The organism is Amycolatopsis arida (genome assembly GCF_900115565.1).
In the GTDB taxonomy this organism is placed as follows: Bacteria; Actinomycetota; Actinomycetes; order Mycobacteriales; family Pseudonocardiaceae; genus Yuhushiella; species Yuhushiella arida.
Window position 1 is genome coordinate 804,540 of the sequence record NZ_FOWW01000002.1, and the last position, 53,371, is coordinate 857,910.

At 72.7% G+C, this 53,371-nt stretch carries 51 protein-coding genes, 2 tRNA genes and 1 CRISPR repeat array (1 of these 54 running past the window's edge); of the genes, 24 read left to right on the top strand and 29 right to left on the bottom strand.

What is annotated here, in order from left to right; genetic code table 11:
- A protein-coding gene (locus tag BM051_RS08585; RefSeq protein WP_092529460.1) for a DUF6932 family protein crosses the window boundary here: on the top strand, positions 1-84 show its 3' end. 423 nt of this gene lie to the left of the window's left edge; 84 of the gene's 507 nt are visible here — the last part of the coding sequence; its start codon lies off the left edge, out of view; the stop codon is at positions 82-84.
- Positions 85-134: 50 nt separating this feature from the next.
- Positions 135-1,010, top strand: coding sequence for a hypothetical protein (locus BM051_RS08590; RefSeq protein ID WP_092529688.1), 876 nt, complete (start codon positions 135-137; stop codon positions 1,008-1,010).
- Positions 1,011-1,353: 343 nt separating this feature from the next.
- Here the strand turns inward: BM051_RS08590 and BM051_RS08595 are convergent, their stop codons facing one another.
- From BM051_RS08595 to ectA, 5 genes are all read right to left on the bottom strand, one after another.
- Positions 1,354-4,149, bottom strand: a complete 2,796-nt coding sequence (locus BM051_RS08595; RefSeq protein ID WP_092529461.1) for an AfsR/SARP family transcriptional regulator — start codon at positions 4,147-4,149, stop codon at positions 1,354-1,356.
- A 384-nt stretch (positions 4,150-4,533) separates the two neighbouring features.
- The gene (thpD, locus tag BM051_RS08600) at positions 4,534-5,436 is read right to left on the bottom strand and encodes an ectoine hydroxylase (RefSeq protein WP_092529689.1); all 903 of its coding nucleotides are present in this window, start codon (positions 5,434-5,436) and stop codon (positions 4,534-4,536) included.
- Between the two features lie 92 nt (positions 5,437-5,528).
- Positions 5,529-5,939: an ectoine synthase gene (locus BM051_RS08605; protein WP_092529462.1), complete on the bottom strand. Its 411-nt coding sequence runs from the start codon at positions 5,937-5,939 to the stop codon at positions 5,529-5,531.
- Between the two features lie 116 nt (positions 5,940-6,055).
- On the bottom strand, positions 6,056-7,303 hold the full coding sequence (gene ectB, locus BM051_RS08610) for a diaminobutyrate--2-oxoglutarate transaminase (protein ID WP_092529463.1): 1,248 nt from the start codon (positions 7,301-7,303) through the stop codon (positions 6,056-6,058).
- Positions 7,304-7,356: 53 nt separating this feature from the next.
- Positions 7,357-7,911: a diaminobutyrate acetyltransferase gene (ectA, locus tag BM051_RS08615; RefSeq protein WP_092529464.1), complete on the bottom strand. Its 555-nt coding sequence runs from the start codon at positions 7,909-7,911 to the stop codon at positions 7,357-7,359.
- A 664-nt stretch (positions 7,912-8,575) separates the two neighbouring features.
- On the opposite strand from ectA, the gene BM051_RS28380 reads away from it, so the two are divergent.
- The 3 genes from BM051_RS28380 to BM051_RS08630 all read left to right on the top strand — a co-directional run bounded on the left by BM051_RS28380 (position 8,576) and on the right by BM051_RS08630 (position 10,269).
- Entirely contained in the window at positions 8,576-9,208 is a 633-nt protein-coding gene (locus BM051_RS28380; protein WP_134045893.1) for a hypothetical protein, read from the top strand.
- Positions 9,205-9,777, top strand: a complete 573-nt coding sequence (locus BM051_RS08625; RefSeq protein ID WP_092529466.1) for an HhH-GPD-type base excision DNA repair protein — start codon at positions 9,205-9,207, stop codon at positions 9,775-9,777. The genes BM051_RS28380 and BM051_RS08625 overlap by 4 nt, the downstream gene beginning before the upstream one ends.
- A gap of 66 nt (positions 9,778-9,843) precedes the next feature.
- The gene (locus tag BM051_RS08630; RefSeq protein WP_092529467.1) at positions 9,844-10,269 is read left to right on the top strand and encodes a PPOX class F420-dependent oxidoreductase; all 426 of its coding nucleotides are present in this window, start codon (positions 9,844-9,846) and stop codon (positions 10,267-10,269) included.
- Positions 10,270-10,360: 91 nt separating this feature from the next.
- Here the strand turns inward: BM051_RS08630 and BM051_RS08635 are convergent, their stop codons facing one another.
- From BM051_RS08635 to BM051_RS08650, 4 genes are all read right to left on the bottom strand, one after another.
- Positions 10,361-11,074, bottom strand: coding sequence for an Abi-alpha family protein (locus tag BM051_RS08635; protein WP_092529690.1), 714 nt, complete (start codon positions 11,072-11,074; stop codon positions 10,361-10,363).
- 139 nt (positions 11,075-11,213) lie between these two features.
- Complete coding sequence (locus BM051_RS08640) at positions 11,214-11,591, bottom strand: LapA family protein (protein ID WP_092529468.1); 378 nt, start codon at positions 11,589-11,591, stop codon at positions 11,214-11,216.
- A 59-nt stretch (positions 11,592-11,650) separates the two neighbouring features.
- Positions 11,651-12,253, bottom strand: coding sequence for an alpha/beta hydrolase (locus BM051_RS08645; RefSeq protein WP_092529469.1), 603 nt, complete (start codon positions 12,251-12,253; stop codon positions 11,651-11,653).
- Positions 12,250-13,215, bottom strand: coding sequence for a ring-cleaving dioxygenase (locus tag BM051_RS08650; RefSeq protein ID WP_092529470.1), 966 nt, complete (start codon positions 13,213-13,215; stop codon positions 12,250-12,252). Before BM051_RS08650 ends, BM051_RS08645 begins: the two co-directional genes overlap by 4 nt.
- A 102-nt stretch (positions 13,216-13,317) precedes the next feature.
- Here BM051_RS08650 and BM051_RS08655 point away from each other — a divergent pair, with 102 nt between their 5' ends.
- The gene (locus BM051_RS08655; protein WP_092529471.1) at positions 13,318-13,776 is read left to right on the top strand and encodes a MarR family winged helix-turn-helix transcriptional regulator; all 459 of its coding nucleotides are present in this window, start codon (positions 13,318-13,320) and stop codon (positions 13,774-13,776) included.
- A gap of 6 nt (positions 13,777-13,782) precedes the next feature.
- On the opposite strand, the gene BM051_RS08660 is transcribed toward BM051_RS08655, so the two are convergent.
- From BM051_RS08660 to BM051_RS08670, 3 genes are all read right to left on the bottom strand, one after another.
- Entirely contained in the window at positions 13,783-14,178 is a 396-nt protein-coding gene (locus tag BM051_RS08660) for a type II toxin-antitoxin system VapC family toxin (RefSeq protein WP_092529472.1), read from the bottom strand.
- A 101-nt stretch (positions 14,179-14,279) separates the two neighbouring features.
- A complete protein-coding gene (locus BM051_RS08665; protein WP_092529473.1) occupies positions 14,280-14,945 on the bottom strand; it encodes a response regulator in 666 nt (221 codons plus the stop codon).
- Positions 14,942-16,063 carry a sensor histidine kinase gene (locus BM051_RS08670; protein ID WP_092529474.1) on the bottom strand — a complete coding sequence of 374 codons (1,122 nt, stop codon included), beginning with the start codon at positions 16,061-16,063 and terminating at the stop codon, positions 14,942-14,944. The genes BM051_RS08665 and BM051_RS08670 overlap by 4 nt, the downstream gene beginning before the upstream one ends.
- Positions 16,064-16,359: 296 nt before the next feature.
- Here BM051_RS08670 and BM051_RS08675 point away from each other — a divergent pair, with 296 nt between their 5' ends.
- From BM051_RS08675 to BM051_RS08685, 3 genes are all read left to right on the top strand, one after another.
- Entirely contained in the window at positions 16,360-17,166 is an 807-nt protein-coding gene (locus BM051_RS08675) for a DUF1996 domain-containing protein (protein ID WP_092529475.1), read from the top strand.
- Between the two features lie 120 nt (positions 17,167-17,286).
- Positions 17,287-17,646, top strand: coding sequence for a metalloregulator ArsR/SmtB family transcription factor (locus BM051_RS08680; protein WP_243859231.1), 360 nt, complete (start codon positions 17,287-17,289; stop codon positions 17,644-17,646).
- On the top strand, positions 17,643-18,161 hold the full coding sequence (locus tag BM051_RS08685) for an SRPBCC family protein (RefSeq protein WP_092529477.1): 519 nt from the start codon (positions 17,643-17,645) through the stop codon (positions 18,159-18,161). Before BM051_RS08680 ends, BM051_RS08685 begins: the two co-directional genes overlap by 4 nt.
- Here the strand turns inward: BM051_RS08685 and paaE are convergent.
- The 8 genes from paaE to BM051_RS08725 all read right to left on the bottom strand — a co-directional run bounded on the left by paaE (position 18,149) and on the right by BM051_RS08725 (position 26,407).
- On the bottom strand, positions 18,149-19,237 hold the full coding sequence (gene paaE, locus BM051_RS08690; RefSeq protein ID WP_092529478.1) for a 1,2-phenylacetyl-CoA epoxidase subunit PaaE: 1,089 nt from the start codon (positions 19,235-19,237) through the stop codon (positions 18,149-18,151). The two genes, BM051_RS08685 and paaE, sit on opposite strands and share 13 nt — an antisense overlap.
- A 3-nt stretch (positions 19,238-19,240) precedes the next feature.
- Positions 19,241-19,744: a 1,2-phenylacetyl-CoA epoxidase subunit PaaD gene (gene paaD, locus BM051_RS08695; protein ID WP_092529479.1), complete on the bottom strand. Its 504-nt coding sequence runs from the start codon at positions 19,742-19,744 to the stop codon at positions 19,241-19,243.
- The gene (gene paaC, locus BM051_RS08700; protein ID WP_092529480.1) at positions 19,738-20,622 is read right to left on the bottom strand and encodes a 1,2-phenylacetyl-CoA epoxidase subunit PaaC; all 885 of its coding nucleotides are present in this window, start codon (positions 20,620-20,622) and stop codon (positions 19,738-19,740) included. Before paaC ends, paaD begins: the two co-directional genes overlap by 7 nt.
- A gap of 12 nt (positions 20,623-20,634) precedes the next feature.
- Positions 20,635-20,928 (bottom strand): 1,2-phenylacetyl-CoA epoxidase subunit PaaB, encoded by a 294-nt coding sequence (paaB, locus tag BM051_RS08705; protein WP_092529481.1) that lies wholly within the window; start codon positions 20,926-20,928, stop codon positions 20,635-20,637.
- On the bottom strand, positions 20,925-21,878 hold the full coding sequence (gene paaA, locus BM051_RS08710; protein WP_092529482.1) for a 1,2-phenylacetyl-CoA epoxidase subunit PaaA: 954 nt from the start codon (positions 21,876-21,878) through the stop codon (positions 20,925-20,927). Before paaA ends, paaB begins: the two co-directional genes overlap by 4 nt.
- Before the next feature lie 201 nt (positions 21,879-22,079).
- Positions 22,080-24,122 carry a phenylacetic acid degradation bifunctional protein PaaZ gene (gene paaZ, locus BM051_RS08715; RefSeq protein ID WP_092529483.1) on the bottom strand — a complete coding sequence of 681 codons (2,043 nt, stop codon included), beginning with the start codon at positions 24,120-24,122 and terminating at the stop codon, positions 22,080-22,082.
- A 161-nt stretch (positions 24,123-24,283) separates the two neighbouring features.
- A complete protein-coding gene (locus tag BM051_RS08720) occupies positions 24,284-25,141 on the bottom strand; it encodes a 3-hydroxyacyl-CoA dehydrogenase family protein (RefSeq protein WP_092529484.1) in 858 nt (285 codons plus the stop codon).
- A 75-nt stretch (positions 25,142-25,216) separates the two neighbouring features.
- Complete coding sequence (locus BM051_RS08725; RefSeq protein WP_092529485.1) at positions 25,217-26,407, bottom strand: thiolase family protein; 1,191 nt, start codon at positions 26,405-26,407, stop codon at positions 25,217-25,219.
- Positions 26,408-26,566: 159 nt separating this feature from the next.
- Here BM051_RS08725 and paaI point away from each other — a divergent pair, with 159 nt between their 5' ends.
- From paaI to BM051_RS08770, 9 genes are all read left to right on the top strand, one after another.
- Positions 26,567-26,953 carry a hydroxyphenylacetyl-CoA thioesterase PaaI gene (gene paaI, locus BM051_RS08730; RefSeq protein WP_092529691.1) on the top strand — a complete coding sequence of 129 codons (387 nt, stop codon included), beginning with the start codon at positions 26,567-26,569 and terminating at the stop codon, positions 26,951-26,953.
- On the top strand, positions 26,950-28,287 hold the full coding sequence (gene paaK / locus BM051_RS08735) for a phenylacetate--CoA ligase PaaK (protein WP_166677571.1): 1,338 nt from the start codon (positions 26,950-26,952) through the stop codon (positions 28,285-28,287). Before paaI ends, paaK begins: the two co-directional genes overlap by 4 nt.
- 22 nt (positions 28,288-28,309) lie before the next feature.
- Positions 28,310-28,921, top strand: a complete 612-nt coding sequence (locus tag BM051_RS08740; protein WP_092529486.1) for a TetR/AcrR family transcriptional regulator — start codon at positions 28,310-28,312, stop codon at positions 28,919-28,921.
- Between the two features lie 269 nt (positions 28,922-29,190).
- Complete coding sequence (gene sbnA / locus BM051_RS08745) at positions 29,191-30,201, top strand: 2,3-diaminopropionate biosynthesis protein SbnA (protein WP_134045895.1); 1,011 nt, start codon at positions 29,191-29,193, stop codon at positions 30,199-30,201.
- Between the two features lie 10 nt (positions 30,202-30,211).
- Positions 30,212-31,216: a 2,3-diaminopropionate biosynthesis protein SbnB gene (sbnB, locus tag BM051_RS08750; protein ID WP_243859232.1), complete on the top strand. Its 1,005-nt coding sequence runs from the start codon at positions 30,212-30,214 to the stop codon at positions 31,214-31,216.
- Between the two features lie 16 nt (positions 31,217-31,232).
- Positions 31,233-34,415 (top strand): IucA/IucC family protein, encoded by a 3,183-nt coding sequence (locus BM051_RS08755; protein WP_092529487.1) that lies wholly within the window; start codon positions 31,233-31,235, stop codon positions 34,413-34,415.
- A 1-nt stretch (position 34,416) separates the two neighbouring features.
- A complete protein-coding gene (locus BM051_RS08760; RefSeq protein WP_092529488.1) occupies positions 34,417-36,138 on the top strand; it encodes an IucA/IucC family protein in 1,722 nt (573 codons plus the stop codon).
- A gap of 6 nt (positions 36,139-36,144) precedes the next feature.
- Positions 36,145-37,365, top strand: coding sequence for a type III PLP-dependent enzyme (locus tag BM051_RS08765; protein WP_243859233.1), 1,221 nt, complete (start codon positions 36,145-36,147; stop codon positions 37,363-37,365).
- Between the two features lie 109 nt (positions 37,366-37,474).
- Positions 37,475-38,485 (top strand): ABC transporter substrate-binding protein, encoded by a 1,011-nt coding sequence (locus BM051_RS08770; protein ID WP_092529489.1) that lies wholly within the window; start codon positions 37,475-37,477, stop codon positions 38,483-38,485.
- 77 nt (positions 38,486-38,562) lie between these two features.
- Here the strand turns inward: BM051_RS08770 and BM051_RS08775 are convergent, their stop codons facing one another.
- The 6 genes from BM051_RS08775 to BM051_RS08800 all read right to left on the bottom strand — a co-directional run bounded on the left by BM051_RS08775 (position 38,563) and on the right by BM051_RS08800 (position 43,719).
- Complete coding sequence (locus tag BM051_RS08775) at positions 38,563-38,931, bottom strand: hypothetical protein (RefSeq protein ID WP_177216899.1); 369 nt, start codon at positions 38,929-38,931, stop codon at positions 38,563-38,565.
- Positions 38,932-39,043: 112 nt separating this feature from the next.
- A complete protein-coding gene (locus BM051_RS08780; protein ID WP_092529490.1) occupies positions 39,044-39,370 on the bottom strand; it encodes a DUF6247 family protein in 327 nt (108 codons plus the stop codon).
- A gap of 126 nt (positions 39,371-39,496) precedes the next feature.
- A complete protein-coding gene (locus tag BM051_RS08785; RefSeq protein WP_092529491.1) occupies positions 39,497-40,282 on the bottom strand; it encodes a metal-dependent hydrolase in 786 nt (261 codons plus the stop codon).
- Between the two features lie 114 nt (positions 40,283-40,396).
- Entirely contained in the window at positions 40,397-41,380 is a 984-nt protein-coding gene (locus tag BM051_RS08790) for an esterase/lipase family protein (protein WP_134045897.1), read from the bottom strand.
- Positions 41,381-41,464: 84 nt separating this feature from the next.
- Positions 41,465-43,135 carry an AMP-dependent synthetase/ligase gene (locus BM051_RS08795; RefSeq protein WP_092529493.1) on the bottom strand — a complete coding sequence of 557 codons (1,671 nt, stop codon included), beginning with the start codon at positions 43,133-43,135 and terminating at the stop codon, positions 41,465-41,467.
- A 107-nt stretch (positions 43,136-43,242) separates the two neighbouring features.
- Positions 43,243-43,719, bottom strand: coding sequence for a DUF4383 domain-containing protein (locus BM051_RS08800; RefSeq protein WP_243859234.1), 477 nt, complete (start codon positions 43,717-43,719; stop codon positions 43,243-43,245).
- 267 nt (positions 43,720-43,986) lie between these two features.
- Between BM051_RS08800 and BM051_RS08805 the strand changes: the two genes are divergently transcribed.
- On the top strand, positions 43,987-47,280 hold the full coding sequence (locus tag BM051_RS08805) for an error-prone DNA polymerase (protein ID WP_092529494.1): 3,294 nt from the start codon (positions 43,987-43,989) through the stop codon (positions 47,278-47,280).
- A gap of 483 nt (positions 47,281-47,763) precedes the next feature.
- On the opposite strand, the gene BM051_RS08810 is transcribed toward BM051_RS08805, so the two are convergent.
- From BM051_RS08810 to BM051_RS08820, 3 genes are read right to left on the bottom strand one after another with little or no spacing between them, the layout of a single operon-like run.
- Positions 47,764-47,940, bottom strand: a complete 177-nt coding sequence (locus BM051_RS08810; protein WP_092529495.1) for a DUF397 domain-containing protein — start codon at positions 47,938-47,940, stop codon at positions 47,764-47,766.
- 9 nt (positions 47,941-47,949) lie between these two features.
- Positions 47,950-48,126 carry a DUF397 domain-containing protein gene (locus tag BM051_RS08815; RefSeq protein WP_092529496.1) on the bottom strand — a complete coding sequence of 59 codons (177 nt, stop codon included), beginning with the start codon at positions 48,124-48,126 and terminating at the stop codon, positions 47,950-47,952.
- Entirely contained in the window at positions 48,123-48,977 is an 855-nt protein-coding gene (locus tag BM051_RS08820; RefSeq protein WP_092529497.1) for a helix-turn-helix domain-containing protein, read from the bottom strand. Before BM051_RS08820 ends, BM051_RS08815 begins: the two co-directional genes overlap by 4 nt.
- Before the next feature lie 107 nt (positions 48,978-49,084).
- Between BM051_RS08820 and BM051_RS08825 the strand changes: the two genes are divergently transcribed.
- The 5 genes from BM051_RS08825 (at position 49,085) to BM051_RS08845 (ending at position 53,142) form a co-directional block, all read left to right on the top strand.
- A complete protein-coding gene (locus BM051_RS08825) occupies positions 49,085-49,300 on the top strand; it encodes a hypothetical protein (RefSeq protein WP_092529498.1) in 216 nt (71 codons plus the stop codon).
- A 132-nt stretch (positions 49,301-49,432) separates the two neighbouring features.
- Positions 49,433-49,915 (top strand): hypothetical protein, encoded by a 483-nt coding sequence (locus BM051_RS28960; protein ID WP_177216900.1) that lies wholly within the window; start codon positions 49,433-49,435, stop codon positions 49,913-49,915.
- 309 nt (positions 49,916-50,224) lie between these two features.
- Positions 50,225-50,496: a CRISPR direct-repeat array (repeat unit 28 nt; unit sequence CTCTTCCCCGCACACGCGGGGGTGGTCC).
- A 149-nt stretch (positions 50,497-50,645) separates the two neighbouring features.
- Positions 50,646-50,717, top strand: a tRNA-Asn gene (locus BM051_RS08835).
- 21 nt (positions 50,718-50,738) lie between these two features.
- A tRNA-Arg gene (locus BM051_RS08840) sits at positions 50,739-50,810 on the top strand.
- 22 nt (positions 50,811-50,832) lie between these two features.
- Complete coding sequence (locus tag BM051_RS08845; protein ID WP_092529499.1) at positions 50,833-53,142, top strand: hypothetical protein; 2,310 nt, start codon at positions 50,833-50,835, stop codon at positions 53,140-53,142.
- Positions 53,143-53,371: the final 229 nt, after the last annotated feature.

Genomic DNA, 53,371 nt, shown 5'->3' on the forward strand with positions numbered 1-53,371 from the left:
TGGGCGGCGGCATGGTCGACGGTGCGCGGGCCGCACGGGCCGGTGGACGGGCTCGCCAAGGGGTTCGTGGAGGTGACGTGGTGATCGGACGCTCGACCGGCTCGGCCCCCGAGGTGGCGCAGGGCTGGGGTGGGGTGAGCTTCCGCCGGATCGCGGACGGCATCCCCGGCGGCACCTGGCTGGACGACCTCGCCAGGGCCTCGGCGATGGCCGCGCACGCGAAGTTCGAGCGCACCTGCCGCTCGCCGCTGCTGCGGGTGTCGATGCTCGGGCCCACCCAGCTCGACGCGTACACCTTCTCCGACATCGGCAGGGCGCTGCAGGACGCCACCGCGAAGATCGGCCACATCGTGCGCAACCCGCAGGGCGAGATCACCTCGGTGCAGCCCGCCGACCGGGAGAAGGCGCCGCTGATCCAGCGCGGGCAGGCGGGCAACACGATCTTCTTCGGGTTCCCCGACATCTCCGCCGACGACGCGCTGATCCACGACGGCATCGAGACGCTGTCCGAGCGCGCGGTGAAGGAGCTGTGCGACTTCCTGCCGGTGAACGGCTCCGATGACGGCGCGCTGGACGCGGTGCTGCTGCAGCGGGAGACCGTGCGCAACGCGGTGAGCGACATCGTGAACGCGGTCGCCAAGAACGCCGGCATCGGGCTGACCCTCACGCCCACCACCGGCGAGGAGATGGCCCGCAGCATGACCACCGAGCAGGCCAGGATCCTCCAGGGCAGCCTGCGCGAGTCCCGCGAGGACGTCGGGTACGAGACGGTCACCGGCCGGCTCGACGGCGTCCGCACCCGGCGGCGCATCTTCTACCTGGAGCGGGAGACGGGGAGCACCATCCAGGGCGCGGTGGCACCGGACCTCCTCGACGAGATCAAGCTCAACCTGGACCGCCCGGTCACCGCCCGGCTCCGCGTGGTCCGCACCACCACCATCGACGGCCGCCGCGGCCGCCCGGTCTACGAACTCCTCGAGATCCGCTCCGAAACCAGCCTCTTCGACTAACCCAGCGCAGCTGTGTCCGCGCCCTGCGCGCACGTGTCCGCGTTCCGTGCACGCGTGTCCGCGTTCCATGCACGCGTGTTCGCCGTTCCCGTCGCCGCGTTGGCCAGTGGCGTCGTCCGCGGGGCTCCCGAAGATCCCCGAAAGTAAGTGACCGGCCGGCGCCTCCCCCTAAAGAGAGCGCCGGCCGGCGGTGACGGACCCCCTGCGAATCCGTCGCGAACCGCGGGACCCTCCCCTGTACCCGCGGCGGGCACCTCCCACAGCGGCCTCTCCCCCGAGACCGCTGCCCTCGGCACCGGTTCGAGACCGTACTCCAAACGGCCGCGCCGTCACTAAACGTTCGCTAAGTGCCGAACGGCGGCAGTTCCGAGATCTCGTTCCGGATGTCGTCAACCAACTTCGGGTTCACTCGTTCGTGTAATTCCAGCGACACGATGAGCTGCTCACGCGCGCCAGCGAAGTCCCCGCGCGCCCGCAGGGTCCGCCCGAGCGTCCGCCGGGCCACTCCCTCCTGCAACGTGAACCCCCGCGCCTCCGCGAGCTCGATCGCCTCCTCCGCGTACCGCTCCGCCTCCTCGTGTGCCCCGATCGCCAGGTGCAGCTCGGCCAGGTTGTTCAGCGACACCACCGCGTACCCGTCGTCGCCGAGGGTTCGGTCGATCTCCAACGCGCCGAACTGGTGCCCGATCGCCTCGGCGAGCCGGCCGGAGCGCTTCTCCGCCTCCGCGCAGTTGTTCAACGCCTGCCCCCGCAACGCGAGGTCGCCCAACCGCTCGGTCTCCTCGATCGCCCGCCGCAGGCTGGCGATCGCCTCGTCGTAGCGCTCCCACTGGGTCAGCGCGCACCCTAGATGGATCTCCGCCGAGATCACCAACCGGTCGTCGCCGAGGTCGCGGGCGATCTCCAGTGCCTCCTGCGCGTCGGTGAGGCTGCCCTCGTCCAGCCCGAAGGTCAGCGCCACCGCGCACCGGGAGATCAACAGCCAGCACCGGCCGAGCGCGCTGCCCGACTCGCGTGCCGCGGTCAGCCCGAGCTCGACCAACTCCCACCACTCGTCCCAGCACGACCGCACCACCTGGTAGGTGTGCGCCACCCTGGCGAGCTGCCACGCCTCCTCGTACCGCCCGGCCGCCATGGCCTGTCGGATGGTCGCCACGACGTTCGCCCACTCCCCGGCGAACCACTCCAGCGCCTGGTCCACATCGGCCAGCGGCGGCACGGCGGCGTCCGGCAACAGGTCGGTGAAGTCGAGCGGGTCCACGATCCGCAGCAACCGCCGCCGCGCCCGGTCGGCCACCGCCCGGTGGTACCGCAGCGACCGCGCCAGCACCTCGGTCAGCGCCTCCGCGTCGAGCTCGGCCTCCGCCAGCTCGCGAACGTAGAGCCGGACCAGGTCGTGCGGGACGAAGCCGTCCCGCCGCGGCTCGGCCAGCAGGTGCTGCGCCGCCAGCGCGCGCAGCCGGCGCCGGGCCTCCGGCACGCCGATGTCGCACACCGCGGCGACCAGGTACGGCCCCGCCGAGTCCACGGCCAGCGCGCCGAGTACCCGCAACGTCTCGGCCAGTTCGCCGGGAAGGCCCCGGCACGAGACGTCGAGCGCGGCGCGGACGCTGGTGTCGGTCCCGTCCAGGTCGAGCGCGGCCAGCCGGGTGCGCTCGTTCGCCAGCTCGGCCAGCAGGTCGTCGGCGGCCCAGTGCGGCCCGGCCGCGAGCCGCGCCCCGGCGATCCGCAACGCCAGCGGCAGGTACCCGCACAGCTCCGCCAACCGCGCCCGCCCCTCGCCGGGGCCGGCCAGCTCCTCGATCATCCCCACCGCCGCGGCGGCCGGCAGCACGTCCAGGGTGCGCACTCTGGCCGCGTTGCTCGCGACCAGCCCGTCCAGCCGGGCCCTGCTGGTCACCACCGCGACCGACCCGCCGCCGGTCGGCAGCAGCGGCCGCACCTGCTCGGCCGACCTCGCGTCGTCCAGCAACACGAGCATCCTCCGCCCGGCCAGCAGCGAGCGGTACAGCGCGAGCCGCTCGGGCAGTCGCTCCGGCACGTCCGGGCCGGCCACGCCGAGCCCGGTCAGGAAGTGGGTGAGCACCTCCGCCGGCCGCGACGCCGGCTGGCGTGGGTCGAAGCCCCGCAGCGCGGCGAAGAGCACCCCGTCCGGGAACGCGGCGGCCGCGCGGTGCGCCCACCACACCACCATCGCGCTCTTCCCGACGCCGGGCGGGCCGGTGACCACGCCCACCGCGGGGCCGCCCTCGCCGGCGCCGGCGCGCAGCCGGTCCAGCCACGCCAGCTCGACCTCCCGCCCGGTGAGCCGGGGCACCGCCGCCGGCAACTGCGCGGGCACCACCCTGCCGGTCCCGGCGGGCTCCGCGAGGTCGTCCTGCAGCAGCCGGTCGTGCAGCGCGCGCAGCTCCGGCCCGGGGTCGAGCCCGAGCCGGTCGGTGACCTGCCGGGACACCTGCCGGTACACGTCGAGCGCGTCGGCGCGCCGGCCGGCCCGGTACAACGCGAGCATGAGCTGGCCCACGGTCCGCTCGTCCGCCGGATTCTCCCGGACCAACGGGGCCAGCTCGGCGATCAGCTCCGCGTGCCGACCGAGCTCGAGGTCGGCGTCCACCCGCGCGCGGTGCACCGCCTGCCGCAGCTCCTCCAGCTCCGGCACCGCCAGCGGGCGCGGGACACCACCGAGCACCCGGCCGTGCCACAGTGCGAGCGCCTCCCGCAGCAGCTCGGCGCGCCGGGCCGGTGCCGCGGCCGCCGCGCGGTTCAGCAGCGCTCTGGCCCGGTGCACGTCGACCCGTTCGGGATCGGCCGCGAGCTGGTACCCGTTGGGCGTGGTGCGCACCCGGACCGCGCCGGACCGCTCGGCACCGGTGGGGCCGTACACGGACCGCAGCACCCTGCGCAGGTGCGAGACGTTGCCGTGCACGATGGTGCGCGCCGTCGCCGGCGGGTCGTGCCCCCACAGCGCGTCGATGATGTCGTCGAGGGTGACCACCTTGTTGACGTCTCGCGCGAGCAGCGCCAGCAGCCCCCTCACTCCCGGTCCCCCCACCGGGACCGGCCGACCGTCGACCACCAGCTGCACCGGCCCCAGAAGTTGAATTCGCACGTCAGGCGTGTCGAGATCGCCTTCGTTCACGTCCGCTCCCCCACGGTCGTTCTTCAGCGATGGCGGCACGGTATCGCGAAGCGACGGTCCCCGTGGGAGGTTCGGAGCGATCTCCACCGGCTGGCCGAATGGTTGCCGACGGGGCAAACAGGACGAAACAGATAGGCCCCTGGCCACCAGTCCCGATCTGCTGGCCAGGGGTCCACCCGGTGTTGCCGGTCAGCGACCTCGCAGGACGGGCCGCCGAGTGCGTCGCCGGCGGCGGCGCGGGGGCTCACCCCGAGCAGGAACCCGGACCACCGCTGACGACGAAGGCCGCGCGGGCGCCAGGGGGCGTCCGCGTGACCGGCACAACATAACAGGGCGCGGTCGGACCGCTACCGGCGGCCCGACCGCGCCCCTGGCGACCCGCGGTCAGCGGGTGATGGGTGTGAAGTCGCGGCTCCCGATGAAGCTCGGCCGCGCCTTGCTCGCCGCGAACGGCTCGACCAGCGCGTTCTCCACGCTGTTGAACACCAGGAAGATGTTCGAGCGCGGGTACGGCGTGATGTTGTTGCCCGACCCGTGCATGATGTTCGAGTCGAACCACAGTGCCGAGCCCGCCGACCCGGTGAACTGGTCGACGCCGTACTCGGCGGCCAGCTTCGTGATGTCGTCCTCGCTCGGCACGCCGATCTTCTGCTCCTTGAGCGAGGTCTTGTAGTAGTCCTCCGGCGTCTCGCCGACGCACTGCACGAACGTCCGCTGCGAACCCGGCATGACCATGAGCCCGCCGTTGAACGGGTAGTTGTCCGTGAGCGCGATCGAGCAGCTCACCGCCCTCGGCCGGGGCATGCCGTCCTCGGCGTGCCAGGTCTCGAAGTCGGAGTGCCAGTAGAACCCGGTGCCCTTGAACCCGGGCATGTAGTTCACCCGGCTCTGGTGCACGTAGACCTCGGAGCCGAGGATCTGCCGGGCCCGGTCGAGGATCCGCGGGTCGCGCACCAACTCGCTGATCAGCTCGCTGATCCGGTGCACCTCGAAGATGGACCGAACCTCACCGGAGGCCTTCTCGGTGATGACCCGCTCGTCGGCCTTCAGCTCCTCGTCCGAGGACAGCCGGACCAGTTCCTGCCAGTAGCCCTGCACCTCGGCCGGGGAAAGCAGCCCCTCGACGATCGTGTAGCCCTTGGCGTCGTGCGCGGCCAGCGTCGCCGCGTCCATGGGGCCGTCCGACTCCGTGCCCCACACCGTGGGGTCGGTGCGCTCGATGAGCCCACCCTCACCCGGGATGCGTGTCGGGTAGTGGTCCTCGACTCGGGTGTCGGTCAGCGTCAAGCTGCTCGCCTCCTCGTTCACTTCCGTGGTGTTGGTTGCCCCGTTCCTTCCGTGGTGGTGGGAGGGGCTCTCGTCAGCCGGGAAGTCCCTGGTCAGGCGCCCTGCGCCGGTTCGTCCTCCTCCCGCACGAGTGGGTACACGCCGTTCTCGTCGTGCACCTCCCGGCCGGTCACCGGCGGGTTGAAGACGCACAGCGTCCGCATCTCGGTCTTCGGGCGAACCTGGTGTTTGTCGTGGTTGTTGAGCAGGTACAGCGAACCCGGCTTGAGTTGGTAGGTCTCACCGGTCGCCTTGTCGGTGAGCTCGCCCTCGCCCTCGATGACGAACACGGCCTCGATGTGGTTGGCGTACCAGAAGTCGTTGACCGTGCCCGCGTAGAGGGTGGTCTCGTGCACCGAGAACCCGGCCTTCTCCTTCGCCAGGATGATCCGCTTGCTGCGCCAGTTCGGCGTCTTGATGTCGGCCTCGGTGCCGGTGATCTCGTCGAGGGTGCGGACGATCAAGTCTTTCTCTCCTTCAGTGTCCTCTTGGCCTCACTCCTCCCACCTCCGCTCCTCCCTCGCGGGGGCTCGGTCGATGCTCGGCGGTCGTCGCGAGGCCGGTGCTCTCGGGTGGGGCCTCAGCCGGCGAGAACGGCCTCGACCGACTCGCGGATGATCTGCAGCCCCTGGTCGAACTCATTGTCGGACGTGGTCAGTGGCGGCAGCAGCTTGGCCACCTCACCGTCCGGGCCGGACGTCTCCATCAGCAGGCCGCGCTCGAACGCCGCGGCGCAGACCCTGCCGGCCAGCTCGCCGCTGCCGAACTCCAGCCCGCGGGCGAGCCCGCGGCCCTTGGCGGTCACCCCGGAGTGGGACTCGGCGATCTCGGTGAGCGCGGCACCGACCCGCTCGCCCTTGGCCCGAACCGACTTCTCCAGCTCGTCGTCCCGCCAGTAGGTGCGCAGTGCCTCGGTGGCGGTGACGAAGGCCGGGCTGATGCCGCGGAAGGTGCCGTTGTGCTCACCCGGCTCCCACACGTCGAGGTCCGGCCGGATCAGGGTGAGCGCCATGGGCAGCCCGTAGCCGCCGATCGACTTGGACAGGCAGACGATGTCCGGCTTGATGCCGGCGTCCTCGAAGCTGAAGAACGGGCCGGTGCGGCCGCAGCCCATCTGCACGTCGTCCAGGATCAGCAGGATGCCGTGCCGCTGGCACAGTTCCGAAAGGCCCCGCAGCCACTCCAGCCGCGCGGCGTTGATGCCGCCCTCGCCCTGCACGCTCTCCACGATCACGGCGGCCGGGTCGTTCAGCCCGCTGCCGGAGTCCTCGAGCAGCCGCTCGAAGTAGAGGAAGTCGGGCATGGCGCCGTCGAAGTACTGGTCGTAGGGCATCGGCGTGGCGTGCACCAGCGGGATGCCGGCGCCGCCGCGCTTCATCGAGTTGCCGGTCACCGACAGCGCGCCCAGGGTCATGCCGTGGAAGGCGTTGGTGAAGTTGATCACCGACTCCTTGCCGGTCACCTTGCGCGCCAGCTTCAGCGCGGCCTCGACGGCGTTGGCGCCGCCGGGACCGGGGAAGATCACCTTGTAGTCCAGCGACCGTGGCTTGAGGATCACCTCGTCGAGGGTCTCCAGGAAGTCCCGCTTCGCCACGGTGAACATGTCGAGCGCGTGGGTGACGCCGTCGCGGGAGATGTAGTCGAGGAGGGCCTGCTTCAGCGCCGGGTTGTTGTGTCCGTAGTTGAGCGCTCCGGCCCCGGCGAAGAAGTCAAGGTAGGCCTTGCCGTCCTCGGCGTACAGCCAGCTGCCCTGCGCCCGGTCGAACACGACCGGCCAGCCACGGCTGTAGCTGCGTACTTCGGACTCGAGCGTTTCGAAGATGCTCACCTTGCTCCGTCTCCTGACTTTCGTGTCGTGCTCGCCATGTCCGGGGTGGACACTCAGCCGCCGGAGGCCCGTGGCGCCAGCGGCCCGATCCGGTAGAGGTCCTCCGGCTCGTGCTCGTCCGGGAAGTCCGCGGCGGCGAACAGCGGGGTGCGCGTGAGGTCGGCCGACCAGCGCTTGGCGAACGACTCGAACAGCCGGATCGATGCCTCGTTGTCCGGGGTGATCGTGGTGTCGAGGAAGCGCACCCCGCCGGGGGCACCGTTCACCAGCGGGGTGAACAGCGCGTCCAGCAGCCGCCCGGCGAGCCCGTGGCCCCGCTGCGAGGAGTCCACCGCGACCTGCCACACCAGCAGGGCGTCCAGCGCGGTGGGTCGGCGGTAGCCGATGACGAACCCGACCGGCTCGCCGTCCACCCGCGCGACCACCGAGGTGTCGGCGAAGTCCTGGCACCACAACAGGTAGGCATACGACGAGTTCAGGTCGAGCTTTCGCGAATCGCGCGCGATTCGCCAGAGTGCGGCGCCGTCGGACTTGGCAGGGTTTTCGATCACCACGTGGCCGGCCGTCGCATTGTCGCCGTTGGCACGCTGGATGTGCTTTCCGGACATATCAATGCAACCTAACAGAACTGTTTGCCCAGCTCAGCTCCTGGGTACGCGGAGCAAGCGCGTCACCAGCGACGATGAGAAAACACCTGTGAGAATGACAACAGTAACCTGGCGATCATGCCGGGCGGCGTGCTATAAGCACAGCGCGACCGGCCGCCGCGCCGGTCGTCCACCTCCAGTCCCCTGACCAGCACGGAGGCTCGTCACCTCGTTCACGGTAGTGGCGAGCGGAAGGATCCGCGAGAGGACGGGCGGGCGAATCTCACCGACCCGGTCCGCGGCCCGGTGACGACGGAGCGTCACGAGTTCCACCCTCCAGCCGGGGGACCCAAGTCCACCCCCGGCCGGCGAATTGTGATCCAGCCGTCATCGGGAAGTCATCGGGAGGTCACCGGGAAAAGTGACCCCGGCCTCAATTCCGCATATTCGCCGAAACATTTCCGGCGAGACCCCGCTCACGGGTGCGGCCGGGCGCCGCGGAAAACCTTGTCGCCGCGCCCTTCGGGCCGTGCGTGGCGATCCCCACGAGGTCGAGCCGGTTCCGCGGGACGGCCCGACACGTCCACCGGCACCTCGGCACCGGCCCGGGCCGCTACGCCCGCCGCCCGAGCGGTGACCTATCGTAATATCGCGCCTCCAGTCCGTCGGCTCGTGGCTCGACGGCGTGGTCGTGCTGATCGTGGCCCCGGTGGCGATCGTGGTGCTGGTCCCCGTGCTGGTCGCGGTCGCCCGGCCCGGCCATCGCGCCCGCACCGCGCGGGCGGCCCTCCCGCCCGTCCTCACCGGACTGTTCAGCACGCCGCTGCTGGTCGTGGTCGCCCTGCCGGTTCCAGGCGTGACGCCCGCGCTGGACCACCTCGTCGCCGGGCTCAGCCAGGGCGCACTCCGTGTTCCACTGGTGACGCTGGCCGTCGAGGACACCCACCCGATGCTGGTGCTGGGCCTGCTCTGGATGCTCTCGTTCTTCGTCGCGGTGGCCTGTCTCACCCAGCGCAACGGGTTGTGCGCCCGCCAGGACAACGACCTGGTGCGGCTCATCGCACCGCTGTTGAGCGTATGGGGCGACCTGGCTGATCGCGTGGACCAAGCTCAGTGCCCCGGAGCCGGACCTCGCGGGACTGCAACCGTGGCAGTTCATCCTGTCCACGCTCGCGACCCCGGCCACCGTCACCGTCCTGGCCGTGGGGGAGATCCGGAAGTTGCGCGCCGAGGGCCTGCGGTTCCGCGAACGCCTGCCGGCCTGAGCACGTGCGAAGGCCGACATCGGCGGGAAGCGCGTGCGAAGATGTCCGCATGACGCCCAAGCTGCACCTCACCGGGGACCCCGACACGGACACGCTGCTCGGCGAGGACCCGTTCGCCCTGCTCACCGGGATGCTGCTGGACCAGCAGATCGCGATGGAGGTCGCGTTCCAGGGGCCGCGCAAGATCGCCGAGCGGATGGGCGGGTTCGACGTCACCAGGATCGCCGAGGCCGACCCGGACGAGTTCGTCGAGCTGTGCGTCACCAAGCCGGCCATCCACCGGTACGGCGCCTCGATGGCGAAGCGGGTGCAGGCCCTCGCCCAGCACGTCGTCGAGCACTACGACGGCGACACCAGCGCCATCTGGACCAGGGGCAACCCGGACGGTCCCGGGGTGCTGAAGCGGCTCAAGGCGTTGCCCGGCTACGGCGAGCAGAAGGCCCGCATCTTCCTCGCGCTGCTCGGCAAGCAACTCGGCGTCCGGCCCGAGGGGTGGCGGGAGGCCGCGGGCGCCTACGGCGAGGAGGGGTCCCACCGGTCGATCGCCGACGTCACCGGCCCGGACTCGCTGGCCGAGGTGCGCGCGTTCAAGAAGGCAGCCAAGTCCGCCGCGAAGAAGTAGCTCGTCGATCCGGCCGGCCTTCTTCGTGTAGCTGGTGAGGAGTTCCTGGCGAAGGAGGTCACCGGCATGACGTTCACTGATCAGGAGTTGGCGTTCCTGCGCGGCCAACCGCTCGCGCGCCTCGCGACCGTCTCCCCCGAGGGGCAGCCCGACGTGGTCCCGGTCGCGGTCGAGTACGACGGCACCCACTTCTGGGTCGGCGGCCCCGGCTCGGGCGTCACCCGCACCCGCAAGTTCCGCAACGTTCGGGCCGGCAACGGCAAGGTGTCACTGGTCTTCGACGACATGGTGTCGTTCGAGCCGTTCGTCGCGCGGGGCCTGCGGATCTACGGCCGCGCCGAGCACCCCTTCGAGCGCACCGGCGTGATCGGACCCGGGGTGTACATGCGGATCACGCCGACCGTCTCGTGGAGCTGGAACCTGGAGGGTGAACCGGTCGGCGACACCTGGTACGAACCAAGGCGGACCGTCCACTCGGATGCGACCTCCTGAACGGGCGTCGTGGACGGCCAACCCGGCGACGCGGACGGCGGACACGGCGACGGGAACGGCAAACACGATGTCGTGGGCGCTCGGGCGTGGGTCAGGCGGGATGGGGGCCGGCCGGGTCGCAGGCCTGCCAGAAGCGCAGCCCGAACGGGGAGATCCGCAGCGTGCCGCGCGCCAGCTTCGCCCGGCGGGCCATCCCCTCGGCCCTGCGGACCACCTCGTCGGTGCGCAGGATGTCGTACTGCGCGGCGAGCTCCGCCGACTCCGCACCGGCCTCGGCCAGCCCGAACGTGATCAGCCGGCTCACGTAGACCGGCACGTGGTCGGGCAGCGACACCCCGGCCGCCGTACCCACGGTGGACGCGTGCCGCACCACCGGCCGGCCCGCGCCGCCGAGCCCGCCCCGCTCAACCACGTCGAGCAGCGGGAACGAGCCGCCGGCCGACAGCGCGGCGAGGATGCGCGCCTCGTCGGGGGTGAGCTGCCGCAGGATCACGGCGTACAGGTACTCCCTGGCCCGCTCCCTGCCGAGCTCCACCGACCGGCCGAGCAGCTCGGCCATCGCGGCCCGCAGCGGCTCGACCGCGGGTACCACGGCCACGCCCGGCTCCTGCCCGGCACCGCCCAGCTCACCGCCCGCGGACGCCTGGGTGAGCGCGACGTGGTACGGGTCGTCGACATCGTCGAGCCGGCGCCGCAGCTCGGTGAACGCCAGCCGCTCCAGCGAGCGCAGCCCGCGCTCGGCCGCCCGCGCGCCGGGCAGCCGGCGACCGAGCGACCAGCCGGTTCGTGCGGCCCAGCCGGCCATCCGGCCGGCCCGCCCGGTCAACCCGGGGTCGTCGCCGGTCCGCGGGTGGCCCACCTCGGATGTCCGGTCGTCCGACGTCACGCCTGCCTCCTCACGCCGACCCGGATGCTATCCGGCGGCGCGGGTGGACGGGCGGGACTCAGCGCGCCTGGCGTCGCGCGGCCTTGGTCTCCTTGCGCAGCTGCATGATCCGCGCCCCGCCGATCAGCGCCACCAGCAGGCCGCCGGCGATCGCGGAGAACAACATCGCCACGGCGAGCGGCAGGCTGCCGGACAGCCCGAGGAAGTGCACGGTGGCCGGGTTGAGGTTCTGCAGGATGAACACCAGCAGGACGATCAACACGACCATCGCGACGATCACCGCGACCCAGGCACCGCTGATCCGGCTGCGCTGGGCCGGCGCGGCCGCGGAGTCGTCGGTGGTGTCCGGGGTACGAGGTGGTTCGCCCGGCTCGGGTGCGGCGGGCTCGCCGCCGGCACCGGCCTGCGACCACTTGTGGCCTTCCGCGTGTGTCATGTGCCAATTGTCCGCCGGAGCAGCGACACCCGCAGCTTGGGCGTCTCTTCGGGTGAGGCTCAGCGCAGCCACTCGGCGGCGGCGTGCACGGCGTCCGGCGTGACCTGGTGACCGCCCGGATGCCGGTGGATGGTGACGTCGGCGCCCCGCTCCCGCAGGTCGGCCACCAGCCGCTCGGCCGACGGCAGCGGTGCCATCGGATCGCGCTCGCCGCCCGCGAGGAACACCCGGGAGCCGCCGAGGTCGTGCCGCGGCGGATCGGGCACCGGGGACATCGCGGCGAACAGCACGGCCTCGCGCAGCGCGTCGGGATGCAGCAGCGTCACCGCGGCGGCGATGTTGGCGCCGTTGGAGAACCCGACGGCCACCAGCCGCCGCCCGGCCAGCCCGTACCGGTCACGCGCGGCGTGGACGAACTCGGCCAGCTCGCCGGCCCTCGCGATCACGTCGGCGGTGTCGAACACGCCCTCCGCGTGCCGGCGGAACCACCGGCGGGCGCCGTGCTCGCGCACCGGACCGGCCGGCGCGAGCAGCGGGGAGCCCGGGCTCAGCCGCGTGCCGAGGCCGACCAGGTCGTCCGGGCCGCCGCCGGTGCCGTGCAACAGCAGCAGCACCGGGGCGTCCGGCCTGCCGTCGTGGAACCGGTGCTCCAGCCCGGTCATGCTCGTTCCAGGTCGTTCTCGGCGGGCACGTCCAGCTTCGGCAGCACCGCCTCGATCTGCTCGCGGTGGGGCTCCAGCCACGGTGGCAGCTTCAGCGCCCGGCCGAGCTCGAGCAGCGGCTCGTCGATCTGGAAGCCCGGCTCGTCGGTGGCGATCTCCAGCAGTGTGCCACCCGGCTCGCGGAAGTAGATCGAGCGGAAGTACTGGCGGTCCATAATGGACGTGACGCCGACCCCGCGGCCCAGCAGCTCGTCCCGCCACGCCGCCTGGGTCGGCTCGTCCGGGGCGCGCCAGGCGACGTGGTGGACGGTGCCGGCCGCGACCAGCCCGCGTGGGGCGTCGGGGGTGACCAGGACGTCGACCGTGGCGCCGGGGCCGCCCTCGCCGGCGGCGAACCGGAAGCGGTCGCCCTCCTCGCCGGCGAGCCGCAGGCCGAGGTCCTCGGTGAGCATGCCGGCGGTCGCGTCCTCGCGGGTCACCGACAGGGTCACCGAGTGCAGCCCGCGGATCGCGTGCTCGGCCGGCACGTGGCCGTTGTCCCACGGGCTACGGGGATCGCCCTGCGGGTGGGCCACCAGGGCGAGCTCCAGTCCGTCCGGGTCGGAGAAGGTCAGGACGTTCTCGCCATCCCGCTCGACCACCGGGCCGACGTCGACGCCGGCGGCGGTGAGGTGGTCGCGCCACCAGCCGATGGAGGGCGCGGGCACGGAGAAGGCGGTGGTGGTCGCCTGGCCGGTGCCGCGGCGGCCGGTGGGCGCGTCGGGCCAGGGGAAGAAGGTCAGCAGGGTACCCGGCCTGCCGGACTCGTCGCCGTAGTAGAGGTGGTAGGTACCGGGGTCGTCGAAGTTGACGGTGGTCTTCACCAGGCGCAGGCCCAGGGCGCGCAGGTAGAAGTCGGCGTTGCGCCGCGGGTCGCCGCCGATGGCGGTGACGTGGTGCAGCCCGCTGGTCTGGAAGGGCATGACGTCTCCGTTCTCCGTTCGGAGCTCATGGGTTCAACGTAACCCTCAGACATCTTGCGTGCAAGATTTATTCCCGCGAGAGTTCTTCGGTACACTGGCGCCGTGCCCGACCCCTACACCGACGACGACGAGATCGTGACCTGGTGGGGCCTGGTGATCGAGGGTTACCTGGCCACGCAGGACCGGCTGATGGGCGAGATCGCCGAGCGCTTCGGGCTCGCCCCCGCGTCGTTCGACATCCTGCTCCGGCTGGTCCGCTCGCCGGAGCGGCGGATGCCGATGACGCGGCTGGCCCACGAGGCGGCGCTGTCCAGCGGCGGGTTCACCAAGGTGGCCGACCGGCTGGTGGCCGCGGGGCTGATCTGCCGGGTGCCGAGCCCGGACGATCGCAGGGTCACGTTCGTGACACTCACCGACCACGGCCGTGACATCGCCGACCGCGCGCGGAAGGCGTGCGCCGAGATCCTGCGTCACCGGGTGCTCGACCCGCTGGGCCCCGAGGCGTCCGCCGCACTGGCCGACGCCATGCGCACCCTCCGCGAGGCCAACGGCCAGAGCTGACCGCGATCACTCCCGGAGGTCGCGAACCGTACAGCCCAGCCCGGGGATCCGGGCGATCTTGCTGTCGAGAGTGACCAGATCGGCGTCGAGTGACTCGGCCAGCGCGACGTAGGCGGCGCCGTAGGGCCCCATGTTGTGCCGCAGCTCCCAGATCCGTGGCAGCAGGGGTACGTGGTCGTACCGCCTCAGCTTGACAATGCCGAGCAGGTCCAGCGCCCGCCGCGCCTCGTCGGCGGGCAGCTTGCCACCGAGGACCAGGCCGCGCAGGGTAGACGCGCGCTCGAGGTCGACGGCATGTGGTGCGGCGAGCCGCTCGCCGATCGAGACAGTGCGTACCTTCTCCGCAAGTGCGTCGGCGCCGACCAGGAAGGTCACCAGAGCCGACGTGTCCAGGACGATCAAGCGCGCGCCTCGCGGATCTCGGCGATCGCGTCCACGACATCGTCGGCCGTGACCTCGGCACGCGAGGCAATCGTCCGCGCCCGCTCCGCGGCTTCCTTGGGTCAGTCGAGCCAGCCGGGGGTGATCATGGCCGACTCGTAGGCCATGATCACCAGTTGCGCGCGGTCCCGGACGTCCAACTTGGTCATGATGCGGCTGACGTGGGTCTTCGCGGTGGCCGGGGAGAGAACGAGGCGCTCGGCGATCTCGTCGTTCGACAGACCCTCCGCCACCAGCGTCATCACCTCGCGCTCCCGGTCGGTCAGCGCGTTCAGCCGCGGGCTCGGCGCCGGCCGACTCACCCGACCGGCGAACTCGGCGATCAGCCGCCGCGTCACCGACGGCGCCAGCAGGGCGTCCCCGCGCGCCACCACGCGCACCGCGTGGATCAGCTCCACCGGCTCGGTGTCCTTCACCAGGAACCCGCTCGCCCCGGCGCGCAGCGCGCCGTAGACGTAGTCGTCCACGTCGTAGGTGGTGAGGATGACCACCCGGACGTCGGCCAACCGCGGGTCCGCCGCGATCCGCCGGGTCGCCTCCAGCCCGTCGACCTCCGGCATCTGCACGTCCATCAGCACCACGTCCGGCCGGTGCTCGCGGGCGAGCCCGCAGGCGTCGGCCCCGCCGGCGGCCTCGGCCACCACCGCGATGTCGTCCTCACCGTCCAGAATGGCCCGGAAACCGGCGCGGACCAGCGTCTGGTCGTCGGCCAGCAGCACCCGGATCATCCGGCCACCCCGTTCCGGACCGCCGCCCCGACCGGCAGCCGGGCGTCCACCCGGAACCCGCCACCCCGCCGGCCGCCGACCTCCAGCTCACCGCCGAGCGCGCGCACCCGCTCGGCCATCCCGCGGATCCCGTGCCCCGGCAGGCCCTTCCCCGGCCACACCTGCCCGCCCCTGCCGTCGTCGGCGACCTCCACCCGCAGCTCGCGCCGGCCGTGGCGCACCCGCACGGTCACCGTGCTGGCCTCCGCGTGCCGCGCGACGTTGGTCAGCGCCTCCTGCACCACCCGGTACGCCGTCAGGTCGACCTCGTCGGGCACCGGCGCCCGCTCCCCCTCGACCTGGGCGTCCACCCGAAGCCCCGCCGCCCGCGCCCGCTCGAACAGCTCGTCCAACCGCGCCAGCCCCGGCCCCTCGGGTTCCGTTTGACGCAGCACCCCGAGCGTGCCGCGCAACTCGCGCAGCGTCTGCCCGCTCGCCTGCTTGATCGCGTCGAGCGCCCGCTCGGCCTGCGCCGGGTCCTTGCCGAACCGGTGCAGCGCCGCGCCGGCCTGCACATTGATCATCGAGAGGTGGTGGCCGAGCACGTCGTGCAGCTCCCTGGCGATGTGCAGCCGCTCCTCGGTGGCGGCCCGCCGTTCCAGCTCCCCCAGGTAGGACAGCCGGGTCCGGCGGACGCCGCCGAGCGCGATCGTCGCGACCAGCCACCCGGCCAGCATGACCATCCCGGGGTTGTCCACGTGCCGCACGCCACCGACGACCTCCCCGTAGCCCATGGCGAGCAGCGCCACCGCGGCCAGGATCGCCGCCGGCACCAGGTAGCCCTCGGCGGACGCGATGTACAGCGCCACCACGAAGGCCAGCATGATCGGACCGTCCGGGGCGACCAGCGGGTAGTACAGCCCGGCGGCGACCAGCGTGCCCACGGCCACCAGCACCGGGAAACGCCGGCGCAGCACCAGCAACGCCGGCGCGCCGAGCATCAGCGCCCAGGCCAGCGGCCCGAGCTCACCCTGCTCGCCGCCGAACGTCGCGCTGAACCACGTCCCGGCCACGATGCCGGCCGCGACCGCCACCGCGACCCAGACGTCGACGGCGCGCGGGGAGAGCGGGAGACGCATGGCGCCATCGTCCCAACCCGGTCCGGTCGAGGCATCCGGGAAACACCCTGCGACAACCCTTAAGGGCCGCTCCCGCGGGCAGTCAACCCCACACCGGCGCTCGTCGACGCACCCACCGGGCCGCTGCTCCCGTCGTCGAAGGTCGCCGGCGATCGTGCTCACCCGCATGCGCGAACCCACGGTTTTTCCGCTGACGCATCACCGAAGTTCGGCGTACGGCCCTTCCGGACACACCGGGCCCGTCGGAACAATCGCCAGCCGTCCGCAGTCGGGAGTGCAGGAAGGATCTCCGCACCATGAACAGCCGATGTTCCACCGCAGTCCGGTTCGGTGCGCTGACCGCGCTGCTCGCACTGGCGTTCTCGATGATCGGCGTGCCCAGCGCCGCCGCCGAGACCGACCGTTCGTTCCAGGTCACCTGCTCGTTCAGCCACGACAGATCCGACGACCCCATCGTCTTCCCCGGCCAGCCGGGCAAGTCGCACCACCACGTCTTCTTCGGCAACCCGTCCACCGACGCGCGCTCCACCGCGGAGAGCCTGTATTTCACCGGGGTGACCACCTGCGACACCCCCTACGACCTGTCCGCCTACTGGACCCCCGACCTCCTCGTCGACGGGCGCTCGGTCAAGCCGAGCTACGCCGTGGCGAGCTACGAGGCCCGCGGCAAGACCGGCATCCGACCGTTCCCGTTCGGGCTGAAGATGATCGTCGGGGACGCGCACGCGCATCACCCGCAGGACCCCGCGCTCGTCAAGTGGAACTGCGGCGGCAGCGAGGTCGGCGGCTCACCGGCCGAGGTGCCCAACTGCGGCTGGTGGCAGGACACCACGGTCCGCTACAACTTCCCCGACTGCTGGAACGGTCGGGACCTCGACGCGAGCGATCACAAGTCCCACCTGGCGTTCAGCTCGGGCGGCCGGTGCCCGGCCAGCCACCCGGTGGCCGTGCCCGGCGTGCGGCTGACCTTCGGCTACTCCGGCATCGGTGACGGCGGGAAGGTGGCACTGGCCAGCGGTGGCCCGATGACCGCGCACGCCGACCTGTTCAACGCCTGGGACCCGACGGCCTTCGCGTACTACGTCGGGCTCTTCCTCGGCTAGCGCCCCCGCCCTACACCCCGCCCTCCCCACGAGAACGGCCCTGGTGTTCCGCACCAGGGCCGTTCTCGTGCGCGCCGGGCGATCATCCCAAACGCGTAACTGATGTGTTACGCTTTTGTCGTGGAAGCGGCCAGCGCCATCGCGGACCCCGTACGCAGGGAGATCCTCCTGCTGGTGCGGGAGAGCCCGCGCACCGCGGGCGAGATCGCCGACCACTTCCCGATCAGCCGGCCGGCCATCAGCCGGCACCTGCGCGTGCTCAGGGAGTGCGGGCTGGTGCACGCCGAGGCCACCGGCCGCCAACGCGTCTACGTGCTCGACCCGGCACCTCTGGTCGAGCTCGCCGACTGGATCGCCCAGTTCCTCCACCAGGACGCCTGGAGCCAGCGGCTGGACGCGCTGGAGACCGAGGTGCACCGCACCCGGCGCGCGCGGGAGCGCGCGCCGAAACCCCCCAGATCAGAGGAGAACAGCGCATGAGTCCCACCCCCACCGGCCGGCTGCTCCGCACCGCCGACGGCTACGACGTCGTGCACACCCGCACCTTCCGCGCGCCCATCGACGACGTGTGGGCGAGCGTCACCGAGCCGGAGCGCACGGCTCGTTGGTTCGGCCCGTGGAAGGGCGAGGCCGGCCCCGGCCGCACCGTCCAGGTGCAGATGTCCTATGAGGACAACGCTCCCTGGTGCGACCTGCGGATCGACGAGTGCGAGCCGCCGCGCCGGCTGGCCGTCTCGATAATCGACGAGGCTGGCCACTGGCGGATGGAGCTGCTGCTGGACGAGTCCGCCGGCGCCACCGAGCTCCGCTTCGCCCAGCACCTCGAGAGCACGACCGGAATCGGCGAGATCGGCCCCGGGTGGGAGTACTACCTCGACGCGCTCGTCGCCGCCACGAAAGGTGAGCCGCGGCCGAACTTCGACGACTACTACCCGGCCCATCGTGAGCACTACGAGCGGCAGGCCGCCGAGCTGGAGGCGGGTCAGGCGTCGTAGTCGACGGTGATCCGGTCCGACACCGGCAGGCTCTGGCAGGTCAGCACGAACCCGGCGGCGACCTCGGACTCCTCCAGCGCGAAGTTGCGGCGCATGGCGACCTCGCCGTCGACCACCCTGGCCCGGCAGGTCCCGCACACCCCGCCCTTGCAGGCGAACGGCAGGTCCGGCCGGAACCGCTGCGCGCCCTCCAGCACGGAGCGGTCGCGGGGCAACGCCATGGTCGTGGACCGGCCGTCGAGCACCACGGTCACCTCGCTGCTGGCGCCCTCGATCTCCGGGTCGGCGTGCTTGACCGGCTCGGGCGGCACGTCGTCGACGAAGAACAGCTCCTGGTGCACCCGCTCGCGCGGCACCCCGTGGTCGGTCAGCACCGCCCGCGCCCCGGTCACCATCCCGTACGGGCCGCACAGCCACCAGTGGTCCACCCGGGTGGGGTCGGGCACCAGGCGGAGCAGGTCGGCGAGCTTGTCGGCGTCGATCCGGCCGGTGAACAGCTCGACCTCGCGCGGCTCGCGGGAGAGCACGTGCACCAGCTCCAGCCGGGTCGGGTACCGGTCCTTCAGGTCGGCGAGCTCGTCGGCGAACATCACCGTGTCGGTGCGCCGGTTGCCGTAGAACAGCGTCACCCGCGCCTCCGGGTTGCGCAGCAGCGACGCGGCGATCGACAGCACCGGCGTGATCCCCGACCCGGCCGCGACCAGCACGTGCCGTCCGCCGGCGGCGACGTCGGGGGTGAAGCTCCCGGTGGGGGTGGCCACCTCGATCTCGTCGCCCGGCCGCACCTCGCGCACCAGCCAGGCGGAGAACAGCCCGCCGGGGACCTCGCGGACGCCGATCCGCGGCGCCTCGCCGGCGGGGGCGCAGAGCGAGTACGACCGGCGCTCCTCGCGCCCCTCGACGAACCTGCGCAGGGTGAGCGACTGGCCGGGACGGAAGGCGTACTTCGCGGCGAGCTCCGGCGGCACGGCGAAGGCGATGGCCACCGCGTCGTCACACAGCCGAGAGACCTCCGCGACGGTCAGGCTGTGGAACCGGGTCCGGCCGGCCGCGCGCTCCTGGGCGGGGGCAGTCATCGGCTACAGCTCCTTCACGTGCTCGAACGGCTCGGCGCAGGCGTGGCAGCGGCGCAACGCCTTGCACGCCGTCGCGCTGAACCGGGAGACTTCCTCGGTCTCCGGGGAACCGCACCGCGGGCAGCGCACTCGGCTGGCCGGAGGGCGCAGCGTGAGCGGGACCGGCCCGCTCGCGCGACGCGGTGCGGGCCCCGGCGGGGCGATCCCGGCCTCGGCGAGCTTGCGCCGGCCCGCCTCGGTGATCCAGTCGGTGCTCCACGCGTGGCGCAGCGCGGTGCGCACCTCCACCCGCTCGTACCCGGCCTCCCGCAGCGCCCGCACGAGGTCGTCGCGCATGGCCTCCAGTGCTGGGCATCCGGAGTAGGTGGGGGTGATCGTCACCATCACCGTCCCGTCCTCTTCGGACACGTCCCGGAGCACGCCGAGGTCGGCGAGGGTGAGCATGGGCAGCTCGGGGTCGGTGACCGTCTCCGCCACCGCCCGCGCGTCGTTCAGTGTCGTCACCATGTCGCCCCCGGGTGGGCGCGGGCCACGCTCTGCAGCTCGGCCAGCAGGTAGCCCATCGCCTCGGTGTGCACGCCGTCCCGCCCGGCGCGGCCGGCCACCCCCGGACGGCCCGGCAGCTCCGGCCGTTCCAGGGTCGCCGCGCCGAGCACCTGGGCGAGCACGTCGTCGAACTCCGCGCGCAGCTCGGCGGGGTCCACCGCGACCCCGGCACCGGCCAGTCGCCGCTCCACCGCGTGCGGGACGAACAGCTCGTCGACGTACGGCCACACCGTGGCGAGGCCGGCGGCCACCCGCTCGTGCGACACCGGGGTGCCGTCGCCGAGCCGCACCACCCACTGGGCGGCGTAGTCGCGGTGGTAGGTGACCTCCTTGACGCCCTTGGCGGCGATCGCGGCGAGCACCCGGTCGCGCGAGTCGACCAACCGGGTCAGCAGCGCCAGCCGCCACGTGGCGAACACCAGCAGCCGGGCGACCAGCTCGCCGAAGTCCCCGCGGGGCAGCTCGGTCAGCCGCACGTTGCGGAACTCGGCCTCGTCCCGCAGGAACGCGAGCGCGTCCTCGTCCCGCCCGGCGCCCTCGGCCTCCCCGGCCCTGGACAGCAGCAGCCGGGCCTGACCGAGCAGGTCGAGGCCGATGTTGGCGAGCGCCACCTCGTCCTCCAGCTCCGGGGCGTCCGCGCACCACTCCTGGAGTCGGTGCGACATCACCAGCGCGTCGTCGCCCAGCATCAGGCAGTACGCCGCCAGGTCGCCGCGGTCCACTTCGGACGGTAACTCTCGGTCCACCCCGGACAACGGGTCCGCGAACCCGGTGCCGAACGCCCAGCGGGCGTCGTCGTTGCCGGCGGTGATCGCCTCGTAGGCGTTGTCGAAGCTCATGGTGCGGCCTGCTCACATGTGCGGAACGTTGTCCGGGATCTGGTAGAAGGTGGGGTGCCGGTACACCTTGTCGCCGCTCGGCGCGAAGAAGGAGTCCTTCTCGTCCGGGCTGGACGCGGTGATGTGCTCCGAGCGCGCCACCCAGATGCTCACGCCCTCGTTGCGCCGGGTGTAGAGGTCGCGCGCGTGCCGCAGGGCCATCTCGTCGTCGGCGGCGTGCAGCGAGCCGACGTGCACGTGGTTCAGCCCGCGCTTGCCGCGGACGAACACCTCGTACAGCGGCCACTCCGACCTGGTCTCGCTCATGCCGCCACCTCCCTCGTCCGGGCGGCCTGCTTCGCGGCGTGGGCCGCGGCGGCCTCGCGCACCCAGGCGCCCTCCTCGTGGGCCCGCCGCCGGTGCGTGATCCGCTGCTCGTTGCACGGGCCGTTGCCGGAGACCACCTGCTTGAACTCCGCCCAGTCGATCTCGCCGAAGTCGTAGTGCCCGCGCTCCGGGTTCCACCGCAGCTCCGGGTCCGGCAGCGTCACGCCGAGCGCCTCGGCCTGCGGCACGGTCATGTCGACGAACCGCTGCCGCAGCTCGTCGTTCGTGTGCCGCTTGATCTTCCACGCCATCGACCGCGCGGTGTTCGGCGAGTCGTGGTCGGGCGGGCCGAACATCATCAGCGACGGCCACCACCAGCGGTTCGTGGCGTCCTGCACCATCCGCCGCTGCGCGTCGGTGCCGCGCATCATCGTCATCAGCAGCTCGTAGCCCTGCCGCTGGTGGAACGACTCCTCCTTGCAGATCCGGATCATCGCCCGCGCGTAGGGCCCGTAGCTGCTGCGGCACAGCGGCACCTGGTTGCAGATCGCCGCGCCGTCCACCAGCCAGCCGATCACCCCGACGTCGGCGAAGGTCAGCGCCGGGTAGTTGAAGATCGACGAGTACTTCTGCCGGCCGCTGATCAGCCGCGCGGTGAGGTCGGCGCGGTCGGCGCCGAGCGTCTCCGCCGCCGAGTACAGGTAGAGCCCGTGCCCGGCCTCGTCCTGCACCTTGGCCAGCAGGATCGCCTTGCGCCGCAGCGACGGCGCCCGAGTGATCCAGTTGCCCTCCGGCTGCATGCCGATGATCTCGGAGTGCGCGTGCTGGGCGACCTGCCGGACCAGCGTCCTCCGGTAGTCCTCGGGCATCCAGTCCCGCGGCTCGATCCGCTGGTCCCGCTCGATGGTCCGGTCGAAGTGCTCGGCCTCGGGGGGCGTGGTCGTGGTCATGACGCCTCCTGTGCTTTGCGGGACACCCTCCCCTGCTGTGGCGGAAAAGCGTGCCACAGCGGGGGCCCAACCCGGTCGGCTTTCATGAGCGCTGCTCCGCAAGCTCCGCGATGTTCACTCATGACGCCTCCTGTGCTTTGCGGGACACCCGCACCCGGTCGGCTTTCATGAGCGCTGCTCCGCAAGCTCCGCGATGTTCGCTCATGACGCCTCCTTGGCCACCAGGGTGAGCACGTCGTACTTGGCGACCGACTCACCGTCGGCATTGGTCACGTCGCAGTCCCAGCGGACCTCGCCGTAGTCGGCGTTCTCCCGCGGGGTGATCTGCTTCGCGGTGAGCGTCACGGTGAGCGCGTCACCCGGCTTCACCGGCGTGAGGAAGCGCAGGTTCTCCAGCCCGTAGTTGGCCAGCACCGGGCCGGGCTCCGGCGAGACGAACAGCCCCGCGGCGAACGACACCACCAGGTAGCCGTGCGCGACGATCCCGCCGAACAGCGGGTTCTCCGCGGCCGCGGCCTCGTCGGTGTGCGCGTAGAACGTGTCGCCGGTGAACTCGGCGAAGTGGTCGACGTCCTCACGGGTCACCGTGCGCGGGCCGGCCACCACGCTGTCGCCGACCCGCAGCTCGGCGAGGCTCTTGCGGAACGGGTGCACCTCGCCCTCCCGCCTCGGCGCGCCGGGCACCCAGCGGGAGGTGACCGCGCCGAGCACCGTCGGGCTGGCCTGCACCGCGGTGCGCTGCATGTGGTGCAGCACGCCGCGGATGCCGCCCATCTCCTCGCCACCGCCGGCGCGGCCAGGGCCGCCGTGCACCAGTGCCGGCAGCGGCGAGCCGTGACCGGTGGACTCCTTCGCGTCGTCGGCGTCGAGCACCAGCAGGCGACCGTGCCACGGCGCCACGCCCAGCACCACCTCACGGGCGAAGTCGGCGTCCCCGGTCACCACCGAACCGACCAGGCTGCCCTGGCCGCGCGCGGCGAGCTCGATCGCCTCCCCGACCCCGGTATACGGGAGCACAGTGGACACCGGGCCGAACGCCTCGACCTCGTGCGGCTCGGCGCGGCCGGGATCGTCGGCGCGGAGCAGCACCGGCGAGACGAACGCGCCGCGCTCCGGGTCGGCGTCCACCACCTCGACCCGCTCGGGGTCGCCGAACACCACGCTGCCCGCGTCCAGCAGCGCCTTGAGCGAGCGGCGCACCTCCTCCCGCTGCTCCAGGCTGGCCAGCGCGCCCATCCGCACGTCCGGGTTGGCGGGGTTGCCGACGCTGACCTTCGCCAGCCGGTCGGCGGCGGCCTGCGCCACGTCGTCCAGCAACTGCGCGGGCACGAGCGCGCGGCGGATCGCGGTGCACTTCTGGCCAGCCTTGACGGTCATCTCGGTGACCAGCTGCTTGACGTAGAGGTCGAACTCGGCCGTGCCGGGCCGGGCGTCCGGGCCGAGCACGGAGACGTTGAGCGAGTCGGCCTCGGCGTTGAACCGCAAGGCGTTGCGGACGATGGCGGGGTGGGTGCGCAGCCGCTGGGCGGTGGACGCCGACCCGGTGAACGACACCAGGTCCTGCGGGGTGAGGTGGTCGAGCAGGTCGCCGACCCCGCCGCAGACCAGCTGCAGCGAGCCGGGCGGCAGCAGGTCGGACTCGAGGATCAGCTCCACCAGCCGGGCGGTGAGGTAGGCGGTCTGGCTGGCCGGCTTGACCAGGCTGGGCACGCCGGCGAGGAACGCGGGGGCGAACTTCTCCAGCGGGCCCCAGACCGGGAAGTTGAACGCGTTGATCTGCACGGCCACACCGCGCAGCGGGGTCGCGATGTGCTGGCCGACGAACGTGCCGCCCTTGCCCAGCGGCTCCACGGCGCCCTCGACGTAGACGGTGTCGTTGGGCAGCTCCCGCCGGCTGTTGCTGGAGTAGCCGAACAGCACGCCGATCCCGCCGTCGACGTCGAACTTCGAGTCGCCCGTCGTCGCGCCGGTGCGCGCGGACAGGGCGTACAGCTCGTCCCGGTGCTCGCGCAGGTGGGAGGCCAGCGCCTTGAGCAGCGCGGCGCGCTGGTGGAAGGTCAGCTCGCGCAGCGCCGGGCCGCCGACCGTGCGGCCGTGGTCGAGCGCGGCGGCCATGTCGATGCCGGCCGAGGAGATCCGGGCGACCTCCTCCCCGGTCACCGCGTCGTGCAGCGGGGTGCCCTCGTCGTCGGGAGTGTGCCAGTGGCCGGAGACGTAGCTGCGGAGCGGGTTCGGAGCGGACACGGTGCGGGCCGACCTCCTCGGGTCACGGGGGCGAGGCGAATTACCAACCGTACGTTCAGTAAGTCATGGTAGCCCCGACCCCGCGCGGGGAAAAGCCTCACCACCCCGCCCCGATGCCATGAAGGCCACCTTCATGGCGAGCATTGGGGTGGGGGCCGGGGTCAGTCGGGCCAGGTGTGGAAGCCCCGGCCGGTCTTGCGGCCCAGCTCGCCGCGCTCGACCTTCTCCCGCAGCAGCCGCGGCGGGGCGAACCGCTCGCCGAGCGTGCGGTGCAGGTACTCGGCGATGGCCAGCCGGACGTCGAGCCCGACCAGGTCGGTGGAGCGCAGCGGCCCCATCGGGTGCCGGTAGCCCAGCTCCATCGCGGTGTCGATGGACGTCGCGTCGGCCACGCCCTCCTCGAGCATCCGGATGGCCTCGAGGCCGAGCAGCACGCCCAGCCGGCTGGTGGCGAAGCCCGGCGAGTCGCGCACCACGACCTCGGTCTTGCCGAGCGCGCGCACCCAGCCCAGCGCGCGGTCGCGCACGTCGTCGGCGGTCCGCTCACCCAGCACCAGCTCCACCAGCTTCGACGCGGGCACCGGGTTGAAGAAGTGCATGCCGAGGAACCGCCGCGGGGAGGCCAGCGCGGCACCCAGCTCGCCGATCGACAGCGAGCTGGTGTTGGTGGCCAGCACGGTCTCCGGTGACACCGCCCGCTCCGCCGCGGTGAGCACGGCGACCTTGAGGTCGGCCCGCTCGGGCACGGCCTCGACGACGAGCGCCGCGCCGGCTGGCAGCTCCGCCGGGTCGGTGCCCAGCCGGACGCGGGCCAGCACGTCGGCCACCGGCTCGGTGAGCTTCCCGCGCTCGGCGGCCCGGTCGAGCCCACCGCGAATCCGCTCCCGGGCGGCCTCGGCCGCCGCCGCGTCGCCCTCCACCACGGTGACCTCGGCGCCCATGGCGGCGAAGACCTGTGCGATGCCCGCACCCATCCGGCCGCCGCCGATCACCCCGATCGGCTCGTCGATCCTGTTCATGCCCCTCCTCGCTGGCACTCGTCGACGGCGTTCGCCAAGGCTGCTGTGTTCAACGGTTCGCTCCGCAAGCTCCGCTCACACCCCCTCCACCAGCGCCGCGACGCCCTGGCCCACACCGACACACAGCGTCGCGAGGCCGCGCGCGGCGTCCTCCCGTTCCATCCGGTTCAGCAACGTGACCACCAGCCTGGCGCCGGAGCAGCCCAACGGGTGGCCGAGCGCGATCGCGCCGCCGTCGGCGTTGACCCGCTCCTCGTCCAGCCCCAGCCGGCGGATCACCGCGAGGCTCTGCGCGGCGAACGCCTCGTTCAGCTCCACCGCCCCGATGGCGTCCAGCGCGACGCCGGTGCGGGCGAGCAGCTTCTCGGTGGCCGGCACCGGGCCGAGCCCCATCAGCCGCGGGGCGACCCCGGCGCTCGCCCCGGCCACGATCCGCGCCCGCGGCGTGAGACGGTGCCGGCGCACGGCCTCCGCACTGGCCAGCACGACCGCCGCGGCGCCGTCGGACAGCGGGGACGACGAGCCGGCGGTGACGATGCCGTCGCGCCGGAACACCGGCCGCAGCCGGCCGAGCTTGTCCAGGCTGGTGCCCGGCCGGGGACCCTCGTCGGCGGTGACCTCCGTGTCGCCGACCGGCACCGGCACGATCTCCTGGTCGAACCGGCCGGCCTCCACCGCGGCGACCGCCCGCTGGTGGCTGCGCAGCGCGAACGCGTCGGAGTCGGCCCTGCCAATCCCGTCCAGCGCGGCGACCTCCTCCGCGGTCTCCCCCATGGACAGCGTCAGCTTCCGCTCGGGCTCCTCGGTGAACCTGGGGTTGACGAACCGCCAGCCGAGCGAGGTGTCGACCACCTCACCGGGGCGCGCCCACGGCGTGCCCGGCTTGGCCATCACCCACGGCGCGCGGGTCATCGACTCGACCCCGCCGGCGACCACGACGTCGGCCTCGCCGGCGCGGATCGCCTGCGCGGCCGAGAGCACCGCGGTGAGGCCGCTGGCGCACAGCCGGTTGACGGTGTAGCCGGGCACCTCCTCGGGCAACCCGGCGAGCAGGACCGCCATCCGCGCCACGTTGCGGTTGTCCTCACCAGCCTGGTTGGCCGCGCCGAGCACCACCTCGTCGACCGCGTCCGGCGGCACCGCGGCCCTGCGGACCGCCTCGCCGACCACCAGCGCGGCGAGATCGTCCGGCCGGACCCCCGCCAGCGCACCGCCGTAGCGGCCCTGCGGGGTACGGACGGCATCGACAAGGAACGCCTCGGGCACGGCTTCTCCTCCGGGTGACGGAATCCCTTGACAGCGGCTGCAGCACTGCCTTTACTTGGTCCACATTATCAACCGTCCATTCGGTCAGTAAGCGTTTCATTCGAGGCGGTGCACGCGGTGTCCCACCCGCCGGCCGACGTACACAACGCGGCACACGACATGTTCGACGCGGACCGGGCCTCGCGCGCGCTCGGCATGGAGCTGGTCGAGGCCGTCGGCGGCAGTGCCGTGGCCAGGATGCGGGTCACCGAGAGCATGGTCAACGGGCACGGGATCGCCCACGGCGGCTACGTGTTCCTGCTCGCCGACACCGCCTTCGCCTGCGCGTGCAACAGCCATGGCCCGGTGACCGTGGCCGCCGGCGCCGACATCACCTTCGTCACCTCCGCCCGGCTCGGCGACGACCTCGTCGCGACGGCGGAGGAGCGCACCCGCTACGGCCGCAGCGGGATCTACGACGTCACCGTGACCCGCGGCGACGGCACGGTGATCGCCGAGTTCCGCGGCCGCAGCCGAACCATCCAGCGAAGCAGGGAAGAACCGTGACCACCACACCCGACGACGTGGCGAGCGCCCCCGCCGGTGTCGACACGGTCGAGCTCGACGCGGGCGAGCGGCTCGGCGGCGACGAGCTGCGCGCCCTCCATCTGAAGCGTCTGCAGTGGACACTCCGGCACGCCTACCGGAACGTGCCGCACTACCGGCGCAAGTTCGACGAGGCCGGGGTGCACCCCGACGACTGCCGCTCGCTGGCGGATCTGGCGAAGTTCCCGTTCACCACCAAGGAGGACCTCCGGCAGACCTACCCGTTCGGCATGTTCGCCGTGTCGCGCGAGCGGGTGCGCCGGATCCACGCCTCCAGCGGCACCACCGGCAAGCCGACCGTCGTCGGCTACACCGAGCGGGACCTGGCGAACTGGGCGGAGGTGATGGCGCGGTCCATCCGGGCGGCCGGTGGGCGGCCGGGACAGATGGTGCACGTGGCGTACGGCTACGGGTTGTTCACCGGCGGCCTCGGCGCGCACTACGGCGCCGAGCGGCTCGGCTGCACGGTGGTCCCGGCGTCCGGCGGGATGACCGCGCGGCAGGTGCGGCTCATCACCGACTTCCGGCCCGAGGTCGTCATGGTCACCCCGTCGTACATGCTCACCCTGCTCGACGAGTTCGAGCGGCAGGGCATCGACCCGCGGCGGACCTCGCTGCGGGTGGGCATCTTCGGCGCCGAGCCGTGGACCGAGGCCATGCGGGCCGAGATCGAGGAGCGCGGCGGCATCGACGCGGTGGACATCTACGGGCTGTCCGAGGTGATGGGGCCCGGCGTCGCGCAGGAGTGCGTGGAGACCAAGGACGGGCTGCACATCTGGGAGGACCACTTCTACCCGGAGGTGATCGACCCGATCGAGGGGACCGTGCTCGCCGACGGCGAGAGCGGCGAGCTGGTGTTCACCTCGCTGACCAAGGAGGCACTGCCGATCATCCGGTACCGCACCCGCGACCTCACCCGGCTGCTGCCCGGCACCGCGCGGCCGGCGCACCGGCGGATGGCCAAGGTCACCGGGCGGTCCGACGACATGATCATCCTGCGCGGGGTGAACCTCTTCCCCACCCAGATCGAGGAGATGGTGCTGGGCACCACCGGCCTGTCGCCGCACTTCCAGCTGGTGCTCACCACGCGGGAGCGGTTGGACCACCTGACCGTGCGGGTGGAGGCGCGGGCGGACACCCCCGCCGAGCGCCGGCCGGCCGCGGCCGCGGAGCTGGCCGACAGGGTGAAGGACGGCGTCGGGGTGAGCGTGGACGTCGAGGTGACCGACCCGGAGACGCTGGAACGGTCGGTCGGCAAGCTGCGCCGCATCGTCGACCAGCGGGAAAACCGCTAGCCACCCCTGAAATACTGCGACCATGACCAGCGCACCGCCGTCCCGGCCCGGTACCCGCAGGGGTCGGCCGGGCTACGACCTGGAGTCGCTGCTCCAGGTCGCGGTGCGGTTGTTCAACGAGCGCGGCTACGACGGCACCAGCATGGAGGACCTCTCCCGCAAGCTCGGCATCACCAAGTCGGCGATCTACCACCACGTGCCGAGCAAGCAGGAGCTGCTGCGGGTGGCGGTGAACCGCGCGCTGGACGGGCTGTTCGCGGTGGCCGAGGAGGCCGAGTCGGTGCCGGGGCGGGCGATCGACCGGCTGGAGCACCTGGTCCGCGGCAGCGTGGCGGTGCTGGTGGAGCAGCTGTCGTTCGTGACCCTGCTGCTGCGGGTGCGCGGCAACACGAAGGTGGAGCGGGCGGCGCTGGCCCGCCGCCGCGAGTTCGACCGGATGGTCGCCGACCTGGTCGCGCGGGCCGAGACCGAAGGCGACATCCGCCCCGACATCGACCCGGCCATCACCAGCCGGCTGCTGTTCGGCATGGTGAACTCGCTGATCGAGTGGTACAAGCCGCGCCGCGGCGCCGGAGCCGAGGAGATCGCCGACGCCGTCGCCAAGATCGCCTTCGACGGCATCCGCGTCCGCTAACCCCCTCGCGTGTGTCCGCGCCCCGTGCACACGTGTCCGCGTTCTGTGCACATGTGTCCGCGTTCCGTGCACGGGTGTCCGCGTCGTGCGGCGCGATCACGTGTGCATGAGGCGCGGACACAGCGGATGGAGGCGACATGTCGATATGTCGCTGTCTCTTCGCGCTGTCCTAAGGGGACGTGACGACGCGTGGCGGATTCGTTGTTTACAGTCACCCCGGCACTAAGGTAAGACTTACCTTGCCCGCCGACCGCTGTCCTAGGAGTGCCGTGACCGCGCCCGACACGCTCGTCGAGCCCGTACCCGTCGAATCCGTGCGCGACTCCGTTCTCGACTGCGTGGGCGGCACCCCGGTGGTGGCCCTGCGCCGGCTGTTCCCGGACCCCGACGTCGAGGTCGTCGCCAAGCTCGAGCTGATGAACCCGAGCGGCAGCATGAAGGACCGCTCGGCGCGCTACATCGTGGAGAGCGGGCTGCGGGACGGCTCGATCCGGCCGGAGACCCGCCTCGTCGAGAGCAGCTCCGGCAACTTCGGCATCGCGCTCGCCACCGCGGCCAGGGTGCACGACCTGCGCTTCACCTGCGTGGTCGACCCCAAGGTCACCCGCGCCAACCTGGCGATCCTGCGCCGGCTCGGCGCGGACATCGACGTCGTCAGCGAGCCCGACGAGACGGGCGGCTACCTGGGCACGCGGCTGCGCAGGGTCGACGAGTTGCTCGCCGCGACCCCCGGCGCGCTGTGGGTCAACCAGTACGCCAACGACCGCAACTGGCAGGCGTACTACCACGGCACCGGCGCGGAGCTGGCCGCCCAGCTGGTGCACCCGCCCGACTACCTCGTCGCCGCGGTGAGCACCACCGGCAGCATCCTCGGCTGCGCCCGCCGGCTGCGCGAGCGCTTCCCCGGTCTGCGGGTGGTCGCCGTCGACGCGGTGGGCTCGGTGATCTTCGGCGGCGCCCCCGGGCCCCGCGAGCTGCCCGGCATCGGCGCGAGCCGAGTGCCGGAGCTGTGCCGGCCCGAGGAGATCGACGACGTCGTCCACGTCGACGACGTCGACGCCGCGCTCGGCTGCCGCGAGCTGCTGTCCGCGGAGGGGATCTGCGCCGGCGGATCGAGCGGTGCCGTGGTCACCGCGATCGCCCGCGCCCTGCCCGGGCTGCCTCGGCCCTGCCGGGTGCTGGCGATCCTGCCGGACCGCGGCGACCGGTACCTGGACCTCGTCTACGACGACGCCTGGTTGGCCCTCGCCCGCGACCGCCGCCACGCCCGCACACCCTGAGGAGCATCCCGTGTCACCCAGCCCCCGCCTGCTGTACCTGAACCGCCGGGACATCGTCGCCGTGGGCGGCGCCGACGCCGAGCTGTACGTGACCGCCCTGCGCGCCGCGCTCGTCGCGCACGCCGAGGGTCGCACCGTCCAGCCGCTCAAGCCCTACCTGCGCACCGGCGAGGGCGGGCACATCGCCGACCGGATCATCGCGATGCCGGCCCACGTCCCGGACCACTCGGGTCTGAAGTGGATCGGCAGCAAGCACGACAACCCAGCCGTCCGCGGGCTGGAACGGGCCAGCGCGGTGATCGTGCTCAACGACCCCACGACGAACTACCCGGTGGCCGTGCTCGAGGGCGCGCTGATCAGCGCGTGGCGCACCGCCGGCGTCACCTGCCTCGCGGCGGAGCGGCTGGCCAGGCCCGGCTTCACCGACGTGACACTGATCGGCTGCGGGTTGATCGGGAGCACGCAGCTGCGCGCGCTGCTGCAACGGTTCCCGCACATCGCCGGCGTGCACCTGTACGACACCAACCCGGCGGCGGCGAAGGCACTCGCCGGGCGGGCCGCCGAGCGGCGGCCGGGGCTCGCCGTGCACGTGGCCGACAGCGCGGAGGCCGCGACGCGGGCCGGCGACGTGGTGATCCCGTGCACGGTCACCGACCGGCCGTACCTGCCGTTCGCCTGGCTGCGGCCCGGCGCCTTCGTCGCCAACGTGTCCATCATGGACGTCCACAGGGACGTCTTCCTCAACGCCGACAAGGTCGTGGTGGACGACTGGGAACAGAGCAACCGGGAGCGGAAGGTCATCAACCAGCTCGTGCTGGAAGGGAAGTTCTCCCGGGAGCGGCTGCACGCCGAGCTCGGTGAGGTCCTCGCCGGCACCCGCCCCGGCCGGGAGTCGGCCGACGAGATCATCCTGCTCAACCCGATGGGCATGGCCGTGGAGGACATCGCCTGCGCGGCGGAGGTGTACACCCGGGCCCGCCGCCAGGGTGTGGGCACCTGGCTGGACCTGTACTAGTGGCTGGGCTCTCCTGATGGACGCCGCCGAGCTGGTGATGCGCGACCTCGTCGACGCGTTGATCCAGGAGAACCTGTGCGGCTTCGGCGAGGGCGTCGTCGAGGCCGGCGAGTACCGGGTGGGCCGGTTCCGGCTGCGGGTGCGCGACGGCGGCGCGCTGCAGCGGTACCGGTACACCGGCGGGCCGGTGTGCCACGACGGCCGGCCGCTCACCCCGGCCGGGCTGGTGGAGCTGCTCGACGCCGAGTTCCCGCACCGGGCGCAGGTGTGCGCCGACCTGCGGGACGCCGTGGCGCACGCCGAGGTCCTGCGCTCGGCGGGCGCGCCACGGCCGGTGGACCTGCGCGCCGGGGAGCACCTGGCGGCCACCCGCAACCGACCGTTCCACCCCACCGCGCGGGCGGTGTCCGGGTGGACGGCGGCGGAGGTCGCCGAGTACGGGACGGCGCGGGCGGAGCCGCTCGGGTTGGACTGGGTCGCCGTGCGGGCCGACCGGTTGCGCCTCGGCGGCGGGCCCGGCTCGGCCGCGCTGCCCGAGCTGCTGCTCGGACCGGCCGACCGGGAGCGCCTGGCCAGGAGGCTGCCGCCTGGTTTCCTGGCGCTGCCGGTGCATCCCTGGCAGTTCGACCGCGTGCTGCCGCGGGAGTTCGCCGCCGAGCTCGCCGCCGGTGTGGTGCGCCCGCTGGCCCGCGGGCTCGGCCGGTTCCACCCCACGGCGTCGCTGCGCACGCTCATCGCCGCCGACACGCCGGCCCGGCACGTGAAGCTGCCGCTCGGCGTCACCACCCTGGGCGCGACCAGGCTGCTGCCGCCGCGCTACCTGGCCAACTCCGAGCTGGCCGAGGCCACCCTGCGCACCGTGCTCGACCGGGATCCCGCGCTGGCCGCGTTGGTGCTGGCCTGCGACGAGCGCACCTGGTGCGGCTGGCATGCCGGGCCGGACGACGAGTTCGCCGACCGCCCCGGCCTGCTCGCCGCGCAGGTGCGCCACCTCCCGGAGGAGGCGCTGACGGCACTCGCCCTGCCGATGGCCGCGCTGGCCGCGAACGCCGACCTCGACTCGGTGTTCCACAGGAGACCGCTGGCCTTCTTCGGCGAGCTGGCCGCGCTGTTCCTCCGGGTCGGGCTGGGCTTCCTGCGCCACGGCGTGTTGCCCGAGCTGCACGGCCAGAACGTGCTGGTGGTGGTCCGGGCCGGCCGGCCGGCGCGGCTCGTGTTGCGCGACCACGACACCCTCCGGGTGTGTCCGAAATGGATGGCCGCGGCCGGGATCCCGGAGCCGGGCTACCGGGTGAAGCCGGGCGCGCCGCAGTCGCTGCGGCTGGAGGCGCCGGAGGCGCTGCTGGGCTACCTGCAGACGCTCGGGGTGCAGGTCAACCTCTACGGCATCGCCGACGCGCTCGGCCGACGGTACGGCGTCCCCGAGCGGGCACTGTGGGCGCGGGTGCTGGCGGCGACCACGGAGGCGCTGGCGGAACTGGACCCGCCCGACTCCGTGCGGGACGTCGTCGCCAGGCACCTGCTGCGCGCGCCGGTGTGGCCGAGCCGGCAGGTGCTCGGGCCGTTGCTGCGGCGGGGCCGCGGCGGCGGGGTGAGCATGCCGGCCGGCACCGGCGAGGTGCCGAACCCGCTGGTCGAGGGCGCCCGGGAACTGGCGTGGCTGGCGGCGCGGCGGCGGGTGCTCAACGCGTTCCTGCGGGAGACCGGCCGGCACGACGTGCCCGTGGGCCGCCTGCGGCTGCCGGGCGACGTGGCGGTCGAGGTCATCCACCGCTCACTGACCGGGCAGCACGACTACGGCGCGGCCCTTCGGCCCGACGGCGGCCGGCTCGGTCACCGCGAGTTGGTCGCCGCGCTGGTCGAGGAAGTGGCCCGGCGGGCGCCGGTGCCGGATGCCGCGGGTCGGGTGGCGGAGCTGACCGGGCAGATCGCGCACAGCGTCGAGCGGTCGGCCCGCTACCTGCGCGCGGACCGCCCGGCCCCGGCGGACGACCCGCGGGCGCTGACCCGGCACGCCGAGCAGGGGGTGCTGCTGGGCCACCCGTTCCACCCGACGCCCAAGTCGGCCGAGGGGCTCACCGGCGAGGACCTCGAGCGGTACGCACCGGAGCTGGGCGCGTCGTTCGTGCCGCACTACGTCGCCGTCCCGCCCCGCCTGGTGACGCAGCGCCGGGTTGGGCCGGGGCCCTGGGTGCCGGCGGAGGTCGCCCGGCACGTCCCGGCCGGGTTCGCCGCGCTGCCGGTGCACCCGTGGCAGGCGCGGCACCTGCTGGACCGGCCGGAGGTGCGGGCGCTCGACCTGGTGCCGCTCGGCCCGCTCGGCGCGCCGGTGTACCCGACGTCGTCGGTGCGCACGGTGTGCGATCCCGACTTCCCGACGATGTGGAAGCTGCCGCTGCACGTGCGGGTGACCAACTTCGTCCGGAACAACCCGATGGAACAGCTTCGCAGGGCGGCGGACGCGGCGGCGGTGGTCGACCGGTTGCCGCTGGGCCGGGAGTTCCCGGGGTTCGGCGTGCTACGGGAGAGCGGGTTCCGGACGCTGGATCCCGCGGTGGTGGGCGACGCGCTCGCGGCCGAGTTCGGGGTGGTGTACCGGGCGAACCCGTTCGTCGCCGATCGGCGGGCGCCCCGGGTGCTCGCGGCGCTGCTGGAGGAGCCTCCCGGCGGTGGCCCGCCGGAGCTCGCCGGGCTGGTGCGCGACCCGGTGGAGTGGTTGCGCCGGTACCTGGACCTCTCGCTGCTGCCGCTGCTGATCGTGTTCGCCCGGTACGGGGTGAGCTTCGAGGCGCACGTGCAGAACTCGTTGCTGTGCCTCGACGGCGGGTGGCCGGCGCGGTTCCTGGTCCGCGACCTGGAGGGGGTGAGCGTGAGCGAGCGCGGCGCCGGCGACCTGCCCGCGGGCAGCCCGGCGCGGTACCCGGACGAGGAGGCGTGGCTGCGGCTGCGCTACCACGCGGTGACCAACCAGCTCGGTCACCTGGTGCACGTGCTCGGCCGGTACGGCACGGTGCCGGAGGGTCGGTTGTGGACGGTGGCGCGCGAGGCGGTGGCCGGATGCGACGCGGCCGGCCGCTACGGCCGGGCGCTGCTCGCCGACGAGACGCTGCCGGCCAAGGCGAACCTGCTGAGCCGGTTCGCCGGGCGCGGCGAGCGCCCCTGGTACGTGGACGTTCCCAATCCGCTTCGGGAGGGCTGACGTGGAGGCTCGGTGGGTCCAGGCGGCGCTGGCTTCGCCGGAGTACGTGGCCGTCCGCCGGCGAGTGTTCCGGCAGTTGCTGGAGTCGCTGTGCTACGAGGGCGCGCTGCGGACGCGTCCCGCCGGCGCGGATCGGTGCGCGGTCGACGGTGTCGACGAGCGGGGCCGACCGGTGTGCTACGAGTTCACCGCGCGCCGGCGGTTCGGCTTCGGCAGGGTGGCCGTGGGGCCGGATCCGGTGCTGCGCGACGGGGTGGAGGCCGAGTCGGTCACCGCGTTCCTCACCGAGGCGCGCGACGCGCTGGTGGCCGACCAGGAGCACCTGGCCCGGTTCACCGCCGAGCTGGCGGAGACGCTGGTCAAGGACGCGCTCGCGCAGTACGCGCGGACCGAGCGGGGCGACGTGCTCGCCGGGGCGGACCACGACACGCTGGAGTCCACGGTCACCGACGGGCACCGCTACCACCCGACGTACAAGTCACGGGTGGGCTTCGACCTGGCGGACAACCTCGCGTTCGGGCCGGAGTTCGCCCGCCCGGTCCGTCCACTGTGGCTGGCCGCACACCGGTCGGTCACCGAGGTGACGGTGGCCGGGGAGCTGCGCGAGGCCGAGTTCCTGCGCGGGCAGGTGGGCCCGCGGTGGGACCCGGACCCCGCGGAGTACACGATGCTGCCGGTGCACCCGTGGCAGTGGCGGGAGCGGGTGGGGCGGGTGTTCGCCGAGCGGCTGCGCCGGGGTGAGCTGGTGGTGCTGGGCGAGGACCCGGACGAGTTCCGCGCGCAGCAGTCGGTCCGCACCCTGGCCTGCGCGAGCGCGCCGCACCGGCCCTACCTCAAGCTCGCACTGTCCATTGTGAACACGTCAACCAGCAGGGTGCTGGCGCCGCACACCGTGCGCAACGCGGCGCCGGTGACCGAGTGGCTGCGCGGGATCACCCGCGGGGACCCCGACCTGGACGAGGTGATCCTGCTCGGCGAGGTGATGGGCAGCTCGGTGGCCGCCCCCGCCGGAAGTGGCGCCGAGGGGTACGGCGCGCTGGCGTGCGTGTGGCGGGAGAGCCTGCACGCTCAGCTGGCTCCGGGGGAGGCGGCCGCGCCGTTCACCGCGCTGACCGCGCGGGAGCGGGACGGCACGCCGTTCGTCGAGGGGTGGCTGCGGGCATACGGCGTGCGGGAGTGGGTGGCGCGGCTGGTGGAGGTCGCCGTGGTGCCGCTGGTGCACGTGCTGTGCGCGCACGGGGTGGCATTGGAGGCGCACGCGCAGAACATGGCGCTGGTGCACCGGGAAGGGTGGCCGGCGCGGGTGGCGCTGAAGGACTTCCACGACGGGGTGCGGTTCTCCCGGGCACACCTGGCCGAGCCGGGGCGCTGCCCGGAGCTGGCCGGCACGCCGGCGCACCACGGGAACCGGAACTCGTTCCTGGAGACCGGGGACGTGGACCTGGTCACCGATTTCCTGCTGGACGCGTTCTGCTTCGTCAACCTCGGCGAGCTGGCGATCCTGCTGGCGGAGGCGTACGGGTTCGCCGAGCGGGAGTTCTGGGCGGTGGTGCGGGCAGCGCTGCGGGACTACCGGGAGCGCCGTCCCGAGCTGGCCGAACGGTTCGCGCTGTTCGACGTCACCAAGCTCACGGTGGCCGTGGAGAAGCTCACCACCCGCCGGCTGCTCCCCGACACCGAGCTGCGCCTGCACGCGGTCCCGAACCCCCTCGGGCAGGGGTGACCTCCGGTGCCCCTGACCGAGCCGGTCACCCCGATCGACGCCGAGATCGGCGCGCTGGTCGCCGCGCGGTGCCCGCGGACCGAGCCCGTGTGCGCCTACGTCTACGACCTCGCCGCCCTCGCCGCGCACGTCTCCGCCGTCGTCGCCGCGTTGCCGGCGCGTTGCCGGATGTTCTACGCCATGAAGGCCAACAGCGCGGCACCGATCCTGCGCACGCTCGCCCCCCGCGTGGCCGGCTTCGAGGTCGCCTCCGGCGGCGAGCTCGCCAAGGCCCGCGCGGCCGCCCCCGGGGCACCGGTGATCGTCGGCGGCCCGGCCAAGACCGAGTCCGAGATCGCCGCCGCGGTCCGCGCCGGCGCGCTCCGCCTGCACGTCGAGAGCGTGCTCGAGCTGCACCGGGTCTCCGCGGTCGCCACCGGCCTCGGCCACGAGGTCGACGTCCTGCTCCGGGTCAACCTCGCCGGCCCCTTCCCGGCGGCGACCATCGCGATGGCCGGCCGGCCCACCCAGTTCGGCATCGACGAGTCCGCGTTGGGCGCGGCCGTCGGCGCGGCCCGGTCGCTGCCGGGTGTCCGGCTGGCCGGCTTCCACCTGCACTCGCTGTCGAACAACCTCTCCGCCGAGGCCCACCTCGCGATGCTGGCCCACTACCGGGACCGGGTGCTCGGCTGGGAGCGCGCGTTCGGCCTGCGCTGCACCGTGCTCAACGTCGGTGGCGGGATCGGGGTCGACTACGCCGACCTCGCCGCCCAGTTCGACTGGCCGGCCTTCACCCACGGCCTCGACGCGCTGCTGCGCACGTTCCCGGAGCACTGGCGGGAGATCGACTTCGAGTGCGGGCGGTTCCTGGTCGCCGGCTGCGGCGTGTACGCCACCGAGGTACTCGACGTCAAGCGCAACCATGGCGTCAACTACGTCCTCGTCCGCGGCGGCACCCACCACTTCCGGCTCCCGGCGTCCTGGCAGCACAGCCACCCGTTCACCGTGCACCCGCGCGAGGGCTGGCCGGCCGAGCTCCCCCGGCCGGAGGTCCGCGCCGAGCCGGTCACCGTGGTCGGCGAGCTGTGCACCCCGAAGGACGTGCTGGCCAGGGACGTGCCGATGGCCCGCGTCCGGGCCGGTGACGTCCTGGCCTTCCGGCACGCCGGCGCCTACGGCTGGGAGATCTCCCACCACGACTTCCTCAGCCACCCGCACCCTGACCAGGTGTTCCTACCCGCCACGTGACCTGGGCAATGCCCGGATTGTGCGATCGCTCCCGACCACCTAGGGTCGCTTAGCCAAGCCTAACCAAACCGTTACGGGTTGGGCAGGCGCAGCGACCCGAGGAGACCGAATGTCCAGATCCGCCCGCCCGCGCCCGCTCCGGCGTGCGGGGTTCGCGGCCACGCTCGTGGCCTGCCTCGCCCTCACCGCCTGCGGTGGCGGCGCCGACGAACCGGCCGTCGACCAGGGCGCCGCCGACGAGGGGTTCCCCCGCACCATCCAGCACGCCATGGGCGAGACGACCCTCGAGCAGCGGCCGCGGACGGTGGCCGCGCTGGACTCGAGCTACGTCGACGCCGCGCTCGCGCTGGAGACGAAGGTCGTCGCGTTCACCCGGTTTCCCGCGGCCGGCGAGGACCAGCTGCCGGAGTACCTGCCGGCGGCCGACAAGGAGTTCGCCAAGGACGCCAGGGTGATCGGCGAGTTGGGCTCACCGGACATCGAGCAGCTCTACGACATCAGGCCGGACCTGATCGTCTCGGCGAAGGTGCGGCACGAACAGATCTACGACGAGCTGTCCAACGTGGCGCCCACGGTGTTCAGCCAGACCACCGGCGCCACCTGGAAGGACAACATCCGGTTGCTCGGCAGGGCGCTGGGCAAGGAGGAGCTGGCCGAGCGCAGGATCGGTGAGTACGAGGCCAGGGCCGAGCGGGTCGGCGACAACATCCGCGCGAAGCTGGGCCGCGACGCCACCGTGTCGCTGGTCCGGTTCGTCGAGGGCGAGCCGACCGTGCGGCTGTACAGCAGCGCCTCCTACCCGGGGATCGTGATGGCCGACGTCGGCCTGCAACGGCCCGAGGGGCAGCCGGACAGCCAGGACAAGATCTCGGTGAACCTCAGCCAGGAGAACATCACCCAGCTGGACGCCGACCACATCTTCGTCTCCACCTACTCCGACCCGCGCACGGACGAGGGTGACCCGCGCGCGCAGTTCGAGTCGAACCCGCTGTGGCAGACCCTCGACGGGGAGGTGTCCAACGTGGACGACACTCGGTGGTTCACCTCGGTGAGCCTGCAGGGCGCGTATGCGATGCTGGACGACCTCGCCGACCGCTTCGGCGTCGACCCGGCCCGCTGACCCCGCCCTGTCGTGCCATGAAGGCCACCTTCATCGCGTTCAATGCAATGAAGGTGGCCTTCATGGCGTCCGGAGCCTCAGAGCGGGTGCTCCAGCCAGACGTTGGGCTCCACGTAGACGCCCACGCCCTGCGGGCGCGACACCAGCACCGGCGCGATCCCGCCCGGCACGACGTTCTCCCCGTCGACCAGTGACCGGCCGGTCCACTCCCGCCGCCGGTCGAGGGTGCCGGTGATGGTCATCGCCAGCGGCGCGATCCGCACCAGCCGCGCCCCCAACCGCTCGTGGGTGCGCAGCCAGGGATCCTCGGGCAGGCCATCGGGGCGCCGGCGGGCGACATAGTCCGCCATCGGCACCAGCGGGTACTCCTGCTTGCCGGTGGGCCGCACCGGCACGACCAGCCGCCGGAACCCGCGTGCCCGGGTCCGCTCCCGCAGCGCGCGCATCGCGCCATGATCCCCGACCGGTCCCGAGGTGTCCGGCGGATTTCACCGGACTCCGCGCAGGGTCAGCTGGTTCTGAACCTGCTCGTCAACAGTGACCTCGTACACCCAGCGGCTACAGTCCCGCCTTGGCGCGGGTCACCGACAACGGTTCGTCGGCGGGCACCGGCTCACCGGTGCGCAGCTCGGCGGTGCGTCGCGCGACGCGCGCGAAGTTCTCCCGGTCGGCCTGAAGCACGGCGATCCGTCGCCACGACTCCACCAGATCCAGCAGTGCGGTCAGGTCCAAGCTGGCGCGAGCCTCGTCCAACGCCGCACTGTAGGCATCGTCGAACGCGTCGCGGTCCTCGGGCAGCAACGCGGCGCGGATCGCCGCCGGCGAGGCGCCCGGGGCCAGCGAGTTCCTGCGCGGCGACGGGTCGTCGGCGTGCGGTGTGCTCATACCGAGACGATAGCGCCTCCACCGACGGTCGACGGCACCAACGCGCTGAGTAACGCTCGCGCGATGTGCTCAGCGAAGCGCTCCGTGTACCGAACCCCGATCGCCCACCGCCCGTGCCGCTTGGGTCTACGGCTGGGCCGTCACCTCGGTGTCGGTGAAGACCAGCGTGGCCGTGTTCAGCACGAAGTCCCAGACGCCGGGCAGGAGCAGCAACGCCAGCACCCCGCACGCCGGGAACACCACGAGGTTCTCCACCGCCTTGCCGGTGCGGAACCGCAGCCAGCGCGGCGGCCGGATCTCGTACCACGTCTCGCCGGCGATGGGTACCGGGAACAGGAACGGGCAGCCCGACTCGGTGAGCGCGTCGCCGAGGCAGTGCGTAACGCAGCCGGCGGCCACGGCGACGCCCAACCAGCCGGACACCGCGTCCAACTGGTCGAGAGCGGTCGGCCCGGTCTCGTAGACCCACCACACCACCCCGGCGCCGCCGACCGGGAGCAGCCAGTCACCGAGCGCGTCCTCGGCGAGCAGCAGGCCGAGCAGCACCACACCGGCCACCGCCCACGGCCCGCCGGCGCTGGTGCCCAACGCCGTGGCACCGCCGAGCGCGGCCGCGAACAGCACGGTGTGCGAGAGGTGCCGGTGGGTGCCGGTCCGCCGCTCGTCCCGCGGACCCTTGGTGACCTGGTACAGCGCACCGGACGCGCGGCGCAGCAGCCACGACAGCGCTCCGGTGATCGGGCCGAGCAGGCGGGACGCCCGCGCGCCGGGGTGGTCGAGGTCGGGCAGCAGCGCGAAGCCCGCGGTGGTGGCGGCCAGGACCACCGCCTGCGCCAGCGTCCCGGCACCGATCGCCGGCGCCAGCGCCAACCCGACGCACCACCCGGTGAGCGCGTGCGTGCGACCCATCATCCCGGCGCTGCCCTCCCGTTCCACGACGTGAACCGGCGGCCAGTCTGCAGGAGGGCACCGACAGTCCGGGGCAACGACGCGCCCCGAAGTGATCATGGAAACGCCGGCGGCCGTTCAGCGGGCGTAGTCACGCAGCGGGGGCTCGGCCCGCACCCAGGTCCACGGCGGGCTCTCCAGCAACGCCTTCACCGGCAGGCTGAGCAGGTCGGGCACGGCGGTGACCAGCCCGGGCCAGTCCAGCGGCATGAACGCCGAGCGACACACCGCGCGGTCGACACGGGCGGGGTCCGCCGGGCCGGGATGGGTGAGGGCGTCCCGGACCAGCGCGTACACCACCGCGTCGACGACCAGCGCGATGTGCTCGCCGAACCGGCCGGGGCAGACGTCCTGGGTGCCGACGTGCGCGGCGCCGGGCAACGCGCTCGCCTCACGACCGGGCGTGGCGAACTCGTCGGTGGTGGAGTAGAGCGAGGTGTACGCCGGCCCGGCCGGCGGCGGCGCGGCGTTGAGCGCCGTCGACCAGCGGGAGCCACGGGTGAACTGCCAGAACGACTCCTGGCACCCGGTGGGGAGGGCGTTGAGCACGCCGCAGTACAGGCTGGCCATGGTGGAGCCCTGGAACGGGCTGCCCATGCTGATCACGTCGTCGAGCATCGCGGGGATGTCCGGCCAGAACCGCGCCGCCCACACCGGGTGCAGCCCACCCTGGCTGTGCCCGACGGTGGACACCTTGCGCCCGCTGCGCTCGTGCATGGTGCGGATCGCGTGCACCACGTACTCCGACGAGACCTGCATGTCGCGCCAGCCGCGGTACGGGTAGTTCACCCAGCACGTGGGCACCCCCTCCGCGCGCAACACGGCGACGTAGTTCCAGGCGAAGTTCTCCCCGCCCTCGGCGGTGGTGCCGGGTACGAACAGCACCGGGTTGGCGGTGGCGTGGTCGAGGCTCTCGTCGCAGTGCAGGGCCGCGTCGAGCCGCGACTCGGGCGTCTCCAGCGGTGGGCCCGGTGGTGTGGTGGCGCCGGCCGCGGGTGCGGCGGCGATCAGCAGGGACAGCGACAGCAGGGCGGCGGACACCGTACGGCGCAGGGTTCTCATGCCGGGAGGCTGGCACGGTGAACCCGATCACACCAGACTTCTGGTAAGGCTCATTACCAAAATCCCCCGGGTGAGCTAGGCGGGTCAGAACTTCCCGGCGTGCGCGGCGTAGAGCGCGTCGACCACGTCGGCGTACTTCTCCCGGACCACGGCACGGCGCATCTTCAGGCTGGGCGTCAGCTCACCACCGTCCACACTGAACTCGGTGCCGAGCACGGCGAAGTCGCGGATCCGCTCCGGCGGCGCGTACCGGGCGTTGGCCGTGTCGAGCACCTCCTGGACCAGCGCCCGGACGTCCGGGTGCCCGGCCAGCTCGCCGAGGTCCTCGGGCAGTCCGCGCTCCCGCGCCCAGGGCAGGACCTCCTCCGGATCGAGGGTGATCAGCGCGACCGGGAACGGCCGGCGGTCGCCGAGCATCACCGCGTGCGCGATCCACCGGGACTGCCGCAGGTCGTTCTCCAGGTTGGCCGGGGTGAGGTTCTTCCCGCCGGCAGTGATGATGATGTCCTTCTTCCGGCCGGTGATGGTCAGGTAGCCGTCGGCGTCCAACTCGCCGAGGTCGCCGGTGTGCAGCCATCCGTCCACAATGGCCTCCCGGGTCGCCGCGGGATCGTCGTGGTAGCCGGCGAACACGTTGTCTCCGCGGGCCAGCACCTCGCCGTCCTCGGCGATGCGCACCTCGATGCCGGGCAGCGGTCGGCCGACCGTGCCGAACCGGACCGCGCCGGGCGCGTTCGCCGAGATCACCGCGGTCGACTCGGTCATCCCGTACGCCTCGTAGATCGGCACCCCGCACTCGGCGAAGAACTCCAGGATCTCCTTGGCGATCGGCGCCGCGCCGGTGAGGGCCTCGCGCACCCTGCCGCCGAGCGCCGCCCTGACCAGCTCCCGCACCCGCTCGATCGGCACGCCCGCCGCGGCCGCCCGCCCGGTGACCAGCCCGTAGGCCTTCTCGAACAGCCGCGGCACCGACGGCAGGTGGGTCGGCCGCACCCGCCCCAGCTCGGCGACGACGTCGCTGATGTCGCCGCCGAAGTACACCAGCGTCGCACCGAGCTCGAACGTGGTGAGCTGGACCATGCGGGCGAACAGGTGCGCCAGCGGCAGGTACAGGTAGACGGTGTCGCCCTCGCCCAGCGTGGTGACCCGCTCGATGGCGTCGAGCGAGCACCGCCAGTTGCGGTGGGTGAGCACGCAGCCCTTGGGCGGGCCGGTGGTGCCGGAGGTGTAGACGATCGTGGCCGGGTCGTCGGGAACGCGGGCGGCTTCGGGCAGCGCCGGCGACGACGCTGCCCGGCCCCGGTCGACCAGCTCCGCCAGGGTCAGCTCGGTGCCGGCCGGCTCCAGCGTGACGACGGTCGCCAGCTCCGGCAGCCGGTCGCGCACGCCGGCGATGGTCGCCGCGTGCGCGGCGGTCTCGGCGAAGAGCAGCCGGGCACCGGAGTCGGACAGCACCCAGGCGCACTCCTCGGCCGAGTTGGTCGGGTACACCGGCACGCAGACCGCGCCGACCCTGGCCACCGCCAGGTCGAACACCGTCCACTCCGGGCGGGTCTCGCAGAGCAGGCCGACCCGGTCGCCCGGCCGGACCCCGGCTGCGACGAGGCCCCGCGCCACCGCGTGCACCTCCTCGGCCAGCTCGGCATAGCTGCGTTCCCGCCAGTCGGCGCCGGCCGGCCAGCGCATCGCCACCCGGCCGGCGTGCCGCTCGGCGGCCCAGTCCACCAGCTCGGCCAACGTCTCGGGGCGGGACATGCGGCACCTCGGAGTCGATCACGGGGACGGGACCAGAGGATTGTGTGGTAATCACGGTTACCAAATCAAGGCCCACCGGGTTCGCCCCCTGGTCAGCGGAACTCGACTCAGTCGGCGGTCTCGCCGAGGTGCCGGCCGAACACCACCCCGAGCGCGACCATCACCAGCCCGAAGGTCAGGTGCAGCCAGTTGCCCGCCGCGTTCACCGGCAGGACGTTCGCCGTGGACGCCGGGTCGACCAGCGCGCCGTAGCCGGCCAGCAGCAGGTACAGCAGGCCGCCACCGAGCAGGAAGCCGCGGGCGCCAACCGCGCGGCGGGCCAGCAGCAGCCCCGCCGCGCCGTACGCCAGGTGCAGCGCGTTGTGCAGCACCGACACCAGGAAGACGCCGAACAGCCGGGCGCCGGAGTTCTCCCCGAGGAAGGTCATGAGCTCGTACTCGGTGACCAGCCCGGGGATGAAGCCGAGGGCGCCGAGCACGAGGAAGAACCAGCCGGCGCCGGCGGCGACGGCCTGCACGGGGGCACGTGTGGTGTACAGCGGCACGTCCTGAGGTGGGATCGGCTGGTCCTGGGGTCGCGACACGGGCACATCCTCCCTCACAAGACTGCCATCGCCCCCACGGATGCCCGGTCCCGCGCCCGGCTACACCCGGTCGGCCCGGCACGTCACGGCCACCACCCGGGGCCACGGCCCGCACCTCCTGCCCGGAACGGCCGGAACGAGTGGTCACGGCGGCGACCGGTGTCACACGACCGACGCGTTGACGCGCGAACGGGCGAAAGCAATACTCCGAACAGGTGTTCGACCGACGCCGGCTTCCCCACGGCGCACGACCGCGGGAAGGCCCTGATGTCGTTCCACAACCCTGCGCTTCCGTGGCGTGACCTGGAGCGAGTGCTCTCCGGGCGACCGGCCGGCGACGGCGGCGACAGTCCCGCGTGGACCCGCCGCCGGGAGGGCTACCCCGGCCCACCGCCCGAGCTGCGAATGCCACGCACCGACGACGGCATGGCACTGCGCGTCCCCTACGCCGAGCTGCACGCGCACTCCCACTTCAGCTTCCTCGACGGCGCCAGCTCGCCGGAGGCGCTGGTGGAGCAGGCGGCGCAGGCCGGGCTGGACGCCATCGCCCTCACCGACCACGACGGCATGTACGGCGTGGTGCGGTTCGCCGAGGCCGCCCGCGAGCTGGGCATCCGCACCGGGTTCGGCGCGGAGCTGAGCCTCGGGCTGACCGCGCCGCAGTCCGGGGTGCCGGACCCGGAGGGGCAGCACCTGCTGGTCCTCGCCCGCGGGCAGGAGGGCTACCACCGGCTGTGCCGGGTGATCAGCAACGCGCACCTGCGCGCCGGGGAGAAGGGCCGCCCGGTGTACGACCTCGACGAGGTGGTCGAGGAGCTGCGCGGGCACGTCGTGGTGCTCACCGGGTGCCGCAAGGGGGCGGTGCGGCGGGCGCTGGCCACCGCCGGCCCGGCCGCGGCCGCCGCGGAGCTGCGCCGGCTGGTGGACCGGTTCGGCCGGCACCACGTGTTCGTCGAGCTGATCGACCACGGCCAGCCGCTCGACTCCACCCGCAACGACCTGCTCGCCCGCATCGCCGACGACGTCGGGCAGCCGACGGTCGCCTCGAACGCGGTGCACTACGCGCGTCCCGAGGACGGCCGGCTGGCGGCGGCGGTGGCCGCGGTGCGGGCGCGACGCAGCGTCGCGGAGCTGGCCGGGTGGCTGCCGCCGGCGCCGGTGGCGTACGTGCGCTCGGGCGCGGAGATGGCCGCGCGGTTCTCCCGGTACCCGGGCGCGGTGCAGCGGGCCGCGGTGCTCGGCGTGGAGTGCGCGTTCGAGTTGCACGTGGTGGCGCCGAAGTTGCCACCCTTCCCCGTCCCGAGTGGACACACCGAGGCCGGCTACCTGCGCGAGCTGACCTGGGCGGGCGCGCGGCGCCGCTACGGCACGCGGGAGGGGAACCCGGCGGCCTACCGGCAGCTCGACCACGAGCTGGACACCATCGAGCGGCTCGGATTCCCCGGCTACTTCCTGGTGGTGTGGGACATCGTGCGGTTCTGCGACGAGGCCGGGATCCTGTGCCAGGGCCGGGGGTCGGCGGCCAACTCCGCGGTCTGCTACGCGCTCGGCATCACCAAGGCCGACCCGGTGCGCTGGGGGCTGCTGTTCGAGCGGTTCCTCGCTCCGGAGCGGGACGGGCCGCCGGACATCGACATCGACATCGAGTCCGACCGCCGCGAGGAGGCCATCCAGTACGTCTACCGCAAGCACGGCCGGCACCACGCGGCGCAGGTGGCCAACGTGATCACCTACCGGGCTCGCTCGGCCGTGCGCGACATGGCGAAGGCGCTGGGGTACTCGCCGGGACAGCAGGACGCGTGGAGCAAGCAGGTCGACCACTGGGGCGCGGTCGCGTCGGCTGGGCCGGACGTCCCGGCGGAGGTGGTCGAGCTGGCCAACCGGATCGGCGACGCCCCTCGGCACCTCGGCATCCACTCGGGCGGGATGGTGATCTGCGACCGGCCGGTGTCGGAGGTGGTGCCGGTGGAGTGGGCGCGGATGCCCGGCCGGACGGTGTTGCAGTGGGACAAGGACGACTGCGCGTCGGTGGGGCTGGTCAAGTTCGACCTGCTCGGCCTGGGCATGCTCTCCGCGCTGCACTACGCCGTCGACCTGGTGGCCGAGCACGAGGGCGTGCCGATCGACCTCGCCGACCTGGACCTGGCCGACCCGGCCGTGTACGACATGCTCTGCCGCGCCGACGCGGTTGGGGTGTTCCAGGTGGAGTCGCGGGCGCAGCTGGCCACATTGCCCCGGTTGCGGCCGCGGGAGTTCTACGACCTGGTGGTGGAGGTGGCGCTGATCCGGCCGGGCCCGATCCAGGGCGGGTCGGTGCATCCGTACATCCGGCGGCGCAACGGGCAGGAGGAGTGGCGGCACGAGCATCCGCTGCTGGCCGGGGCGCTGGACCGAACGTTGGGGGTGCCGCTGTTCCAGGAGCAGGTGATGCGGATGGCGGTGGACGTGGCCGGGTTCAGCCCGGCCGAGGCCGACCAGCTGCGGCGGGCGATGGGGGCCAAGCGCTCGACGGCGAGGATGGAGCGGTTGCGGGCGCGGTTCTTCGCCGGCGCGGTGGCGAACGGGGTGCCGGAGGAGCTGGCCGGGCGGATCTTCGAGCAGATCCGGGCGTTCGCCGACTACGGGTTCCCGGAGGCGCACGCGATGTCGTTCGCGCTGCTGGTGTACGCGTCGGCGTACCTGAAGCACTATCACCCGGCGGCGTTCTGCGCGGCGTTGCTGCGGGCGCAGCCGATGGGGTTCTACTCACCGCAGTCGCTGGTCGCCGACGCGCGACGGCACGGGGTGGTGGTGCGCGGGCCGGACGTGAACGCCAGCCTCGCGCACCCGACGTTGGAGTCCTGTTCGGACAGTACTGGTGGGCCGGCCGTGCGGCTGGGGCTGGCCGGGGTGCGCGGGCTCGGCGAGGACACGGCGGCGTCGCTCGTGGCCGAGCGGGACGACGGCGAGGCGTTCCGTGGGATCGCCGACCTCGCCCGGCGGGTGCGACTGACCGAGCCGCAACTGGAGGCGCTGGCGACGGCAGGGGCCTTCGACGGTTTCGGTGTCGAGCGGCGGCAGGCGCTGTGGGCGGCCGGTGCCGCGGCCCGCACGCGTCCCGGCCACCTGCCCGGCACGGTGGTCACGGCGGCGCCGGCACTGCCCGGGATGACCCGGCTCGAGGTGGCCGCCGCGGACGTGTGGGCCACCGGGATCTCGCCGGGGAGCTACCCGATCGAGTTCCTCCGCGAGCGGCTCACCGAGTTGGGCGCGCTGCCCACCGCGCGGTTGCCGGAGGTGGCCGACGGCACGCGGGTGCTCGTCGGGGGCGCGGTGACGCATCGCCAGCGCCCCACCACCGCCGGCGGCATCACCTTTCTCAATCTGGAGGACGAGACCGGAATGGTGAACGTGGTCTGCTCGGCCGGCCTGTGGGCCCGGCAGCGCACGGTGGCCCGCACCAGCCCGGCGATGCTGGTCCGCGGCCTGCTGCAGAACGCGGAGGGCGTGGTGACCCTGGTCGCCGACCGCCTGCACCCCCTGGACATGCGGGTGGATCACCGCTCCCGTGACTTCCACTGACCCGCGCGATGCTCCCGGCTTCAGCCCCGCTGGCTTTCCCACACAAAGTAAAGGAAAATCAACCAGAACCCGAGCAAAACCCCAGGTCAAGAAGTATCTTCCCCGCACACGCGGGGGTGGTCCCACACCTGCCCGGCTGGCGCGCTCGACGTCGGAATCTTCCCCGCACACGCGGGGGTGGTCCCCGCTACGGCACCGCCGCGCTGCTGCGGTTCCTATCTTCCCCGCGCACGCGGGGGTGGTCCCCGCAACGGCCTGTTCGACCACGCGTACAGCGAATCTTCCCCGCGCACGCGGGGGTGGTCCGAACGGCATGGCCCAGTTCGCCCTGCTGGCCGGTCTCCCCGCGAAGGCGGGGGTTAATCCCGTGTGATGGTGCCTGCCACTGGTCCCAGCCTGGTCTTCCCCGCGTGAGCGGGGCTGTCCCGTCGAGACAGGCCGGGAGCGGGCGCGAGCGCCGCCACACCCCCTTGATCAGCTGGGTCAGCGGGTGCGGAGGTGAGTCAGGAACGCGCGCCAGGCCGGGCGGGAGTAGGTCTGGGCGCCACCGTCACGGTCCTTGGTGTCGCGCACCCGCACCGGCTCGACGTTGCTCGCCACCTCCACACAGGCACCGTTCTGACCGGTGTAGCTGGAGGTCCGCCAGATCGGGGTGCTCATCCTCGCTCCTCAGCGGGTGCGGAGGTGGGTCAGGAACGCGTGCCAGGCCGGGCGGGAGTAGGTCTGGGTGCCGCCGTCACGGTCCTTGGTGTCACGCACCCGCACCGGCTCGACGTTCAGCGCCACCTCCACACAGGCACCGTTCTCGCCGCTGTGGCTGGAGGTCCGCCAGATCGGGGTGGTCATTCTCGCTCCTTCAGCACGGTCGCGATGAACGCCGCGGTGTCCTCGGGGTTCATCGCCTTCTTCCCGATGCTAGCGAGCGCGTCCCGATGTGTCTGCACGTCGTAGACATCGGGCACGAAGGCGCCGGAGCTGTAGTGCTCGAAGTACAGCACCGGGCTCACCTCGGGGAACTCGTACAGGATGAACGGGCCGTGCAAACCCGGATGCCAGCCGCAGCGGGTCGGTACCACCTGCAGGGTGATGTTCGGCCGAGCGGCCATCTGGAGCAGGAAGTCCAGCTGGTCGAGCATCACGGTCTCGTCGCCGATCATGTCCCGGATGGCGGCCTCGCCGACCAGCGCCAGGAGCTCCACCGGGTCGCGGCGGCGGGTGATGACCTCGCGCCGACCGACGCGGACCATCACCCGCTGGTCGATCTCCTGCTGCGACCGCTGTCCACTGCTCATCACCGCACGGACGTAGTCCGGGGTCTGCAGCAGGCCGGGTACGTACATGGGTGCCCACTCGGTGATCTTCGTGGCCGTGCGCTCGCACTCCATCACACCGGCCATCTGCTGCGGGATGCCGGGCATGCCGGCGGTCAGCCAGTTCGGGTCGGCCGCGTTGCGCGCGAGGTCCAGCACCAGCCGCCGCCGCTCGCCGGTCACCTTCAGCGCGCCGAGCACCGACGCCACGTCCTCCAGCGTGGGAACCCGTTGTCCGGTCTCCCAGTGGGATACGGTGCTGTGGGACATGCCGAGCATCTCGCTCAGCGCCCGTCCGCTGATCTTCGCCTCCAGGCGCAGCTCGCGCAGGGCCGCCGCCAGCGCCCGCGCCCGTGGGGTGTTGGGATCGATGGATTTGGGGGGCATGGGGAAATAGAAGCGGGCCGGGCGGCGTTTGACCATCCCTCGATCAGGGCCTTTTGTCTACGTCTTTGCAGACAGCCACCCTTGGCCGAAGGAGAAAGGGGAGCGAGATGAATGACGTACGCCTGGACGCCTGGGCCCAACTCGACGAGACATGCCCGGTCACCGTGCGCGTGGTGGGGGACGAGGCCCAGTTCCTCGTCGGTGAGATCGGCGCCACCCTGTCCATCGTGGCCGATGAGGACGGCGTGCGGAAGCTCCACGCCGCCACCACCGAGGCAATGCACAAGATCCGCGCGGCAGCCATCGCCGCCCTCCCTCGCTGATCCCAGCCAACCCCTTACGGGAATTCACCCGGTCGCGCCGAACGCGATTCCCGCCACACCGATGGGCAAGCCAAGACTGGCTTTCCTACATTTACGGATTTGTCCTGTCTGCCGTCCGGGATCGAGGCAACGATGCCGATCATCTATGCGCGGCTGTTACCGCAACACGCGACCGGCGAGTCCGCGCGCTGCACGCACCTCGTCGTGCTCCCCGCCAACGGGGCCCTTCCGTCGGCGCTGGTCGCGTTGTGCGGCATGAGTTTCCCACCGGGGGTGCTGGAGAACCTGCCGGAGATCGGTGGCGCGCCGTGCACCGCCTGCCTCGCCACCCCGGGACCCACTCCTGCCGGCGGGCCGCCCGTCCGCCGCCCCTCGCCCCATCCGCGCCGCGGCCCTGCCATCCCAGCGGGAAGAACCTCGGCGGTGGGCCTGCGCGAGACGCGTCTGGTGCACCGGGTCCCCGCCCACCCGCTCGCGTCGGTGCTCGACGGCCGCACCGTGGTCATCACCACCTGCGGCGTCCTGGGCTGGCTGCTCCGCGACGAGCCACCCACCACCTGGCCCCGCTGCACCTCATGCCATGACACGCGGCGAACCCCTCCTGCCCCCGAGTAGCAAGCGACACGACCGGACGACACCGCGAACCGGACCGCGGCCCGAACGACGAAGGCCCGAAGAACACCTGGGCCGAAGGCACTCAGCGAGACGAGCGGACCAGAGCACCGGCCAAGGCGACCGGCCCGGAGGACACGTCCCCTGATCACCAACCCCGAACGCGTTGGCCCCCGAGTGGCGCACCGCTCCCACGACGTCCACTGACCGCGGTAGTGTCGCCCTCGCCGCAGAGTTCCCGACCCGCTGGCTTTCCAGGACAAAGTAAAGGAAAATCGACCAGAAGCCGCACAAAACCCCTGGTCAACAAGTCTCTTCCCCGCACACGCGGGGGTGGTCCATTGCGGTAATGGACATCGGGGGTCCACGACTTCTCTTCCCCGCACACGCGGGGGTGGTCCCTTCGGGAAGTGGATGGTGTCGCCGGGCTTGCCCTCTTCCCCGCACACGCGGGGGTGGTCCGGTGCGCGCGTTGGTGATCTGGCCGTGCAGCTGCTCTTCCCCGCACACGCGGGGGTGGTCCCGTGGCGGAGGCTTCGTCGATCTCGTCGATCAGCTCTTCCCCGCACACGCGGGGGTGGTCCCGCAGACGCTAGGTCCGCCTCCGGGACGTTGAAGTCTTCCCCGCACGCGCGGGGGTGCGGGGCGATCATGTCCCGTTGTGCCGACCGTGTCGCGTGCTGCGGAATTCCGGGGACAGGGGCGGCCCGCACTCGCTATGCTCGGCGCCGCTCATGGAGTAGATCAGCGGTAGATCACCCGGCTGTTCACCGGGAGGGCGCGGGTTCGACTCCCGCCTCCATGTCGACGGGACCAACCCGCACTACCTGGCGTAGCTCAGTGGCAGAGCACCCGGCTTCGGACCGGGAGGGCGCGAGTTCGACCCTCGCCGCCAGGTCCGCCCCGACCCGGAGTCCGCCGTGCCCCACCACTACGCCCTCGGTCAGCTCCACCGGGCCATGGCCAGGCTCGCCGATCTCGACGACCCGGCGGCCCGCGACCGGGCGGCCGCCAAGGTGCGCCGCTGGCGGGACGTGCTGGAGGGGATGGCCAGCGGCCGCGTCGAGGTCGGCTCGCGCACCCCGGTCGCGGACACCCCGGCCTGGGTCACCCTCGAGGTCGCGCACGGCGGTTTCGCCACCGGCCGCTACCTGGCCGAGGCACCGCTGACCGAGGACGAGGCCGCCCGCCTGGCCACCCTGCCCGACGACGTCCCCGGCCGCACCAACCGGGAACGGCTCAACCTCTGGTACCTCGGCGACGACGGCCAGGCCGAGCTGTTGGACGCCCTGCGCCGCGGCCACTACCGGGTGGAGCTGCCGGAGGACGCCGCGCTCCCCGTGGTGGTCCTGCTCCTGGACAAGGGCCTCGCCGAACCCGCCCTGGACCTGGTCGCCGAGCTGCGCCCGCTGATGCACCGGCTGCGGTTCACCCCGCGGTTCGCGCCGACGCCCCGCCCCTCCGGCTCCGCCGTGCGCCTGGCGTCGGTCGGGACCGTGGTCGAATCGCTGCGCGCGGTCCGGGTCCCGCCGCGGGTCGCGGCCATGCGCGAGACGCTGGGCGTGTGGAACCCGCGCTACGACCGGCTGGTCGCGCTGTGGTGCGCCACGGTCGAGGGTGACCTTCCCTACCTGGACGACACCGGGGCGGTGCGCGGCGGCTGGCCCTGCCGGCGCTGGCCCGCGGACTGGGCGGAGCAGCGGGTCCGCTGGCTCGACGACTACACGAAGACCGCCAGGAGGCATCCGACCACCGGCCGGCACGCCCACCCGAAGGGCAACTTCACCCGGCTGCGCCGCGCCCTGGAGTCCTGCCCGGACGGCAGCGCCGCGTTGTCCGCCCGGGAGGTCGGCTGGATCCGCCGGGCCCTCGCCAACACGCTCACCCGGCACGGCTCACCGGAGTCCGAGCGCCGCGCGGCACTGCGGGCCACCCAGGCCGGCGTCGTCGCCGCGCCCACCAACGCGGCACTCGCCGACCTGCTCGCCCGCCGGCTGGCCACCCACGCCGCCGACGGCGGCCTCTCCTCACTCGACCCGATCGCCGCACCCGTGTCCGAAACGGACACCTACGAGATCCCGGCGGAAACACCGATCCCGGACCACCTGCTGCGCAAGGCCGCTCGCGCGCTGGAGGCCCCGGTCGACGAGCTGGTGCGCCGCGGGATCATCGCGTCCGGTGAGACACTCGCCGCCGTGCTGCCCCAGCTCACCTCCCGGCTGGTCGCGGCCGGCCTCGACGATCCGGTGCTGACCGGCCTGTACGAACAGACGTACCTGGCGTTCCGGCGCCGCCGCGGCCTGCTGCTGCTCGACCTGGCGCACCAGGTTCGGTTCGAGGAGTTGCCCTGGGTGTCCGTGCTGGCACCGTGCCGGTCCGAGCGGCTGGACGACGCCACCGCCGCGCACCGGGCGCTGCGGGAGGCCAGTCTCCTGGCCCTGACGGCGTTCCCGCACGCGCTGCTGCCCAACCCACTGGTCCACGAGCTCGGCGCGCTGGCCAGCCGGGCCGGGCTCCGACTGCCGCTGGTCGAGGAGGTGGCCGCGGACATCTTCATGGGCACCTTCACCACCAAATGGCGGGACGCCACGGTCGTGGCGAGCCGGACCATGGCCGGCACGCTGTACGCGCGCTACTACGACCTGCCTTCGGAGTCGCTGTGGACGGTGCGGCCACGCTCGCGCGTCCGCTGGGGCAAGCGGACCGCGAAGGACTTCACCGAGCTGTGCGCCGAGCGTGCCCGCGAGGCCGGCAGGTCGCGGAGCTTCGTGACCCGCAACGGCGCCGTGCTCGAGCAGAGCCAGATCCTGACCACCCACAACCTGGCCGCCCTGGTGGCCGGGCTCGACCTGGCCGACCAGCTCGGGGACCACGCGCCGGACCTGGCCACGCGCACCTTCGCCTGGCTGGTGCGCCGGCTCGGCCAGCCCGCCGAAGGGCACGCCGCGCTGATCCAGGTGAAGAACGCCGCGTACGCCTGGCGGCAGGCGCTCTTCTACCTCAGCTTCTGCACCCCAGAGGAGCAGGCGGCTCAGGCGGACCAGCTGGCCGACCAGGTCCGCCGCGCCGGCCTGGCCGCCCGGTTCGGCCCGGCCGTGGACGGGCTGCTCGGCGTGCTCGCCGGCCACCGCTTCACCGCGACCGGCACCCTTCCGGGCTCCCCCGGCCGCCGGTTCCTCGGCTGGGCCGGGGAGCGGCACTGGTACCTGGCCGAGCCCGGGGCACGTTGATCGACCACGCCCGGTGCTCGGCCAGCCAGACCAGCGGTCCCGGGCACCCGCTCGATCGTTCCCCGACACGCTGGCTTTCCACGACAAAGTAAAGGAAAATCGACCAGACGCCCCGAAAAGCCCCAGGTCAAGAAGTGTCTTCCCCGCGCACGCGGGGGTGGTCCACTGACGGGCCGAGCTGACCAACAGTGTCACCACGTCTTCCCCGCGCACGCGGGGGTGGTCCCTG

Bases quoted from the DNA above. Each gene is read 5' to 3' on its own strand.
- ectA (WP_092529464.1), bottom strand. From the start codon at position 7,911: ATGTCCGGAAAGCACATCCAGCGTGCCAACGGCGACAATGCGACGGCC.
- BM051_RS08625 (WP_092529466.1), top strand. From the start codon at position 9,205: ATGACGCCCAAGCTGCACCTCACCGGGGACCCCGACACGGACACGCTG.
- BM051_RS08630 (WP_092529467.1), top strand. From the start codon at position 9,844: ATGACGTTCACTGATCAGGAGTTGGCGTTCCTGCGCGGCCAACCGCTC.
- BM051_RS08635 (WP_092529690.1), bottom strand. From the start codon at position 11,074: ATGGCCGGCTGGGCCGCACGAACCGGCTGGTCGCTCGGTCGCCGGCTG.
- BM051_RS08640 (WP_092529468.1), bottom strand. From the start codon at position 11,591: ATGACACACGCGGAAGGCCACAAGTGGTCGCAGGCCGGTGCCGGCGGC.
- BM051_RS08645 (WP_092529469.1), bottom strand. From the start codon at position 12,253: ATGACCGGGCTGGAGCACCGGTTCCACGACGGCAGGCCGGACGCCCCG.
- BM051_RS08650 (WP_092529470.1), bottom strand. From the start codon at position 13,215: ATGCCCTTCCAGACCAGCGGGCTGCACCACGTCACCGCCATCGGCGGC.
- BM051_RS08665 (WP_092529473.1), bottom strand. From the start codon at position 14,945: ATGATCCGGGTGCTGCTGGCCGACGACCAGACGCTGGTCCGCGCCGGT.
- BM051_RS08670 (WP_092529474.1), bottom strand. From the start codon at position 16,063: ATGCGTCTCCCGCTCTCCCCGCGCGCCGTCGACGTCTGGGTCGCGGTG.
- BM051_RS08675 (WP_092529475.1), top strand. From the start codon at position 16,360: ATGAACAGCCGATGTTCCACCGCAGTCCGGTTCGGTGCGCTGACCGCG.
- BM051_RS08685 (WP_092529477.1), top strand. From the start codon at position 17,643: ATGAGTCCCACCCCCACCGGCCGGCTGCTCCGCACCGCCGACGGCTAC.
- paaE (WP_092529478.1), bottom strand. From the start codon at position 19,237: ATGACTGCCCCCGCCCAGGAGCGCGCGGCCGGCCGGACCCGGTTCCAC.
- paaD (WP_092529479.1), bottom strand. From the start codon at position 19,744: ATGGTGACGACACTGAACGACGCGCGGGCGGTGGCGGAGACGGTCACC.
- paaC (WP_092529480.1), bottom strand. From the start codon at position 20,622: ATGAGCTTCGACAACGCCTACGAGGCGATCACCGCCGGCAACGACGAC.
- paaB (WP_092529481.1), bottom strand. From the start codon at position 20,928: ATGAGCGAGACCAGGTCGGAGTGGCCGCTGTACGAGGTGTTCGTCCGC.
- paaA (WP_092529482.1), bottom strand. From the start codon at position 21,878: ATGACCACGACCACGCCCCCCGAGGCCGAGCACTTCGACCGGACCATC.
- BM051_RS08720 (WP_092529484.1), bottom strand. From the start codon at position 25,141: ATGAACAGGATCGACGAGCCGATCGGGGTGATCGGCGGCGGCCGGATG.
- paaI (WP_092529691.1), top strand. From the start codon at position 26,567: ATGTTCGACGCGGACCGGGCCTCGCGCGCGCTCGGCATGGAGCTGGTC.
- BM051_RS08740 (WP_092529486.1), top strand. From the start codon at position 28,310: ATGACCAGCGCACCGCCGTCCCGGCCCGGTACCCGCAGGGGTCGGCCG.
- BM051_RS08755 (WP_092529487.1), top strand. From the start codon at position 31,233: ATGGACGCCGCCGAGCTGGTGATGCGCGACCTCGTCGACGCGTTGATC.
- BM051_RS08770 (WP_092529489.1), top strand. From the start codon at position 37,475: ATGTCCAGATCCGCCCGCCCGCGCCCGCTCCGGCGTGCGGGGTTCGCG.
- BM051_RS08775 (WP_177216899.1), bottom strand. From the start codon at position 38,931: ATGCGCGCGCTGCGGGAGCGGACCCGGGCACGCGGGTTCCGGCGGCTG.
- BM051_RS08780 (WP_092529490.1), bottom strand. From the start codon at position 39,370: ATGAGCACACCGCACGCCGACGACCCGTCGCCGCGCAGGAACTCGCTG.
- BM051_RS08785 (WP_092529491.1), bottom strand. From the start codon at position 40,282: ATGATGGGTCGCACGCACGCGCTCACCGGGTGGTGCGTCGGGTTGGCG.
- BM051_RS08790 (WP_134045897.1), bottom strand. From the start codon at position 41,380: ATGAGAACCCTGCGCCGTACGGTGTCCGCCGCCCTGCTGTCGCTGTCC.
- BM051_RS08795 (WP_092529493.1), bottom strand. From the start codon at position 43,135: ATGTCCCGCCCCGAGACGTTGGCCGAGCTGGTGGACTGGGCCGCCGAG.
- BM051_RS08805 (WP_092529494.1), top strand. From the start codon at position 43,987: ATGTCGTTCCACAACCCTGCGCTTCCGTGGCGTGACCTGGAGCGAGTG.
- BM051_RS08810 (WP_092529495.1), bottom strand. From the start codon at position 47,940: ATGAGCACCCCGATCTGGCGGACCTCCAGCTACACCGGTCAGAACGGT.
- BM051_RS08815 (WP_092529496.1), bottom strand. From the start codon at position 48,126: ATGACCACCCCGATCTGGCGGACCTCCAGCCACAGCGGCGAGAACGGT.
- BM051_RS08820 (WP_092529497.1), bottom strand. From the start codon at position 48,977: ATGCCCCCCAAATCCATCGATCCCAACACCCCACGGGCGCGGGCGCTG.
- BM051_RS08825 (WP_092529498.1), top strand. From the start codon at position 49,085: ATGAATGACGTACGCCTGGACGCCTGGGCCCAACTCGACGAGACATGC.
- BM051_RS28960 (WP_177216900.1), top strand. From the start codon at position 49,433: ATGCCGATCATCTATGCGCGGCTGTTACCGCAACACGCGACCGGCGAG.